Here is a 55,751-nt window from a genome sequence, read left to right on the forward strand (position 1 = left end):
GAGGCGATGACGGCCTCGCCGTCGTGCAGGGCGACGGTGACTGCGGGGGTGGCGGTATCCAGAGCGAGCAAGAGCACGCAAACAGCCTACGGCTCCGGCGCCCCGGGCACGGCCGCCCCGGTCGGCCCGGCCCGACTGCTACCGTCACCTACAGTCACCACACTTACTGGACATACAAGACACGGAGGTGGGCGCCGATGGCCGGCAGCAGCTCGGGAATCGTGGCCGGGCTCACTGTGGCGGCCGTCGCCACGGTCGGTTTCCTCACCTATCAGGCGTCGGCGAGCGTCCCGGCCGGGCTGGGCAGTACGGCCCGTGCGAGCGCCCCGCCGGCGGTGGCCACCTCGAAGGCGCCCCGCGACCGGAAGAACCCCGCCGCGCTGCCCGCGGGCTCCGGCAAGGGCGAGCGGGTCGTGTACTCGCTGGACGACGACCGGGTATGGCTGGTCGCCGAGAACAACAAGGTCAACCGGACGTTCAAGGTCACCCCCGGGACGGTGGATCCGACCCTGGGCTCCTACTGGGTCACGTCCCGCTCGAAGGCGGTCACCGGCACCGACGGCACCCCCGTCCAGCACGTCGTCCGCTTCGCCGGCACGGGCGGGATCGCGATCGGCTTCAGCGCGGCGGTCAGCGGCGCGACCCAGGAACCCGACCCCACCGTGAAGTCCGGCGGCATCCGCGAGTCGGTCGAGGACGGCACGGCGATGTGGGAGTTCGCGACGATCGGGCAGTCGGTCGTGGTGATCCGCTAGACGTCTGTATCCGCTGGTTGGGGTCGCGCCCCCGCAGGGGCGCGGGGCTGTATCGATTTGCGGCTCCGCCGCGCGGGCGCGACCAGCCCCCACCGGCCCGCAGACGAAGGACTACGCGGCTTTGCGCTGCTCGGTCGTGGTCTCCACCGGCTCCGGGGCGCGCGGTGGGGTCGAGATCGCCTTCGCCGCCTCACCGGCCGCCAGCAGCTCGCGCATGGACACCCCGGCGAACGCGTACGGCTGCGGGCGGTCCTGGTTCTCTGAAGCCGACGAAGCCGACATGGACGCCTCCTGGGACCTGGGGGCAGACGTAGTTAGGTAGACCTAACTATGAACTGGATACCATGTGACCACGCGCGAGACCCCGAACGCAACATCTTGCCGACACCTTGTCGGAACCCACACGCCCCGCACCGCCCGTTCAGGCGCCGAGCACTCCCAGTTCGACCGCGGCCCAGCGCTCGCCGAGCCCGGTGACGGTGACGTGCCGTACCTCGTCCGTGGTGTCTCCGACCGCCCGGTGGATGACGACCGACAGCCGGTCGTCGGTCAGCTCCTCGACCTTGCCCTCGCCCCACTCCACGACGATCACCGATTCGGGCAGCGAGACGTCGAGGTCGAGGTCCTCCATGTCGTCGAGCCCGCCGCTCAGGCGATACGCGTCGACGTGGACCAGCGGCGGCCCGTCGCCGAGCGAGGGGTGCACGCGGGCGATGACGAACGTCGGCGAGGTGACCGCGCCGCGCACGCCGAGCCCCTCCCCCAGTCCCCGGGTCAGTGTCGTCTTGCCGGCGCCGAGCTCCCCGGTGAGCATCACGAGGTCGCCCGCGCGCAGCAGCTTGGCCAGGCGGCGTCCCAACTCCCGCATCTGCTCGGGGGAGTTGACGGTGATCGAGACGGACAGGGGCTCAGCCGCGTCGTGCGGTGCTGCTGGTGCTTCCATAGCCACTTACGGTAGCCCCTGCGGGCACGGCACCCGCGCGGGTGAGCAGGTCGGCGAGGCGGTCGGTGACCACTTCCGGGTGCTCCAGCATGACCAGGTGCCCGGCGTCCGGCACGAGCACCAGCTCGGCGTCCGGCAGCAGGTCGGCGATGGCCTCGCTGTGCTCACTGGGCGTGACGAGGTCGCCGATCCCGGCGAGCACGAGCACCGGCATGTCCTTGAAGTGGGTGAGGGCCGCGGTCTTGTCGTGGTCGGTGAAGGCCGGGTAGAACTCGGCGACGACGTCGATGGGCGTGCCCTCGATCATCCGCTCGGCGAACCGCGCGACCGCCGGATCGACGTCCCGCGAGGCGAACGAGTACCGCTTGATGATCCCGGCGAACAGATCGGCGGTGGCCCGCCGCCCCCGCTCCACCAGCGCGGCCTGCTGACCGAGCGCCTTCAGCACGCCGGGCAGCACTCGCCGTACCGCGTTGACGCCGGCGACGGGCAGGCCGAAGTTGACCTCGCCGAGCCGCCCGGAGGACGTACCGACGAAGGCGGTGGCGACGACCCGGTCGCGGATCAGCTCCGGGTACTGGTCGGCCAGTGCCATCATCGTCATGCCGCCCATGGAGTGCCCGACGAGCACGATCGACCCCTCGGGCACGGCCGCGTCGAGCACGGCCTTCAGGTCGCGGCCCAACTGGTCGATGGTGAGCGGCATGTCGTCTTCCAGCTGCGCGACCCCGCGCGCGGAACGGCCGTGGCTGCGCTGGTCCCAGTGCACCGTCCGCACGACCCCGCGCAGAGCCGCCCGCTGGAAGTGCCAGGAGTCCTGGTTGAGGCAGTAGCCGTGACTGAAGACGACGGTGACGGGAGCGGGTGCCTTGCGCCCGAAGAGCCGCCGCCGCTTGGGCGTGACGACGACGTCCGGCTCGATGTCGTCGACCTCGTAGTACAGCTCTGTGCCGTCGTCGGCCTGGACCGTGCCGGGGGTGCCGCGCAGCGAGCCGTACGGCCCGGTGGAGTCGAGCGCCAGCCGGGCCCGCTCGCGCATCCCACGCCCGACGGTCATCCGCTCTATGGCGACACCGGCCGCGGCACCGGCGGCGATCACACCTATCGCGGCGCCCGCGATGCCGGTCACCTTGCGCCAGTTGCCGGCCGCCCCCGTGGCGGCGGAGGCGACCGCGGCGACCGCCTCCGCACTGCTCTCGCTCACGTCCCGCTCCTCTTCCCGTCCCGGACCTGCGCTGCGTCGTCTGCCTCATACCCGGGGACGACCCCATCGACGAGGGCGACCTCGTCCTCCACGGGGACATCCTCATTGACGTAGACGCGGGGAACGCGCGATCCGATGCGGGTGACGATCTCGTAGGCGATGGTGCCGGCTGCCTGTGCCCAGTCCTCGGCGGTGGGCTCGCCGCGGTCGCCGGGGCCGAAGAGGACCGCCTCCGCCCCGGGCTCCGGCTCGTCCCCTCCAAGGTCCACGACGAACTGGTCCATGGCGACCCGGCCCGCGACCGTGCGCCATTTGCCGCCGACCAGCACCGGGCCGGTGCCGGAGGCGTGCCGGGGGATGCCGTCCGCGTAGCCGACGGGGATGAGGCCGAGGGTCGTCGTGCCCGGAGTGACGTAGTGATGGCCATAGCTGACGCCGTGCCCGCCCGGTACCTGCTTCACCAGGGCGACCGACGCCTTCAGGGTCATCACCGGCCGCAGCCCGAAGTCGGCCGAGGAGCCCTGCTCGGGGATGGGCGAGACGCCGTAGACGGCGATGCCGGTGCGGACGAGGTCGAAGTGGGAGTCGGGGCGGGTGAGGGTGGCGGGCGAGTTGGCGATATGGCGGACCTCGGGCCGTACGCCCTGGCCCTCCGCGTACGCAACCATGACGCGGAAGAGGGCGAGTTGGGCGTCGACGGAGGGGTGCCCGGGTTCGTCGGCGCAGGCGAAGTGCGACCAGAGGCCGGTGACGCGGAGCAGCCCCTCGGCCTCCGCGCGCAGGGCCTCGCCGACGAGCTCGGCCCAGTCGTCGCCGGGCTGGCAGCCGTTGCGCCCGAGTCCGGTGTCGGCCTTGAGCTGCACGCGCGCGGGGAGACCGGCTTCGCGGGCGGCCGCCACGACCTCCCGCAGCGCCCACATGTCGCTGAGCGACATGTCGAGGTCGGCCTCGATGGCGTCGCGCCACGGCCCGCCGGGCGTCCACAGCCAGCACATGATCCGCACTCCGTCCGGCAGCCCGGCGCGGGCCCGCAGGTCGAGGGCCTCCTCGGGGGTGGCCGTACCGAGCCAGGTCGCCCCCGCCTCGACGGCCGCGCGGGCGCAGGGCACGGCGCCGTGGCCGTACGCGTCGGACTTCACGACGGCCATGAGGGCGGCGCCCGGCGCGAGGGCGCGCAGGGTCCGCACATTGGCCCGCAGGGCGCCCAGGTCGATCTCGGCGCGGGCACGCAGGGGCGCGGTCGGCGCAGGTGCTGTCTCGTTCATGACGCCCCCAGTCTCTCAGAGGCGACTGACAAGCCCGCAGGCCCGCCTAGTTTCCGGGCCGGTGGCCCCACACATACACGCGGTCGCCCTTCTTGAGGACGTTCCACAGTTTGCGGGCGTCGGACAGCCGGAGGTTGACACAGCCCCAGGAGCCGGTGGTGGTGTAGATGCTGCCGTAGACGGCGTGGAAGGCGATGCCGCCGTCGAAGAACTGGGCATACGGCATCGGGCTGTTGTAGAGCGTCGACCAGTGGTTCTTGTGCTTCCAGTAGATCTTGTGCCAGCCGCCCCGGGTGACGTTCCCGGTGCGTCCGCTGCGCATCGGCACCGGTCCGAAGACGACCTTCTTGCCCTTCTGCACCCAGGTGAGCTGCCGGTCGAGATCGACACAGGCGACGCGGTACGAGCGGACGGGGCACTTCCGGGCCGCGTTCGGGTTCTTCTTCGCGGCGAGGAGTTGCATGCGCGCCCAGGTCACGGGTCCGGCGAAGCCGATCGCGGGCTTGATGCCCTGCTTCTTCTGGAAGGTCTTGATGGCCTTGCAGTCGGCGGCCGACTGCCGACCGTCCACCTTCAGTCTCAACCACCGCTCCACGCCCCGCTGGTAGGGCCCGGTCTGCTTGCTGCAGGAGACCTTCGCCACGGCGTCCCCGATCGGCACGTACTCGACGAGCGCGTACGTCCCCGCCGCCGGGTCCCTCGGCTCGACCCGGTCCTCCTCTGCGGTCGGCGGGTACACCTTCGGTACGAGGGCCTGGTCGGGCGTGTCGATCTGCCAGGGCTGATACGGCCCCGGGGGCACGCCCGGCACGAGCTCGGTCTCGCCGGGCCCGGGCGCAGGCACCGGCCCGTCGGCCCAGGCGGTACCGGTCCCTACGGGGAGGGCGATCACCGCGGTGAGCAGCACCGCGATGCTTCTGTGCGCGATTCGTGTACTGATCATGCGATCAGAGAAACGCGGCACTCCGGCGGGGAGCGGGTGCCGCGCGGAGGGGTCACCCTTATTGACGAGCGGGGCGCCGCAGGTGCGGGAACGTGTCAGTCCTGTACGTCCCGCCACGCAGTCCGGACCGCCTCCGCCACGTCGTGCGCCCCCACCGGCGCCCCGTCCGCCGCCAGCCGCCCCGCAAGACCGTGCAGATACGCCCCCACGCTGCCCGCGTCGAACGCCGGCAGCCCCGCCGCCAGCAACGAGCCCGCGAGCCCCGACAGCACGTCCCCGCTGCCCGCCGTGGCCAGCCAGCCCGTGCCCGTCGGATTGACCCGCACCGCACCGCCCCCGGAGTCGGCGACCAACGTCGTCGAGCCCTTGAGCAGCACGGTCGCCCCGTACCGCCGCGCCAACTCCCGCACCGACGTGAGCCGGGCCGCCTCGACCTCCGCGCGCGGTACCCCGAGCAGCGCGGCGGCCTCCCCCGCGTGGGGGGTCATCAGCGTCGGCGCCATACGCGCCCGTACGGCGTCCGGATCCGCCAGCCGCAGCCCGTCCGCGTCGATGAGCACCGGCACGTCGGACGTCACCACCTCCGCCACGGTCGCCGCGTCGTCGCCCGCCCCCGGCCCGACGACCCACGCCTGCACCCGCCCCGCCTTGTACGGCCCCCGGTCCGACACCAGGACCTCCGGGAACCGCGCGATCACCGCGTCCGCGGCCGGACCGACGTACCGTACGGCCCCCGCGCCGCCCCGCAGCGCCCCGGCGACGGCGAGCACGGCCGCGCCCGGGTAGCGCCCGGACCCGGCGGCGATGCCCACCACCCCACGCCGGTACTTGTCGCTCTCGGCGTCCGGCACGGGCAGCAGCGCCGCCACGTCCGCGTGCTGCAGGGCCTCCAGCTCGGGTTCGGCGGGCAGTTCGGCGCCGAGTCCGATGTCGACGAGCCGTACGGAACCGGCGTACTCGCGCGCGGGGTCGATCAGCAGCCCCGGCTTGTGCGTGCCGAAGGTGACGGTGAGGTCGGCCCGGACCGCGGCGCCCCGCACCTCGCCCGTGTCCGCCTCGACACCGCTCGGGAGATCTACGGCGACGACGACACCCCGGGAGTCCCCGGCGAGGGTCGCGAGCCGCGCGGCGTCCGGCCGCAGGCCGCCACGGCCGCCGATCCCGACGATCCCGTCGAGGACGAGATCGGCGCGCAGGACCGGCTCCTCGGCGGCGTCCGGCGACACGGTACGACCGCCCGCGCGGAGCAGCGCCGCGAGCCCGCGCGCGTGGGTGCGGTCGGGCGCGAGCAGCACCGCCGTGACGGCCGCCCCGCGCCGGGCCAGCCGTGCCCCGGCGTAGAGCGCGTCACCGCCGTTGTCCCCGCTGCCGACCAGCAGCGCGACCCGGCTGCCGTAGACCCGGCCCGTCAACTGGGCGCAGGCGACGGCCAGTCCGGCCGCGGCGCGCTGCATCAGCGCGCCCTCGGGAAGTCTTGCCATCAGCCGCCGTTCGGCCGCCCTTACCGTCTCCACGCTGTACGCAGTACGCATGCGGTCGAGTCTGCCCCGGGAGGGGCACGGAACGCACCCGGGCGGACCGGGCTCCCCGTCACCCCTCCGCGATCACCACCGCCGAAGCCACCCCCGCGTCATGGCTCAACGACACGTGCCAGGAGCGGACGCCCAGTTCGGCCGCCCGCGCGGCGACCGTGCCCGTCACCCGGAGCCGAGGCTGCCCGCTGTCCTCGACGTAGACCTCGGCATCCGTCCAGTGCAGCCCGGCCGGTGCGCCCAGCGCCTTCGCCAGGGCCTCCTTCGCGGCGAAGCGGGCGGCGAGGGAGGCGGTCCCCCGGCGCTCACCGCTCGGCAGCAGCAACTCGCTGTCCAGGAAGAGGCGTCGGGCCATCCCGGGCGTACGCGCCAGCGACACCGCGAACCGGTCGATCTCGGCCACGTCGATACCAACCCCGATGATGCTCATGCCGAGCACCCTACGGCCGCCTCCGCACGGACCACGGTCGCCGCCCGTCGGCACCCGTCCTGCCCCTGTGGGCAGGTGGAGCGGTTTCCCGGCGCGGATCCGCTGCCCCCGAGGACCTCGCGGGGGCGTCCGGTCAGCCTGTAGACGACGAAGATCGCGACTCCAGGCCAGAGGTGAGGCCGACGCGACGGAGCGGTGAGTCCCGCCGTCGTCAGACGACCCGCGTTCCCCGCCGCCACACCCCGCTGACCAGCGGCACGCCCGGCCGGTAGGCCAAATGCACATGGCTGGGCGCGTCCAGCAGGATCAGGTCGGCGCGGGCGCCCGGTGCGATCCGCCCCACGTCGTCCCGGCGCAACGCCGCCGCTCCGCCCGCCGTGGCCGACCACACCGCCTCGTCCGGGGTCATCCCCATGTCCCGCACCGCCACCGCGACGCAGAACGGCACGGAGGACGTGAAGGACGAGCCGGGGTTGCAGTCCGTGGACAGCGCGACGGTGACCCCGGCGTCCAGCAGACGGCGCGCGTCCGGCCACTGGGCCCGCGTCGAGAACTCGGCACCGGGCAGCAGGGTCGCGACGGTACGGCCGCTCGCCAGCGCGTCCACGTCCGCGTCGGTCAGATGCGTGCAGTGGTCCACGCTCGCCGCGTCCAGTTCGACGGCGAGCTGGACGCCGGGGCCGTAGGAGAGCTGGTTGGCGTGGATGCGCGGGTGCAGGCCCTTCGCCTTGCCGGCGCTCAGGATCGTGCGCGCCTGGTCGCCGTCGAAGGCGCCCTTCTCGCAGAAGACGTCGATCCAACGGGCGTACGGGGCACAGGCGTCGAGCATCTCGCCGGTCACCAGTGCCACGTACGCGGCGGGGTCGCCTGCGTAGTCGGGCGAGACGATGTGCGCGCCGAGATACGTCACCTCGTCGGTGTGCGCGGCGGCGATCCGCAGGGCGCGGGACTCGTCGGCGACCGTCAGGCCGTAGCCGGACTTCGTCTCGAAGGTGGTCGTGCCCTGGCGAAGCGCCTCGTCGAGGTAATGGGTGAGGTTCGCCTCCAGTTCCGCGTCGCTCGCCGCACGCGTCGCCGCGACCGTCGTACGGATGCCGCCCGCGCTGTACGCCCGCCCGGACATCCGGGCGTTGAACTCCTGCGTGCGGTCGCCGGCGAAGACGAGGTGCGAGTGGGAGTCCACGAAGCCGGGCAGGACCGCCCTCCCACCGGCGTCGACCCGATTGTCAGTGGCGGGTGCTTTGCTTGATTCACCGGTCCACGCGACGCGGTCGCCGTCGATGACCACGGCCGCGTCCTGGATCAGACCGAGAGGGGAACTGTCAGCGAGGGAGGGGTCGTTGGTGACCAGCGTGGCGATGTTGGTGATGACAGTGCTGCTGCTCATCGTGTCCTCGTGGGTGGTTGTCAGGCGCGCAGGGCTTCGACGGCCTGCGCGAGCGCTTGCGGCACGTCCGGTACGAAAGCGTGCGCTCCGTCGCGTACGACGTGCCGGCCGCCCACGACGGTGTGCCGTACGTCCGCTGCCGTCGCCGCGAATACGGCCGTCTCGGCGCCGAGCCTGGGCACCGGCCCCGCTGTCCTGACCGAGTCGAGCGCGATCGTCGTGAAGTCGGCGAGGGCGCCTGCCGTGAGGCTGCCCGCCTCGTCCCAGCCGAGGGCCGCGTGGCCGTCGGCGGAGGCCGCGCGGAGCAGGGCCGCGGCCGTCCAGTGACCCCGGGTGCGGGTGCGCAGGCGCTCGTTCAGCTCCATCGCGCGGGCTTCTTCGAGCAGGTCGATGACGGCGTGGCTGTCGGAGCCGAGGGAGAGCGGTGAGCCGGCTCGCTGGAGGGCCACGGCGGGGCCGATGCCGTCGGCGAGGTCGCGTTCAGTCGTCGGGCACATGCAGGTGCCCGTGCCGGTCGAGCCGAGCAGCGCGATGTCCTCGTCCGTGAGGTGCGTGTTGTGGACGCCCGTGGTGCGGGGGCCCAACACGCCGTGATCGGCGAGGAGTCGGGTCGGCGTGCAGTCGTGGGCGGTGCGGCAGGCGTCGTTCTCAGCGGTCTGCTCGGAGAGATGCACATGGAGCGGCGCCCGCCGCTCCTCGGCCCAGCGGGCCACGGTCGCCAACTCCCGTGCGGGCACGGCCCGTACGGAGTGGATGGCGGCACCGATCCGCGCGTGATCCCGTTCCTTGAGAAGTGAACAGCGTTCCGCCCAGGCGTCCGCGCTTCCGTCCGAGAAGCGGAGCTGGTGGTGGTTGGGGGGCTGCCCGAAGCCGGAGGAGAGGTAGGCGGTGTCGAGGAGGGTGATGCGGATGCCGGCTTCGGAGGCGGCGGCGACGAGGGCCTCGCCCATGGCGTTGGGGTCGGCGTACGGGGTGCCGCCGTGGGCGTGGTGCACGTAGTGGAACTCGCCGACCGCCGTGATCCCGGCCAGCGCCATCTCGGCGTACACCGCGCGGGCCAGTGCGTGGTAGGTGTCCGGGGTCAGCTGGTCGGCGAAGGAGTACATGAACTCCCGCCAGGTCCAGAAGGTGCCGGAGCCGACCTGGACGGTGCCGCGCAGGGCGCGGTGGAAGGCGTGGCTGTGGGCGTTGGCGAGCCCGGGGAGGGTGAGTCCGCGCAGGATCTCGGCGCCGGGAGGCGGGGGGTCGACGTCGGTGCGGACGGCCGCGATCCGTCCGTCGCTCACCTCCAGGGCGACGCCCGGCTCGACGTTGGTGTCGAGCCAGGCGTGTTCCAGCCAGTACGTCCGCGTGGTGGGGTGCGTCACCTGCAGGCCAGCCCTTCCAGTACGTCGGCGAGTGCGGTCACCCCGGCCACGCAGTCGTCCTCGGCCGCGAACTCGGCCGGGGAGTGCGAGACGCCCGTGGGGTTGCGCACGAACAGCATGGCGGTCGGGATGCTCCCGGAGAGGATTCCGGCGTCGTGTCCGGCACCGGTGCCCAGGACGGGGACCTTGAGGCCGGTGTCCTTGCCCAGGACGCGGGCGAGTTCGTCGCGCAGGGCATGGTCGAACTCGACGACGGGGGTGAAGGACTCCCGGACGACGTCGAGGTCGACGCCGTGCGCCTCCGCGTACTCACGGGCCGCCTTCTCGACGCCGGTGACCACGGTGTCCAGGGTGTCCTGGTCGGCGGCGCGGGAGTCGAGCCAGCCGCGCACCAGGGAGGGGATGGCGTTGACGCCGTTCGGCTCGACCGCGATCTTCCCGAACGTGGCGACGGCACCGGCGAGTTGGGCCTCGCGGCGGGCGGCGAGCACGGTCTCGGCGTACGACAGCATGGGGTCCCGCCGGTCCACCAGCCTCGTCGTACCGGCATGGTTGGCCTCACCCCGGAAGTCGAACCGCCACCGCCCGTGCGGCCAGATGGCGCTGGCGATGCCGACCCGGTCGCCGGACAGGTCCAGCGCGCGACCCTGTTCGACGTGGAGTTCGACGAACGCGCCGATACGGGCGAGCCGTTCGGGGTCGGGGCCGATGGCGTCGGCGTCGTAGCCCGCCGCCACCATGGCCTGCGGCAGCGTGACCCCGTCCCCGTCGGTCAGCCGGTGCGCCTGCTCGACGGTCAGCTGCCCGGCGGCGAGCCGCGACCCGACACAGGCGAGCCCGAAGCGGGCGCCTTCCTCGTCCCCGAAGTTGACGATGGCAAGCGGCTTCGTGAACTCCGCGCCCCTGCCCCGCAGTTCATCGAGCGCGGCGAAGGACGAGACGACGCCGAGGGGCCCGTCGAAGGCTCCGCCGTCGGGTACCGAGTCGAGGTGCGACCCGGTGACCACGGCATCCCCGGCGGTGGGGTCGCCGAGCCAGGCCCACTGGTTGCCGTTGCGGTCGAGTTCGTAGGTCAGGCCGCGCGCTTTGGCCTGCTCCTCGAACCAGGCCCGGCATTCGGCGTCGGCGCCGGTCCAGGCGAAACGGCGATAGCCGCCTGAGTCAGGGTGCCGGCCGATGGGGAGCAACTCGCTCCACATCGAGTGGAAGGAGTCACCGCCGACCGCCACCACCGCACCGGCGCGAGCACCGATGCCGGCGCTCGCACCCGCCTCCGCGCTCGCGCCCGGCGATGGGAGACCCGCCCCCGTCGAGGAGTTGCCGCCCCGCTGCTCTCCCGGAAGGATCACGCGTCGTCACCCTCGCGCATCGGCACCCGCACACCCCGCTCGTCGGCGACCCGCTCCGCGATGTCGTACCCGGCGTCGACGTGCCGGATGACGCCCATGCCGGGGTCGTTCGTCAGCACGCGGCGGATCTTCTCGCCGGCAAGCTTCGTGCCATCGGCCACCGAGACCTGGCCCGCGTGGATGGAACGGCCCATGCCGACACCGCCCCCGTGGTGGATGGAGACCCAGGACGCGCCGGAGGCGACGTTGACCATCGCGTTCAGCAGCGGCCAGTCGGCGATCGCGTCGGAGCCGTCGAGCATGGCCTCGGTCTCGCGGTACGGGGAGGCGACGGAGCCGCAGTCGAGGTGGTCGCGGCCGATGGCCAGGGGCGCTGCCAACTCGCCGCTCGCGACCATGTCGTTGAAGCGCTCACCGGCCTTGTCGCGCTCGCCGTAGCCGAGCCAGCAGATGCGGGCCGGCAGGCCCTGGAAGTGGACGCGTTCGCCGGCCAGCTTGATCCAGCGGTGCAGGGACTCGTTCTCCGGGAAGAGGTCGAGGATCGCCTTGTCCGTCTTGTGGATGTCGGAGGCCTCGCCGGACAGGGCGGCCCAGCGGAAGGGGCCCTTGCCCTCGGAGAACAGGGGGCGGATGTAGGCGGGGACGAAGCCGGGGAAGGCGAACGCCCGCTCGTACCCGGCGAGCTGGGCCTCGCCGCGGATCGAGTTGCCGTAGTCGAAGACCTCGGCGCCTGCGTCCATGAAGCCGACCATCGCCTCGACGTGCTTGGCCATGGACTCACGGGCGCGGACGGTGAAGCCCGCCGGGTCCTTGGCGGCGGCGTCGGCCATGTCCTCGAAGGCGATGCCGATCGGCAGGTAGGCGAGGGGGTCGTGGGCCGAGGTCTGGTCGGTCACGATGTCGATGGGGGCGCCCTCGGCGAGCATCTGCGGGAGCAGTTCGGCCGCGTTGCCGAGGAGGCCGATGGAGAGCGGGCGGCGGGCGTCGCGGGCCTCGACGGCGAGCTGGAGGGCGTGCGCGAGCGAGTCCGCGCGGACGTCGAGGTAGCGGTGTTCGATGCGGCGCTCGATGGCGCGCGGGTCGACGTCGATACAGATCGCGACGCCGTCGTTCATGGTCACGGCGAGCGGCTGGGCGCCGCCCATGCCGCCGAGTCCGGCGGTGAGGGTGATGGTCCCGGCGAGGGTGCCGTTGAACTTCTTCGCGGCGACGGCGGCGAAGGTCTCGTAGGTGCCCTGGAGGATGCCCTGGGTGCCGATGTAGATCCAGGAACCGGCGGTCATCTGCCCGTACATGGTGAGGCCGAGGGCCTCAAGGCGCCGGAACTCCTCCCAGTTGGCCCAGTCGCCGACGAGGTTGGAGTTGGCGATGAGGACGCGCGGCGCCCACTCGTGGGTCTGCATCACGCCGACCGGGCGGCCGGACTGGACGAGCATCGTCTCGTCCTGCTTGAGGGTGCGCAGGGTGCGGACCATGGCGTCGAAGGAGCGCCAGTCGCGGGCGGCCTTGCCGGTGCCGCCGTAGACGACGAGCTTGTCGGGGTGTTCGGCGACCTCGGGGTCCAGGTTGTTCTGCAGCATCCGCAGGGCGGCTTCCTGCTGCCATCCCAGGGCGCTCAGTTCCGTACCGCGCGGTGCTCGTACGGGGCGGGGTCCTGACATGGTCTGCCTCCTAGCGGACTGCTCTCAGCGGATCTGCGTACGCATCTTTACTGCGGTTATTCACATCCTGGCGTTCTGAATAGAACTAGTCAATACATGGCGGCGCCGATGTGGGCAGGCTCTGGATGTTTGGCTGGATGTAACGACCACGGGCAACGACACGACGGGGGACGCAGTGAACGACGTACACCAGGGTCACACGGACGGCGCCGAGCGGACCGCGCGCCGGGACCAGGCGGTGCGGGCCGCCGTCGAACAGGGGCTGCTGGGGCCGGACTCCCCCATCGTCGCGCTGCTGGACGTCACCGGGATCCGGGAGTCTGCGGCGGCGCTGCGGGCGGCGTTCGACGAGGTGACGGCGCCCGGGACACCGGTGCTGCACGCGTTCGCCGTCAAAGCGAGCCCCCTCGTGCCGGTGCTGCGGCTGCTGCGCGAGGAGGGCATCGGCGCGGAAGTGGCGAGCCCCGGTGAGCTGGCCCTCGCACGGGCGGCCGGTGTCCGGCCGGAGCGGACCGTGCTCGACGCGCCCGCGAAGACGCCGGCCGAGCTGCGGGAGGCGCTGGCACTGGGGATCGCCGTGAACGTCGACAACCCGCAGGAGCTGGCGCGGATCGACGGGCTGATGAGGTCGGCGAGCAGTCGTTCGCCGCTCGGGATCCGGGTCAATCCGCAGATCGGCGCGGGTTCCATCGCGGCGCTCTCCACCGCGACGGCGACCTCGAAGTTCGGGGTGGCGCTGCGGGACGAGGGGGCGCGCGAGTGGGTGGTGCGGGCGTTCGCCGAGCGGCCGTGGCTGACCCGGCTGCACGCGCACACCGGGTCGCAGGGCATCCCGCTGGAACTGCTGGCGCGGGGCGTCGCGGAGACGTACGAGCTGGCGGAGGAGATCAACGCGCGGCTCGGGCGGCCGCAGATCGACACGCTCGACATCGGCGGCGGGCTGGGGGTCAACTTCGGCTCGGACGCGACGAGTCCGACGTACGCGGAGTACGCGCGGCTGCTGAGGGAGACGGTGCCGGGGCTGTTCGACGGGCGGTACGGGCTGGTGACCGAGTTCGGGCGGTCGATGCTGGCCAAGCAGGGGACGGTGGTGGCCCGGGTCGAGTACGCGAAGACCGCCGGCGGGCGGCCGATCGCGGTCACGCACGCGGGGGTGCAGGTGGCGACGCGGACGGTGTACGCGCCGCAGTCGTGGCCGCTGCGGATCGCCGCCTACGACGGGAAGGGGCGGCCCAAGTCGGGCCCCGCGGTGGTGCAGGACGTCGCCGGTCCGGCCTGCTTCGCGGGTGATCTGCTGGCCGAGGGGCAGGCACTGCCGCTGCTTGAGCAGGGTGACCACGCGGCGGCGCTGGACACCGGGGCGTACTACTTCGCGGCCCACTACGCCTACAACTCCCTTGCCCGGCCCGGCATTTACGGCTTCGTCCCGGACGGTTCCGGCGGTGTGGCGTTCGCGACCGTGCGGAGGCCCCAGACGATGGCGGAGATCGTGGCCGAATCCGGAGGGGCGCACGCCACCGCGCTCACCACCTTGCGCGAACCCGGGCGCCGTTGACGCACGCCGGTGGGCGCACGGTTCAACTGGCTCACGCAACTGGTGCGAAAACAGGGTCAGTTGACCCACCTTAGTCACTCCGGGCATGTCCCACTGGAAAATGCCAGATCCCTCACCCCTCGGCCACACGGTGCGTAGCTTCGTCGTCACTCAGCCGAACCGCAGGCGGGAGGGGAGCCACGGTGCCCGGAATCGACGAGTGCTTACTGGAGGCCATGCGACTGCCCGGTGCCCGGGGCGCCGCGCTGGTCGACTGGACCAGCGGGCTGGCCCTGGGCGTCGTAGGAGAGTCGCCCGGGGGTGACCAGGAGGCCAGTGCGGCCGAGGCCGCGGAGCTGGCGCGGCTGGCGGCCGAGCACCGGGCGTTCGCGTCCGACGCGGAGGACGGAAAGGAGGCCGACGATCCTCCGCTGGAGGATCTGATCGTCAGCAACCGGGACAGCTATCACGTGCTGCGGTTCGTGCGGACGTCGTTCGACAGCAGTGTGTTCCTGCATCTGTGGCTGGCCCGCGCGGAGGGCAATCTCGCGCTGGCCCGGATCCGGCTCGGCGAGATGGCGGGTCGGCTGGTGCTGGGATGACCGCTCTCAGGACCACGCCGACCACCCCGCCGCCCCGGCTGCCGGTGCGGGACAAGGCCGCCGCCGTCGACCGGGCCTGGGGCGGGGTGTCGCCGATGCTGACCAGGCTCGCGGCGGAGAAGGCCACCGGTGTTCTCGTCCGCGAGCGCGGCAGTCTTCATCTCGTCGCGGGCCATGTGGTGCACGCCGAGAGCCCGTCCGCCCCCGGTCTCGACCTGCTCCTCACCGCGCACGGCACCCTGCGCGCCGAGGCCTGGGAGGCGGCCGCCAACGCGACGGACGACCGGCACGCCACCACCCGGCTACTGCTGGACGGCGGCCTGCTCAGCCCGGGCGCGCTGGAACTGTGCCAGCTCGGGGCGCTGTACGACGCGGCGTACTTCGTGCTCGCGCCGAGCAGCACCCCGGGGCGTTTCCGGTACGGGGTCACGCATCCACTGGGCTCCGTGCGGCCGGTTCCGGTGGCCGCCCTGGAGCGCGAGACGCTGCGCCGCCGCGAACTGCTGCACCGCGTCTGGCCGGACGCGGCGACGGACGGCGCGCCGCTGGTGCGGGCCGAACCCGTCGCGCCCCCGCCGATCACACCCCGGCAGGCCGCCGTACTGGCGCGGGTGGACGGGGTGCGGACGGCGCCGGAGATCGCGCGGCTGCTGGGCCGGCGGGCGTACCCCACGCTGCTGGACGTCCGGCGGCTGGTGTCGGCGGGGCTCGTCTCGCCCCGGCCGCCCGCACCGCCCGCCGTCCTGCCCCCGCCCGACGTCACCGACCCCGACATCACATTGCTGAAGAGGCTCAGGGATGCGCTGGAGGCCCTTTGAGTGGCAGCGAGCACGCGCCGAGAGGAGAGAGCCGATGGCCTCCGAGGCCGAAATCCTGGACGAGCTGCGCCGGTTGAGAGCCCGGGTGCCGCAGCTGACGGGGGCGCTGACGGCGGGTGTCGACGGTCTCGTGCTGGCGCAGGACACCCCGGGCATCGAACCGGAGCGGGTCGCGGCGCTCACCGTGACGGCGCTGGGCGTGGCCGTACGGATGGCGGACGCGACCGGGCAGGGCGACTTCCGCGAGCTGCTGGTGCGCGGGGTCTACGGCTATGTCGCGACCTACGCGGCGGGCCGGGGCGCAGTGCTGACCGTGCTCGCCCAGGACCGCGTCAACGTCGGCCGGCTGCTGCTGGAGGGCCGCCGCACGGGGGCCCGGATCGGGGAACTGGTCGACGCCGAGGCGGCGGCGCCGGCCGAGGCCGCCGAGCGGGCCGACGCGGCGCCCGTCAAGGCGCCCGCAAAAGCCACCACCGCACGAACGAGAACGGCGCGCGCACCACGCACCACCGCAACGACCAACGCGCGCACCACCACGGAAAGTTGAACGGACCCAAGGGAGCACTGTCATGGCCAACACCGAAACCTCGCTCAAAGAGGCGCTGACCTCCATCGAGGGCGCGACCGGAGTCGCGCTCGTCGACTACACCAGCGGTATGGCGCTCGGCACGATGGGCGGCAGCAAGACCTTCGACCTCGGCGTCGCCGCGGCCGGCAACACCGACGTGGTGCGCGCCAAGATGCGCACCATGGAGCACCTCGGCCTGAAGGGCGACATCGAGGACATCCTGATCACCCTGTCGAGCCAGTACCACCTGATCCGGCTGATCAAGGGCCGCGGCGGCAACGGTCTGTTCCTCTACCTGGTGCTGGACGCCAGCCGCAGCAACCTGGCGATGGCCCGCCACCAGCTGAAGAAGATCGAGGCGGACCTGGAGGTCTGAAAACCGGGTCCGGAGCCCGGCTACGCGTACACGTCGCCGCGGCGGCGCGCCCCGCCCGGGGTGGCGTCGCCCGCGGCGATGCCGGTGGAGCGGTAGCCCTTGACGGATTTCCCGGCGGGGGCGCCGCCCCGCTTGTCCAGCCAGTCCACGCGGATCCACAGCAGTACGTCGTCGGCCCGTTCCCGGCGCCCCAGCCAGGCGGCCTTCAGCCGCAGGCCCGTGCCGGCCCCGGCGAGCAGCATGCCGCCCGCCGCCGGCACGGCGAACCCGCTGCCCAGCGCGAGCGCGAAGGCGAGCACGATCCACCAGCGGTGGGCGCGGCGCCAGTTCCGTACGGACACCGCGCGGTCCTGGAGCACATCGTGCTTGCCGGCCCGGGCGGCGCCACGGGCGAGGGCGGTGTAGCGCCTGCGGCGCGCGTACGTCACGACGGCCGCCGTGACGATGAACAGGGCCGCCCCTGCCATCACCCCGATCCGGCGCCCGGTGATGCCGGGCAGCAGCACTCCGACACCCGCCGCCAGCACCCCGCACCACCACAGCGGGGCGGCTCCGGCCCGTACGACGACGGCCACTCGGGCCAGCCCCTGGACTCTGCGATCTCCGCGTGCCACGTCCTGCCTCCTGGTCGTCCCGGCACAGTTCCGTCGGGCCGCGAGACTAGTGAGCGAACGTGAGACGAGTCTGAGAACGGGCTTGTTCGCCCTTTCCCCGAGTCAGGGGCCCTTGCCCAGGGTCAGGAGGGCGTGTCCAGGCGCTCGGTGAGCTCCCCCGCGGCCCAGCGGGCCCACTGCTCGGCGGTCTCGGAACCCCGCAGGCCGTATTCGAGCATGAGCCAGCCGCAGACCTGGACGGGGTCGCCCACCCACTTCGCGTTGTCGTGGATGGCCTGCAGCGCCGTGAGCCGCGCGTGGTTGTGGTCGGCGAACTTCTCCAGATACGCGGCGCCTTCGCCGCTGTTGAGGGTCCACAGGAAGAAGACGCGGAGGAGTGCGGCGCTGCGGAAGGCGAGGTCGAGGTCGGGTTCGGTGAGCCAGCGGCGCAGTTCGGCGCGGCCCGCGTCGGTGATGCCGTACTCGCGGCGCTGGCGGGCGCCCGTGCCGGTGATCTCGATCAGACCGTTCTCGTCGAGCTTGGCCAGTTCGCTGTAGACCTGGCTCTTCTGGGCGGGCCACACGGCCGACAGCCCCTCGTCGAACCGCTTGAGCAAGTCGTAGCCGCTGGCGGGCTGTTCGGAGAGGAGCCCGAGGAGGGCGTGGGGCAGGCTCATGAACTCACCCTACCTTTCCGGTATTTCATTAATCCTGACTGGACGGTCGAGAGTTGGACGGTCATAATCTTACCGTCCAACATTGGACTCCCCGGTTTGGCTCTTGGACTCGTGGAGGAAGACACCGGTGAACTATGTCCGCGGTTTCGCACCCTGGCTGTGTTACGCGGCCCTGAGCCCGGTCGACTGGCGACTGGGCACGGGCGCCGCCGCACTGGCCGCGCTCTGGTTACTCGCCGGGCAGCTCCGCGCCCGCGGTGTCGACCTGCTGGGCGCCGCCACCTGCGCCTTCTTCGTGGTCATGGCCGTCGTCGCGCTGGCGGACCCGTCGTCGGGGCTGCGGAACTGGATCTGCGCGCTGGCGAACGCCACCCTGGCGGCCACGGCCCTGGCCTCCCTCGCCGTGCGCCGCCCCTTCACCCTGACCTTCGCCCGGGCCGAGGTGCCGCAGGAGTTCTGGCACGCGCCCCGGTTCATCCGGGTCAACATGGTCCTGACGTCGATATGGGCAGCCGCGTTCACCCTCGGCGCGCTCGCCTGCGCCTTGGTGGTCGGCTACGACCACTCCGCGACCGCGCCGCTGGTCACCGTCCAAGTCCTGGCGTTCGTCGTCCCGTTCGTCCTCTCCGGCCGTTACGCCGCCCGAGCCAAGGCCGCGGCCGGACAGGCGATCGCATGAGCACGCACGACGGAACGACCGGGCCCGCCGAGCGGATCGCACCGGCGAGTCCGGAGCGGCTGATCTACTTCTCGGACGCGGTGGTGGCCATCGCCATCACCCTGCTGGCCCTCGAACTGCCGGTCCCCGGCGCGGATGCGCACGGCGACGCGGGCGTGCAGCACTTCCTGCGCGAACACCTGACGGAGTACTTCGCGTTCCTCGTCAGCTTCGCGGCCATCGCCATGCAGTGGATGCTCCACCAGCGCCTCTTCCGGTACGTGACCGGTCTCTCCGGCGGGGCCATCCGCTGGAACCTGCTGTGGCTGCTGCTGATCGTCGTCACGCCGTTCACGACGAAACTGCTGACCAGCGAGGCGGACGCGTTCCGGATCCAGTTCATCGTGTACGCGGCCGGCCAGGCCCTGACCAGCCTGTCCTTCAGACTGGCCGTCGCGGATCTGCGCAGGTCCGGGCTGCTGCGCCCGGACGCCCCGCGCGCGGTGATCGCGGAGACCCTGGCATGGGTGGACGCGACGATCGTGACCTTCGCCGTCTCGATCCCCGTCGCCCTGGTCACACACTGGGCGTCCCTGTGCTGGGCACTGCTGCCGGTGACACAGAAGATCCTGCGCCGCGTCACCTGACGGGAAGGGGCCGCCCGGCAACCACAACCCGGACGGCCCCGACGCAGAACCACACACGCACACACGGCACTTGACGCCCAATCACTCCACGAACAGCCCCCGCGCCGCCGCCCGCGCGTCGAACTCCTCCAGCCGGGCCTGCGCGTCCGGCAGGTCGTCGCACATCGCCTCCAGCAGCACCCGGCCCAGCAGCATCGGCGCGCACGCCGTGTCGAAGGCGAGCCCGGTGCCGACGGCGGCCGGGATCAGCAGGTCGGACACCTTGGCGACCGGCGCGAACGCCGAGTCCGCGACGGTGACGACGGTCAGGCCCGCCTCCCGCGCGTAGGCCAGCGTGTCCACGACCTCGCGCGGATGCCGGGGCAGCGCGAAGCACAGCAGGGCGGTGGCCCCGGCCCGGACGGCCGCGTCGATCCGGTCGTGGATCATCGTGCCGCCCTCGTTGAGCAGCCGTACGTCCGGATGGACCTTGGCGGCGAAGTACGCGAAGCCGTACGCCTGGGAGGCAGCCGCGCGCAGCCCGAGCACCGGCAGCGGGCGGGAGGCGGCGAGGAGACGGCCGGCCTTGGCGACCGGGCGGGGGTCGGCCAGTATCTCGGCGAGGTGCTTGAGGTTCTCGATCTCGGCCTCTACGGCCTGCTGGTACTCGTTGTACGACGCCGTGTCGGTGACGGACTCGGCGGGCGCGACCTCGCGGAGGTGTTTGCGCAGCGCCGGGTAGCCGTCGAAGCCGAGGGCGACCGCGAAGCGGGTCACGGAGGGCTGGCTGACCCCGGCGAGTTCGGCGAGTTCCACGCTGGACAGGAACGGCACCTCGGCGGCGCGGCGCACCATGCTGTGCGCGATGCGCCGCTGGGTCGGCGTGAGCCGGTGCCCCTCGAAGAGCGTCTGCAGCCGTGCGGCCGGGCTGTCGGTCACACCCGTACTCCTGTCCAAGGTTCCCTCCAGGCTCCCGTCCACCGTCTCGTCCAGGCTCCCATCCACGGTCATGACGTGTTCCCCCTCCAGATCTCGGTGAACCGGTCCAGCAGTCCGGCCGCCGCCGTCACATCGTCCGTGAGCGGCCGGTCCGCCGGGTCGTCGGCGAGCACCGCCTCGGCGAGCTCCAGCGCGCGGCCGACCGGCAGTTCCGGGTCGGGCCGCAGGTCGCGCTGGCGCAACGCCCGTACGGCGGCGACGAGTTCGCAGCCCACGACGAGACGGTACGCGCGGCAGGCGCGCAGTGTCTGACGGGCGGCGAGCGAGGCGAAGCTGGCCTGTTCCTCGACGCCCCGGGAGAGTACAGCGTGCCCGAGCGAGGCGGGAGCCGAGAACGCGCGCAGATCGCCGAGGGCGGCAGCGGCGGCGTACTCCAGGATCATCACGCCGGAGGAGGCGGGTTCGTTGTCGGCGAGGAAGGGCTTGAGGCGGGTGAACGCGGGCTCGTTGAGGGAGGAGAGCCGGGACGTCGACAGCCGGGCCACCTGGGTGAGCGCGAGCCTGAAGTGGTCCAGGGCGAGGGCGAGTTGGGCCTGGTAGAAGCCGCCGTGGTGGTAGGCGGTCATGTCCTCGGCGGAGATGAAGGGGTTCTCGGCGGCCGCGTTGATCTCGATCGCGAGGACCTCCTCCAGCGCGTCCGCCGCATCGTGCGCGGGCCCGTGGATCTGCGGCAGACACCGGAAGCCGTACGGGTCCTGGATCCGCCCGAGGGGAGGGGTGGGCCGGTCGGCGGCACCGATCAACTCCCGCATCCGGCGGGCGACTTCGGTCGATCCCCGGTGCGGACGGGCCGCGTGCACGGGCGCGGCGAACGGCTCGTGCGACCCGTCGACGGCGAGCAGTGAGAGCGCCCCGACGACCTGGGTGGCACCGATGAGCCCGCGCAACTCGTACAGCGCGAGGGCGGACTGCCCGAGGGTGAGGGCGTTGCTGCTGATGAGGGCCAACGCGTCGTTGTTGTCGAGGGGTTGGGGCTCGGGGACGCCGGATAGACCGTTTTCGGCACCTCGCCAGGGCCGCTCCCCCACCAACGCCAGCCCCACCTGGGCCAGCGCGGCGATGTCCCCGGTCCCCACCGAGCCGAACTCGTTGACGACCGGATGCACCCCGCTCTCCAGCGCCTCGCACAGCGCGGTGACGACCGTCGGCCGCAGTCCCGCGCCGCCCGCGAGCAGCTGGTTGGCACGGACGGCGAGCATGGCCCGCACCTCCCGGGCCGGGAGTTCGTCGCCGATCGCGCCGGCGTGGCTGCGCAGGAGCCGCAGGCCGTGTTCGGCGGCGGCCTCGGTGGGCACGTCCTCGTTCCGGTTGGCGCCGACGCCGGTCGAGCGGCCGTAGACGCGGCCGGTCGCGGCGATCTGGCGGGCCGCGTCCCAGGACTCGGTCGCGCGCTTCATCGCGTCGGTACCGGGGACCGGCCGGGCGTCCCCGTCGGCGAGCCGGACGACATCGGCGACCCCGAAGCCGACCCCGTCGAGGACGACGAGGTCGGAGCTCCCGGACACCATCGCATCGGCGGCGTCCACGATACGAGACGGCATAAGGCCCCAAACTCCCCTCAATCAGGACACTCGATCTTGCCAGCCGGGCATCCGTTACCTCGGATTAACGCGGAGACATTGACAAACTATTCAGACACCGAGAACTCTGCATGACGTTATACAGCCGGGCAAGGGACAACTCATGATCCAGTTCGACGCGGTCCACAAGCGCTTCCCCAACGGCACGACAGCAGTTCACGATCTCTCCCTGGAGATGCCGGAAGGCGGGGTCACCGTACTGGTCGGATCCTCCGGTTGCGGCAAGACGACCACCCTTCGGATGATCAACCGGATGATCGACCCGACCTCGGGCGTCATCAAGGTCGGCGGCAAGGACGTCACCCAGCAGGACGCCGCCGAGCTGCGCCGCTCCATCGGGTACGTCATCCAGCAGTCGGGGCTCTTCCCGCACCGCACGGTCCTCGACAACATCGCCACCGTGCCGCTCCTGCTGGGCCACGGCCGGAAGAAGGCACGCGCCCGTGCCGCCGAACTCCTTGAGACGGTCGGTCTCGCCGCCGACGCCGGCAAGCGGTACCCGCACCAGCTCTCCGGCGGCCAGCAGCAGCGCGTCGGCGTGGCCCGCGCGCTCGCCGCCGACCCGCCGGTGCTGCTGATGGACGAGCCCTTCGGCGCCGTCGACCCAGTGGTCCGCACCCAGCTCCAGGACGAACTGCTGCGCCTGCAGAAGGAGTTGAACAAGACCATCGTCTTCGTCACGCACGACATCGACGAGGCCGTACGACTCGGCGACCGCATCGCGATCTTCCGCACCGGCGGCCACCTCGTCCAGTGCGCGGCCCCCGCCGAACTCCTCGCCCGCCCGGCCGACGACTTCGTGGCCGACTTCCTCGGCGCCGAGCGCGGCCTCAAGCTGCTCTCGCTGAAGACCCTCGCCGACGTCCCGCAGGGCCCGGCTCCCGAGGGCGGCACCTGGACCCTCGTCCTCGACGAGGCCCGCAAGCCCCTCCACTGGGCCGCCAAGGACGCCGAGATCCCCGTACGACCGCTCCGCGACGGCGACTCGCTGCTGGCCGCGCTCGACGAGTCCGTGGCCTCGCCCACCGGCCTGATCGCCCGCGTCGACGCCGACGGCGTCCTCACCGGCGTCTCGTCCCGCGACGACATCCACACCTACGCGGGCCAGGCGCACGCCGAAGCGCGGGTAGCGGCGTGAGCGTCGACTGGTCGTGGATAGGCGACCACACCGACGACCTGACCAGCCTCACGTTCTCGCACCTCCAGGCCGCGATGACCGCCGTCTTCTTCGGCCTGCTGATCTCGCTCCCGCTGGCCGTGGTCGCCCACCGGGTCCGCCCGCTCCGGGGCTTCCTGCTCGGCCTGTCGAACGTGCTCTTCACGATCCCGTCGATCGCGATCTTCGTACTCCTGCTCCCGATCAGCGGCCTGACCCGCACCACCACGGTCATCGGCCTGACGGTCTACACGCTGGTCGTGCTGCTGCGGAACACGGTCGAGGGTCTGGACTCCGTCCCCGCGAAGACGAAGGAAGCCGCGAAGGCGATGGGCACGCGCCCCCTGCGCACGCTCCTCACCGTCGAACTCCCCCTCGCGCTCCCGGTCATCATGGCGGGCGTCCGCATCGCCACGGTCATGTCGATCTCGCTCGTCTCGGTCGCGACCTACATCGGTGACGGCGGCCTCGGCCAGCTCTTCACCGACGGTTTCCAGCGCGACTTCCCGACGCCCGTGATCGTGGGCGTGGTCCTCACCCTGCTGCTCGCGGTGGTCGCGGACGCGGCCCTGGTCGGCCTCCAGTACGTACTCACCCCGTGGAAGAGGCGGCGAGCCTGATGTACGAACTCTTCAAGAACCTCGCCAAGTGGCTGACCAGCGGCTCCCAGTGGGCCGGTACGGACGGCATCGCGCACCGCCTCGCCGAGCACCTCCAGTACTCGCTGCTGGCAACCCTCATCGCGGCCGCGATCGGCCTCCCGCTCGGCCTGCTGATCGGCCACACCGGCAAGGGCGCGTTCCTCGCGATCAACCTCGCCTCCTTCGGCCGCGCCCTGCCGACCGTGGGCCTGGTCGTCCTGGTCTTCCTGGCCAGCGGCCTGTCGATGTGGCCGGTGTACATCGCGCTGGTCGCCCTCGCGGTCCCGTCGATCGTGACGAACACCTACGCCGGCATGACGGCCGTCGACCCGGACGTGAAGGACGCGGCACGCGGGCAAGGCATGCGCGGCCACCAAGTCCTCTTCCAGGTCGAGTTGCCCCTCGCGCTCCCCCTGATCATGACCGGCCTGCGGCTCGCCCTCATCCAGGTGGTCTCCACGGCAACCGTCGCCGCGTACGTCTCCTTCGGCGGCCTGGGCCGCTTCGTCTTCGACGGACTCGCCCAGCGCGACCTCGTGCAGGTGCTCGGCGGGGCGGTGCTCGTCGCCGTCGTCGCCATCGTCCTCGACCTCGGGCTCTCCGCCCTCCAGCGCTTCCTCTTCCGCCACCGCACGGCGGCGCTTCGCTGACTGTGCCGTCTATCGTCTGCGGCTTCGTCGTGGCTGGTCGCGCCCACCCGGCGGTAGCCGGACATCGGCACGGCCCCGCGCCCCTTTGGGGCGCGCCGAACCTGAAGGAACCTGAAATGAACCGTCGTACCCTCCTCGGCGCCCTCGCCGGAACGGCCGTCGCCGTCCCCGTCCTGTCCTCCTGCGCGAGCGGCGTCACCTCCCTCGACGGCGGGGGCTCCGCCGGCGGTGGCAGCGCCTCCAGCAAGAACGGCGTCACCATCGGCACCGCCAACTTCACCGAGAACCAGGTCCTCGGCTACCTCTACGCCGCCGCCCTCGAAGCGGCCGGAGTGAAGGTCAAGGTCCGCCCCAACCTCGGCACCCGCGAGATCGTCTTCCCCGCCCTCAAGAGCGGCGACATCGACCTCCTCCCCGAGTACCAGGGCTCTTTGCTCACCTACCTCCAGCCCAAGTCCAAGGTCGCGGAGGCGGGCGAGATGCAGAACGCCCTCACCCTCGCCCTCCCCTCCGGCCTCCAGGTCCTGGCCTACGGCATCGCCGAGGACGCGGACTGCTTCGTCGTCACCCGCGAGACCGCCAGGAAGTACGGCCTCGCCACGCTGGCCGACCTCGCGAAGCACAACGGCAAGCTCGTCATCGGCGCCTCCGCCGAGGTGAAGACCCGTCAGGTGGGCGTCGTAGGGCTGAAGGACGTCTACGGCATCGAGTTCAAGGAGTTCAAGTCCCTTGATTCCGACGGACCGTTGGTGAAGGGCGCGCTGAAGAAGGGCGATGTGGACGTGGCGAACCTGTTCACCACCGACACCGACATCAAGGCCAACGACTGGGTCGTCCTGACCGACCCCAAGACCCTGATCCCCAGTCAGCACATCGTCCCGCTCATCGCCGACCGGGTGGCCGACCCCACGGTCCGCAAGGCCCTGGCGAGCCTCGGCAATCTGCTCACCACGGCCCAACTCACCGAGCTGAACCGCCAGGTGGACAAGGACAAGAAGGACCCGGAGGACGTGGCGAACGCGTACGCGAAGCAGCACGGCATCACGAAGCAATGACGTGTCGATGATCTGACGAGGAATCAGCCAAGTGTCGTTAAACGCACACTTAGGGTGACTGATCGCATGCGTAGGGTGGTTGAGCGCTACAGCACAACGTGCTGAACAAGCACACCACCTGAGGAAACGCATGGCCTCGAACCGCAGGGCCTTTCTGACGGCCACCGCCGTCGGCGCGCTGGCCACCGCCCCCACGACCGCCACCGCCGCCGTCGGCACCCGGCTCCACCCGACCACCGCCCCCGCAGCCCTCGCCGAACTCCTCGACGGCAACCGCCGTTACGCCGGCGGCCACTCCCGCCACCCCGACGAGAGCCGCCCGCTGCGCCACCAACTGGCCACCGCACAGCACCCGTTCGCGGTGATCGTCGGCTGTATCGACTCCCGGGTGCCGCCCGAGCTGGTCTTCGACCAGGGCCTCGGCGACCTGCTGTGCATAAGGACAGCGGGCGAGGTCCTGGACGAGGCGGTGCTCGCGTCCATCCAGTACGGCGTCGAGGAACTGCGCATCCCCCTGGTGCTGGTGCTCGGCCACGAGCGCTGCGGGGCGGTGGCGGCGACGCTCGCGCACCTGGAGAGCGGCGCCCCCGTTCCCGGCCATCTCGCGCTCCTCGTGGACGAGATCGCCCCGGCCGCGCGCCGCACCCGGGCACTGCCCGGCGACTGGGCCGAGCACACGATGACCGCCCACACGGCCTGGGTCAGGGACGCGATCCGCGCCGACCCCGCCTTCGCTCCGGCGCACGTCGTGGCGGGGCGCTTCGACCTCGACACGGGCGCCGTGTCCCTGCTGCCGTAACCCTCCCTTCCCCCCACGCAACTCACGCGAAGAAGCCCATGACCATGAACGGCGTGCTCTCCGTCCTGCCCTCCCCCGCCGACTTCCGCACGATGACCCGCGCCCCGCGCCGCGACCTGCTGTGCGGCCTCACGGTCGCCGTCGTGGCGCTCCCGCTCGCCCTCGGTTTCGGGGTGACGTCCGGTCTCGGCGCGGCCTCCGGCCTGATCACCGCGATCGTGGCGGGCTCGCTCGCCGCGCTGTTCGGTGGCTCCGCGCGCCAGGTCAGCGGCCCGACCGGCGCGATGACGGTCGTCCTCGTCCCGATCGTCCACGAGTACGGCGCGAACGGCGTCCTCACGGTCGGGCTGATCTCCGGCTTCATGCTCCTCGTGCTCGCCTTCGCCCGCGCGGGAACGGCGATGGCGTACGTCCCCGCGCCGGTGATCGCCGGCTTCACCATCGGCATCGCGTGTGTCATCGGACTCCAGCAGGTGCCGTCGGCGCTGGGTGTGCCCACTCCGGCCGGCAACCAGGTGGCGGTGGTGGCGGCGCGCGCGGCCGAGGAGTTCGCCGCGACCCCGCACTGGGCTGCCCTCCTCCTCGCCCTGGGCTCGGCCGCGCTGATGCCGGCCGGGGCGCGCTGGAAACCGACGGTTCCCTTCTCCCTGGCGGCAGTTGGCGTGGCGACGGTCGTGGCCGAGGCCCTGCACCTGCACGTGACCCGCCTGGGCAGCCTCCCGTCCTCACTCCCCGCGCCTTCCCTCGCCTTCCTGGACGTGTCCCGAGTCCCGACGCTGCTCCTCCCGGCCGCAGCGGTGGCGGCACTGGCCGCCCTGGAATCCCTCCTCTCCGCCTCGGTCGCGGACGCGATGCGCCCGGGCGAGCGCCACGACCCCGGCAAGGAACTCTTCGGCCAGGGCATCGCCAACCTCGCGGCCCCGCTCTTCGGCGGTGTCCCGGCAACGGGCGCGATCGCGCGTACGGCGGTCAACGTCCGCACCGGCGCCACCTCCCGTCTGGCCGCGCTCGCGCACGCCGTGATCCTCGCCGGGATCGTCGCGGTCGCGGCCCCGCTGGTGGGCCGTATCCCTCTTTCCGCACTGGCCGGAGTGCTGCTGGCGACGGCGGTCCGCATGGTGGAGACGGACGCGGTCCGCGCGATGGCCCGCTCGACGCACGGGGACGCCCTGGTCCTGGTTCTCACCGCGGCCGGCACCCTCGCCCTCGACCTGGTGCGCGCGGTCCTGATCGGCCTGGGCGTCTCGGTCCTGCTGGCCCTGCGCGCGGCGATGCGAGGCACCCGCCTCACCCCCGCCACGACCGACGAACTCCCCGACACCTCCGGCACGGTGACCTACCGCTTCGACGGCCCCCTCCTCTTCGCCGCCGCCCACCGCTTCCGCCGCAGCCTGGCCGGCGTGCACGATGTGACGGCCGTGGATCTACGGCTCTCCGGCCTCACAGCGGTGGACGCGACGGGCGCGCTGGCGCTGAAGGAGGCGGTGGGCGAGCTGCGCGACCGGGGTATCGAGGTCCGGATCACGGGTGTGGAGCACGGTCACCGCAAGGTGCTGGAGTCGCTCGGAGTACTCCCGGTGAACCCGAATTCCAACAGGGGGGCTATCCCCAGTGCAGCGGGCGCGACCGCTCCCTAATCTGAGTCGCATGACGGGAATGGACTCGCACGACGCCGAACTCAAGAAGGAACTCAACGCCACCCTGCAGGCGCGCAGGGAGCTGGGTGACGAGTACGAGTCGGCGCTGGTCGACTCGTTCCTGGAGAAGGTCGACCAGCGCATCGACGGCGCGGTGGAGCGCCGGGTGCGCCGGCAGCTGGCCGAGCAGCAGATGGTGGTCGCCCGCGGCTCGCGCGGCGGGCCGAAGCCGACCGACTCCTGGGGCGAGCGCTTCGGCTTCGGCATCGTCTCGATGGTCCTGGCGATCCCGCTCTCCGCGATCGGCGGCGGCATCGCCCACCTCCCCGGCCTCCTGGTGGCCTGGGCCGGCATCGTCGGCGTCAACGCCGTCCAGGCCGCCCGCACCAACCCGGGGTTGTTCGGCGGCCGGCGCCGCAAGTCCTCCCAGGACAGCGAGTGGGAGGACTGACCACCCCGGTCACGCCTGGCGGGTCGGCAGCACCATGATCTGCCGCAGGTCGACGTGCCGGGCCCGGCTCGCCGCGTAGGCCACGACATCGGCGACCTCCTCGGCGGACAGTCCGCCCAGCGCCCCGAACATCTCGTCCAGCTGGCGGGTCGTTTCCTCGCTGCCGAGATGTGTCCCCAACTCGGTGTCGGTCAGGCCCGGTTCGATGTTGGTGACCCGTAGGTCGCGGTGCCCGAGCTCGGTGCGCAGCGACTGGGAGAGATAGGTGTCGAGCATCCGCCGCCACTCGTCGAACCGCCCGTCGTCGACGGCGTGCGGCAGCATGAGCCGGCGGCGTTGACGACGAGGTCGACGGGCCCGTACGTGTCGTGGACGCGCTGGGCGGCGGCCTCCACGGACGCGTCGTCGGTGACATCGGCGACGACCGCGAGGGCCTGTCCCCCCTCGGCCCGGATCTTCCCGGCGAGCGCGTCCAGCCGCTCCCGCGCCGGGCCAGCAGTGCCACCCGCGCCCCGTTCGCGGCCAGTTGAACGGCGATCGCCTGACCGATCCCGCGAAGAGCTCCGCAGGCCAACGGAGGCTTCGTGGTACCGGTGAGGGTAACTTCAGCCGGTCCGGCGTCTGAGGACGAGGCCGTTCAGGCCGATGTGGGGGTTTGGGGGCGCAGCCCCCAAGGCGGCGACACCAGTGCCGGGTGCGCTGCAGGGGCGCGGCACGAGCGTCTCGGACGCGGTGCTCGACGCGGTCGCCCGCGTGCTGCGCCTGGACGAGACGGAGCACGCCTATCTGCGTACGGTGGCCCGGCCCCACCGCGCGAAGAAGGACCGGACGCCAACTCCCCGCATCCGCCCCGGTGTTCAGGTACTGCTCGACGGCATGGACCGCATGCCCGCCGCCGTCCGCAACATCCCGCGCCATGTCTTCCTCGACCCGGCCTCGCGCGACCTCTGCCCCGACGGAGTGCGCCTACGGTGTGAAGCGCGTGCGGCACAGACGGCGGAGAGGCTTGCGCTGCTGGGGAGTTGGGCAACGACAGCGTCGTAGACGATGTGCCCGCGGAAAAAAGCTATGCGCGGGGACCGCCGCACCCCCCGTTGCCGGGAGGGCGGGACGACGGCGGTCCCCGCGAGGGACGCGTGCCGGGTCAGGGCCGGGCGTGCGCGTCCTAGGCGTCGGTGGAGGTCCGGGAGCCGCTCCGGAGGTCCGTGACGCCGTTTTTGTGTCGGCGAGGCGGGGAGCCGCTCCCGCCCTGCCGACATCCACTAATCTGCCGTACCCGTGTTAAGCGGGTGCTGCGTGGACGTGACGCGCTCGTACCACTTCAACGAAGTCCACCGTTTGGGTAGGCAACCGCAAAGTCGCCGCCGTCACGGCCCGTTCACCGGACGTTTCCTACTGCTTCCCGCCCTTGGCGAGGAAGGACAGCAGGTCCTGCCGGCTGATGACACCGGTCGGTTTGCCCTCGACCAGGACGATCGCCGCGTCGGCCGCGCCCAGCACGGTCATCAGGTCGCCCACCGGCTCACCGGAACCGACCTGCGGCAGCGGCGCCGACATGTGCTTCTCCAGCGGGTCGGAGAGGGAGGCGCGCTGGGTGAACAGGGCGTCCAACAGCTCGCGTTCGACGACCGAACCGACGACCTCGGCCGCCATGACGTCCGGGTGGCCGGCGCCCGGCTTCACGATCGGCATCTGCGAGACGCCGTACTCCCGCAGCACCTCGATGGCCTCGCCGACCGTCTCGTCCGGGTGCATGTGCACGAGGGACGGGATGGCGCCGTGCACCTTGTCGTTCAGGACGTCGGCGACGCGGGCGCTGGGGCCCTCGTCCTCCAGGAAGCCGTAGTCGGCCATCCATTCGTCGTTGAAGATCTTGGAGAGGTAGCCACGACCACTGTCGGGGAGCAGGACCACGACCACGTCGTCCGGGCCGAGCCGCTCCGCGACCCGCAGCGCGGCCACGACCGCCATCCCGCAGGAGCCGCCGACGAGCAGCCCCTCCTCCTTCGCGAGCCGGCGGGTCATCTGGAAGGAGTCCTTGTCGGACACGGCGACGATCTCGTCCGCGACGGTCCGGTCATAGGCGGTCGGCCAGAAGTCCTCACCGACGCCCTCGACGAGATACGGCCGTCCGGAGCCGCCGGAGTAGACGGACCCCTCGGGGTCGGCACCGACGACCTGGACCTTCCCGTCGCTGGCGTCCTTGAGGTAGCGCCCGGTGCCGGAGATGGTGCCGCCGGTCCCCACGCCCGCCACGAAGTGGGTGATCCTCCCCTCGGTCTGCTCCCAGAGCTCGGGGCCGGTCGAGTGGTAGTGGGAGAGCGGGTTGTTGGGGTTGGAGTACTGGTCGGGCTTCCAGGCGCCCGGCGTCTCGCGGACCAGGCGGTCGGAGACGTTGTAGTACGAGTCCGGGTGCTCGGGGTCCACGGCGGTCGGGCACACGACCACTTCGGCGCCGTACGCGCGCAGCACGTTGATCTTGTCGGTGGACACCTTGTCGGGGCACACGAAGATGCAGTGGTACCCCTTCTGCTGGGCCACGATGGCCAGGCCGACACCGGTGTTGCCGCTGGTCGGCTCGACGATGGTGCCGCCGGGCTTGAGCGCGCCGCTCTGCTCCGCCGCCTCGATCATGCGCAGGGCGATGCGGTCCTTCACACTCCCGCCGGGGTTGAAGTACTCCACCTTGGCCAGAACGGTCGCCTGGATGCCCGCGGTCACGCTGTTGAGCCTCACCAGCGGGGTGTTGCCGACGAGGCTGATCATCGAGTCGTGGAATTGCACCGTTGTCTCCGGTTGCTGCAAAAGAAGTGGTCGTGATTGGTCCCGCCAGCCTAAGGCCCATAAATGGCGTTCACCGCCTCTTGAGATTGGGCCACGTGCTGTTCGGGGCAAGGAGTGGATGACGGCTACGAGGAGGTGGCGGCGGCGTATGACGAAGATGTCGAGGGCGCGGGTGGCCCGGCGGATCGCGGCCGGTGCGGCGTACGGCGGCGGCGGGGCCGGACTGGTGGGCGCGGCGGCCATCGGCCTGGTGCTGGCCGAGGTGCGCTTCGTGAAACGGCATGTGGGCAACGGCCATGCGCCGGGCAGCAACCATGTGCCCAGCGCCGACGGCCGCTACGGCCATGTCTACGACACCCCGGGTGAACCGCCGCTGCGGCTGACCATGCTCGGCGACTCCACGGCAGCCGGGCAGGGCGTCCACCGGGCGGCCCAGACCCCGGGCGCGCTGCTGGCCTCGGGCCTGGCCGCGGTCGCGGAACGCCCGGTCGAGCTGCGCAACGTGGCCCTCCCGGGCGCCCAGTCCGACGACCTGGACCGCCAGGTCGCCCTCGCCCTCGCGGACACCTCCCGTGTGCCCGACGTCTGCGTGATCATGATCGGCGCGAACGACGTCACCCACCGCATGCACCCGACCACATCGGTCCGGCACCTCTCGGCGACGGTACGGCGGCTGCGCACGGCCGGTGCCGAGGTGGTCGTCGGCACCTGTCCCGACCTGGGGACGGTGGAGCAGGTCCAGCAGCCGTTGCGCTGGCTGGCCCGCCGGGCCTCCCGGCAACTGGCGGCGGCCCAGACGATCGGCACGGTCGAACAGGGCGGGCGCACGGTGTCGCTGGGCGACCTGCTGGGCCCCGAGTTCGCGGCGAACCCGCGCGAGCTGTTCGGCCCGGACAACTTCCACCCCTCCACGGAGGGCTACGCGACGGCGGCGATGGCGGTCCTGCCGACCGTCTGCGCGGCCCTGGGCCTCTGGCCGGCGGAAGAGGACCGCCCGGACGTGTCCCGCCGCGAGGGCTTCCTGCCGGTGGCACGAGCGGCGGCGGAGGCGGCCTCGGAGCCGGGCACGGAGGTCACCGCGGCGATGCCGACCGGGCCTCGGGGGCCGTGGGCGTTGCTGAAACGGCGGAAGAGGAGGCGGGTACCCGAGCCTGAGGTCACTCCGGTACGGACCACCCACCCCTGACCTGAGGAAAGCAAGCGCTTAGAAAACTGCGGTCAGGGTCACACAGCAATCCCCGTGACCTGTGCCATACGTGCGGGTAACTTCCCAAGAAAGCCGTGCCAGTTCCCCGCACATACGCCAATGGAGCCGTGATGCCCGAAGCCGTCATCGTCTCGACCGCCCGCTCCCCCATCGGCCGCGCCGTCAAGGGCTCCCTCAAGGACCTGCGCCCCGACGACCTCACCGCCACGATCATCCAGGCCGCCCTGGCGAAGATCCCCGAACTGGACCCCGCGCTCATCGAGGACCTGATGCTCGGCTGCGGCCTCCCCGGCGGCGAGCAGGGTTACAACCTCGGCCGGATCGTCGCCGTACAGATGGGCATGGACCACCTGCCGGGCTGCACGATCACCCGTTACTGTTCCTCGTCGCTGCAGACCAGCCGTATGGCCCTGCACGCCATCAAGGCCGGCGAGGGCGACGTCTTCATCTCGGCCGGTGTCGAGATGGTCTCCCGCTACGCCAAGGGCAGCTCGGACGGCCTCCCGGACACCACCAACCCGATCTTCGCCGAGGCGCAGGCCCGCACCGCCGCCACCGCCGCGTCCGAGGGTTCCACCTGGCACGACCCGCGTCAGGACGGCCTGCTCCCCGACCCGTACATCGCGATGGGGCAGACCGCCGAGAACCTGGCCCGGATCAAGGGCGTCACCCGCCAGGACATGGACGAGTTCGGTGTCCGCTCGCAGAACCTCGCCGAGGAAGCCATCAAGAACGGCTTCTGGGAGCGGGAGATCACCCCGGTGACGCTGCCGGACGGCACGGTCGTCAGCAAGGACGACGGCCCGCGTGCCGGCGTCACCCTGGAGGGCGTCTCCGGTCTCAAGCCGGTGTTCCGCCCCGACGGCCTGGTCACGGCCGGCAACTGCTGCCCGCTGAACGACGGCGCCGCCGCGGTCGTCATCATGAGCGACACCAAGGCCCGCGAGCTGGGCCTGACCCCGCTGGCGCGAATCGTGTCGACCGGCGTCTCCGGCCTCTCCCCCGAGATCATGGGCCTCGGCCCGGTCGAGGCGTCCAGGCAGGCGCTGGGCCGTGCCGGTCTCACCGTCGACGACATCGACCTGTTCGAGATCAACGAGGCGTTCGCCGCCCAGGTGATCCCGTCCTACCGCGACCTGAACATCCCGCTGGAGAAGCTGAACGTGAACGGCGGCGCGATCGCCGTGGGCCACCCCTTCGGCATGACCGGCGCCCGCATCACCGGCACACTGATCAACTCCCTCCAGTTCCACGACAAGCAGTTCGGTCTGGAGACGATGTGCGTCGGCGGCGGCCAGGGTATGGCGATGGTCATCGAGCGCCTCAGCTGACCAACTCCCCGTAGCCGTACGGGAACTTTGTGTCACCATCAGACCCGGAACCCAGTAACCACCTGGGTTCCGGGCCGATTTGTGATCCAATCTCCCCCAGGATGTGACCTATCTCCCATCGAAGAGGGATTTCCCCAGGTCAGAACCGTTTCACCACCAAACATCGGGCCCAAAGTCCTGCCCGATTCGTGACGTTACGCACTGACAGTTGGTTAGTCCGCCCTTCAAGCTGATGTAGGAAGTCGGGGGTCGACTTTGAACCGGGAGTACGTCAGTGAGCGCCATGCCGATCGCTTTGCTGCTCACCACGGCCGCCACAGGCGCCGTGGGCGTCGCCGTCCTGCGCACCCTCTTGGTGCTCCGTCGACAGGTGGCGGACCTGCACACCGAACTGGCCGAGGGCCGGGCCGCCGCCGTACGGGCGCTCGTGCCCGCCGCCCGCAACCCTGCCGACGCGGACGAGATACGCGCCGCCGTGGCCGAGGCACTGGCCGAGGAGCGGGAGCGGGAACTGGCCGAGGCGCGCGCCTTCTGGGCCGCCCAGGAAGCCCGCGACACCGAGGTGCCGACCCTGCTGGGTCTGCCCGACAGCGAGCTGTTCATGCCCCGCCAGAGCGACTTCGTGGGCCTCGAACCGCTGGAGCCGGTGACCGAGCCGTTCACCGAACCCGACGAGTTCGCTGGGGGCACCCCCTCTGGGGGAGACTCCCCCGAACTGGCCGCCGCCCGCCGCCGCCACCCGTCCCACCCGGACTTCGTACCGGCCCAGTCACCCGTCGCGAACGACCACGAACGCACGGTCGCGACGCTGGAGGAACTGGCCGAGTCCGCCGTAGAACTGGCCGACGTCCGCCCCGGCCCGCTCGGCACGCTCGACGTCTACGTCTTCGTCGACGGCACCACCCTCTGCATGACCCCCGGCCACCGCGAAACCGCCGAACGCCTCGCCGCAGCTCTCCGCGCCGGCGAAACCCCGTTCCTCCTGGGCGGCTCGGGTGTCTCCGGCGCCTACACGCTGACGTTCGCGTGCGGCGAGGAGAACGTGTACATCCTGGCGGACAGGGTCATAGCGTCGCTTTGATTTCGAGTGCGGGCCGGTGGGGGCTGGTCGCGCAGTTCCCCGCGCCCCTAAAAACCGTACGCTCGCCGTGTCTTTCAGGGGCCCAGGGAGTTGCGCGCCTAAAACGCGGGCCCGCCGTGTTCTTTTAGGGGCGCGGGGAACTGCGCGACCAGCCACGACGGAGCCGCACCCGCCAACGCACCTCAGACACCCGCCCTCTTCTGCGCCTCCGCAACCAACCCGAGCGCCTCATCAACCTCGGCGTCATTCACCAGCACAACCGCCAAGTCATGCACAGCAACGGTGATTTGATCCGCCGCAGCGAACATCCCCGCATCCGGCATCTCCCGAGCATCAACGCCCGGCTCCTCGACGGCCTGCGCCCACCGAGCCATTTGCCTGGCCAGCGCCAGCGCCTCCGCCGCAGCGCCCCGCTGCAAACGGCTCTGCGGCGCAGCCCTGAGCCGGTCCGCGAAGTGATCCACCGCTTGAGTCAACCGCGTCGTATCCACCACGCCGCGAGACTACGCGTCGCACCGGGACTGTTGCCAACGGGCGAACGCTCAGGCACGGTGACTTGAAGGACCGGCTTACACCCCATGCGTCCGGAGGCGCCGATGTCCCAAGTGTTCTCCCAGGAGACCCATCGCAACCTGCTCGCCCGCATCCCCCACTGCACCGGTCGTGAAGTGTCCGACTGGCTGCGCACCGTCGACGAAGGCCCCGCCCTCTTCCGTTTCGAGGAGAAGGTCAGCTGGCTCCGCGCCGAGCACGACCTCGCGTACGGCCACGCCAAGGCGATCATTCACGAGTACGACCTGAGGAGGGCCGCGCGCAAACTGCTCTAGGCGCGCACCACAGACCGATCCACCACGGACATGACGAAGGGCCCCGGGAACGAACCCGGGGCCCTTTCGCGCGGTCAGCCTGCCGTCGGCTAGTCGTTGCTGTTGAGGATCGCGATGATCCGCAGGAACTCCATGTAGATCCACACCAGCGTCAGCGTGAGCCCGAAGGCCGCGAGCCACGCCTCTTCCTTCGGGGCGCCGTACGCGATGCCGTCCTCGACCTGCTTGAAGTCCAGGGCGAGGAAGCAGGCACCGAGGATGATGCCGACGATTCCGAAGAAGATGCCGAGCGGGCCGCTGCGGAAGCCGAGGCCGTCACCGCCGCCGAACACCGCGAACAGCAGGTTCACGGCCATCAGCAGGATGAAGCCGAGCGCGGCGGCCATCACGAAGCCGTAGAAGCGGCGGTTGACGCGGATCCAGCCCGCGCGGTACGCGATGAGCACACCGGCGAAGACCGCCATCGTGCCGATCACGGCCTGCATGGCCGCGCCGCTCGCGATGCGGTTGTCGACGACGCTGGAGACGACGCCGAGGAAGACGCCTTCCAGGGCGGCGTACGACAGGATCAGCGCGGGGGCGGGCTTGCGCTTGAAGGACTGGATGAACGCCAGCACCATCGCGACCAGCGCGGCGCCGATCCCGATGCCGTAGGAACGGCCGATGTGGGCGTCGTCGACCGGGAGCAGTACCCAGGCGAGCGCGGCCGTGACGATCAGCGTGCCGAGGGTGGTGCCGGTGCGCTGGACGACGTCGTCCATGGTCATCCGGCCGGTGGTGGCCGGGGCCTGGGGCGGTGCGCCCTGCTGCAGGTCCTGCTGGGCGTAGGGGTTCTGCGCGTACGGGTTGCCCTGGGCGTACGGGTTGCCCTGCGTGCCCACGGCGGGGCCCCCGGCCTGCGGCGCGGTGTTGAAGCCCGCGTAGCCGTTGTCGCGGCTGAACCCCCGTCGCGAGAAGACCGGGTTTCTGCTCCTCATTTCACTCCTCCATGGCCGCCTCGCGCGGCCTTGGCCTCAAGAGTAATAGGTAGGCAAAAGTTTGACCCTACCTCTTGGGGAGGATCTTCCCCTCGTCCTGACAAGGTACGCGGTGGACCGCATCCCCCGTGAACACTGGTACCAACCCGTGACGCCCGCCTTGGAAGGCCCTTATCCCTGTTCATCCGGTTCATCCAGGGGGAACCCGGTGTACGCCTCCGCGAGATCCGTCTCGGCCGCCCGCGAGGACGCGATCCGCTCCAGACGGGCCAGCTGGAGCCGCCCCTCGAAGGGCGTCGCGTCGGGCGCGCGGTGCAGGAGGCTCGTCATGTCGTAGGAGAACCGTTCGGCCTGCCACACCCGCCGCAGGCAGGTCGCGGAGTACGCGTCGAGCCGCTCCTCGCTCCCCGTCTTCTTCTTGTACGTCAGTGCCCGCGCGAAGGTGACGACGTCGCCGACGGCGAGGTTGAGGCCCTTGGCTCCGGTGGGCGGCACGATGTGTGCGGCGTCGCCTGCGAGGAAGAGCCGGCCGTGCCGCATCGGTTCGTGGACGTAGGAGCGCATGGGGGTGACCGACTTCTGGGTGATGGGCCCGCGGTCGAGTGTCCAGCCATCCTCCGTCTCGAACCGGCGCTCCAGTTCGTCCCAGATCGCGTCGTCGCTCCAGCTCTCGGCCTCCGCGTTCTCCTCCACCTGGAGGTAGAGACGGGAGACGGAGGGGGATCGCATGGAGAGGAGGGCGAAGCCGCGGTCGTGGCGGGCGTAGACGAGTTCGTCGTGCGAGGGCGCGACATCGGCGAGGATGCCGAGCCAGGCGTAGGGGTACGACCGTTCGAAGACGCGGGTCAGCTCGGCGGGGATCGCGTTGCGGGCGATGCCCCAGAAGCCGTCGCAGCCGACGACGTAGTCGCAGTCGAGGACGTCCTCGCGGCCGTGCTGCCGGAAGCGGACGCGCGGGCTGTCGGTCTCCGCGCCCTCCACCGCGAGCGCCTCCGCTTCGAACAACAGCGGTCCGCCGTCCGCGAGTTGAAGGGCGATCAGGTCCTTGCACACCTCGGTCTGCGCGTAGACGGTCACGCTACGGCCGCCGGTGAGGGCCGGGAAGTCCACTCGGTGCCGCTTCCGGTCGAACCGCAGCTCGATCCCGTCGTGCCGCAGCCCCTCCCGGTCCATCCGCTCCCCGGCCCCGGCCGCGCGCAGCACGTCGACGGTCCCCTGTTCCAGGATCCCGGCCCGCTGCCGGTGCTCGACGTACTCCCGGTCCCGGCTCTCCAGGACGACCGAGTCGATACCGGCGTTGTGCAGCAGCCGGGCGAGGAGAAGTCCGGCGGGGCCGGCTCCGATGATGCCGACGGTGGTACGCATCGGGGGTCCCTTCGAGTGCGGGTCGTTCACTGACGTGTGTTCACATAGTGGCGTGTTCGCATAGTGAAATTTACTTCACCTATCTGGCCGCCTCAGTCTCCGACCGGCCAGGCCGGACTGTCAACGGTTCGCGGGGGAGCCCTTTCGGGTGGTGTCGAGCTGGAAGTGCCAGACGACGGCGAGCGGGGAATCATCGAGGGCCGCGGCCGACGCCTCCGGGCACCAGTGGTGCAGGTCCCAGGACGGGTGGGTCGGGAGCGGGTCCGGGGCGGTGCCGGGGGTGAGGGAGCCGAGAGGGCGGCGGGGTTCCTCGCAGTGCCGGACCTGGAAGCCCAGCGGGAGGGCCGCGGTGAGGTAGGCGCTGAGCGGGCGGTGGTACTCGTCGAGGAGGGACGGGCGGCCGTCCGGGCCGGGGCGACGGGGCAGGGTCGGCCGGAGGTAGGACGCCAGGAGGTGGGCGTCCGAGATGACGAGGTGTCCGCCGGGACGCAGGACGCGCGCGAACTCCCGTAATACCGGGGCAAGTTCGGGTACGTGAGTCAGGGCGAGCGCGCACACGACGGTGTCGACCGCGCCGTCCGGAAGCGGGAGCCGGTGCAGGTCGGCCTCGCGGAAGTCGACGTCCGGCAGGCGCTCGCGGGCCCGGGCGAGCATGTCCGGCGAGGCGTCGACGCCGATGACCTGGTGGCCGAGTTCGTGCAGGTAGGCGGTGTGGCGGCCGGTGCCGCAGGCCGCGTCCAACGCCGTGCCGACGGGCAGGCCGTCCAGGACGCGCCGGACAACGGGCTGCTCGACGTCGATCATCTGGTTGCCGGGGGCGTCGTAGTGCGGTGCCCAGTCCTGGTAGACCTCGGCCGTGCCGACCGTGCCCGGTTCCGCCGTGACCCCCTCGGCGTGCGCAAGGGCGGGTGTGTCCAACAGGGTGCGGATCTCGGCGATCCGCGCCTCGACGAACGCCCGGTCGGCGCCGCCCTCGCGGAAACCGCGGAGCAGGGCGGCACCCTCGACGCCCAGCAGGTATCCCAGGGGGCTCAGATACGTCACGGCAACACACCGTTCCCGCAGGTCACAGTCAGTGACCACGATAGTGCCCGGAGCCGGACTTGAACCGGCACGCCCGCGAAGGGGCAGCGAGGTTTAAGCTCGCCGTGTCTGCATTCCACCATCCGGGCAGGCCGTGGGCTCCGCATCGAGGTTCCGAGCCTATCGGGGCGCGTCTCCCCAACAGCGGGCGGGCGTACCGATGTTGTCTTATTTTATTGATGTCTGAGGGTTCATCAGACCGTGGAAAGAGCCATCAGCACTTGCCAATAGCCTTGCGTGCGGTGTGGGGGCGTGTATGCGGAATGACGGAATTTCACCGCCCGAACGAGGGTGCTCCACCGGTTCTTGACCTGGGCCTGACTCAGGGGTCGTAGCGGTGCTGTCCTCGGGGCTCGCCTCGGGGGCGGTCCTCATCCCCAGGTATGACAGCGCCGCGTGCTGTCCGACTGAAGGCTGCCCCCGGAACCGGAACAGCGGGTGACTACACGGCGGGATACGGCCGGAAGGATGGGACGCGTCCCCAGCAACACCGTCGTCCCGACAGGAGTGCCTTCCGTGACCACCACCCCCATCGCCGACCGGACCACCTCAGTGGCCGCGCGCGCCACGGATCTTTCCAAGATCTACGGACAGGGCGAGACCCAGGTGGTCGCCCTCGACCAGGTCTCGATCTCCTTCCGGCAGGCCGAGTTCACAGCGATCATGGGCCCCTCGGGGTCCGGCAAGTCCACCCTCATGCACTGCGTGGCCGGCCTGGACACGTTCTCGTCCGGCTCCGTCCGCATCGGTGACACGGAGCTGGGCTCCCTGAAGGACAAGCAGCTCACGAAGTTGCGCCGGGACAAGATCGGTTTCATCTTCCAGGCGTTCAACCTGCTGCCGACGCTGACGGCCCTGGAGAACATCACGCTCCCCATGGACATCGCGGGCCGCAAGCCCGACAAGGAGTGGCTGGACTCGGTGATCCGGATGATCGGTCTCTCCGACCGGCTCAAGCACCGGCCCTCCCAGCTCTCCGGCGGCCAGCAGCAACGCGTCGCCGTGGCAAGGGCGTTGGCCTCCCGCCCCGACATCATCTTCGGCGACGAGCCGACCGGAAACCTCGACTCCCGCTCCGGCGCCGAGGTGCTGGGCTTCCTGCGCAACTCCGTACGGGAGCTGGGGCAGACGGTCGTCATGGTCACCCACGACCCGGTGGCCGCGGCCTACGCCGACCGGGTGGTCTTCCTCGCGGACGGGCGCATCGTCGACGAGGTCTTCGAGCCCACGGCGGACTCGGTGCTCGACCGAATGAAGCGTTTCGACGCCAAGGGCCGTACCAGCTGAGCCCGAGCCCGAGTCTCCTGACGCTCCCTCACCTCTCGTACACCTGGACTGAGTAGACCCATGTTCCGAACCGCCTTGCGCAACGTACTCGCGCACAAGGCCCGGCTCCTCATGACCGTGCTCGCCGTGATGCTCGGCGTCGCGTTCGTGTCGGGGACCCTGGTCTTCACCAACACCATCTCGAACGCCTTCCAGAACAGCTCGGCCAAGGGCTTCGACCAGGTCGACGTCGCCGTCCAGGCCAAGCACCAGGACAGCGAGGGCGACGCGGTCGGCAAGACGCCCGAGCTGACCCAGGCCATGCTCGACACCAGCGCGAAGGTGCCGGGCGCCGCGTCCGCGACCGGTGTCGTCAACGGCTTCACCGCCATCGCCGACAAGAAGGGCAAGCTCATCGGCGGCGGCTTCCAGTCCGAGGGCGGCAACTACTGGGGGGACAAGGACGCCCGCTATCCCCTCAAGTCCGGTGCCGCGCCCCATGGTTCGGGTGAAGTCGCCATCGACTCCGAGACCGCGAAGCGCGCCGGATACAAGGTCGGCGACACCGTCCGCATCTCGGTCGACGGCCCGGTGCTGACGCCCAGGATCACCGGCATCTTCACCACCGACGACGGCAATGTCGCCGCCGGCGGCAGCCTCGCCCTCTTCGACACGGCCACCGCGCAGAAGCTGTTCGGCAAGGCGGGGACGTACGACGAGATCGATGTGAAGGCCGCGGCCGGGACGAGCCAGGCGGCGCTGAAGTCCGCGCTGGACCAGGCCCTCCCCAAGGGGCAGACGGAGACCACCACCGCCCAGAAGCTCGCCGACGACCAGGCCAAGACGATCGCCTCCTCGATGAGCGGCCTGAAGTCGGGGCTGCTGGTCTTCGCGGGCATCGCGCTCTTCGTCGGCACGTTCATCATCGCCAACACCTTCACCATGCTGGTCGCCCAGCGCACCAAGGAACTGGCCCTGCTGCGCGCGGTCGGCGCCTCCCGCCGGCAGGTCACGCGGTCGGTGCTGCTGGAGGCGTTCGTGGTCGGCGCGGTCGCCGCCGTGGCCGGTCTGGTGGCCGGTATCGGCATCGGCGCCGGGCTGCGCGCGCTGATGGGCACGATCGGCGCGACCGTCCCGGACGGCCCGCTGATCATCACCTCGGGCACGGTGCTGAGCGCCCTCGCGGTCGGCATCCTCATCACCATGCTCGCCGCCTGGCTGCCAGGGCGCCGGGCCGCGAAGATCCCGCCGGTAGCCGCGATGAGCAGCGTGCACGCGACGGCCACCACCAAGTCCCTGGTGCTGCGCAACACGCTCGGCGCGCTGTTCTCCGGCGCGGGCATCGCGGTCGTCATCGCCGCCACGTCGATGAACGGCTCGGACGGCCAGGCACCCATGGGGATCGGCGCCGTCCTGCTGATCATCGGGGTGTTCATCCTGACCCCGCTGCTGTCCCGCCCGCTGATCGCGGCGGCGGCCCCGGTCCTGCGGATCTTCGGGATCTCTGGCAAGCTGGCCCGCCAGAACTCGGTGCGCAACCCGCGCCGCACGGCCGCCACCGCCTCCGCGCTGATGATCGGCCTCACCCTCATCACCGGTATGACCGTGATGGCGGGCAGCCTCCAGCAGGCGATCGACAAGATGGCCTCGTCCGCGATCAGCGCCGACTACATCGTCTCGATGGCGAACGGCAACGAACTCTCCGCCGACGTGGACAAGACCCTCACCACCACCTCCGGCGTCACCGCCACCAGCCCGCTGCGCAACTCCCCCTCGCGCATCGACGGCGAGACCGAGTTCCTCACCGGGGTCAACGGCTCGGCGATCGGCAGGCTCACCGACCTCAAGGTCGACAGCGGCACCTTCAAGGTCGCCGGCACTCAGGTGGTCGTGGACGACGACACGGCCAAGTCCCATGGCTGGAAGGCGGGTTCGACCTTCACCACGCACTACGAGGACGGCAAGGCACAGCAGCTGACCGTCTCCGCGGTCTATGAGGGCAACGCGCTGATCCGCGGCATCATGCTCGACAACGCAATGCTCTCCCCGCACCAGACCGACCCGGCCGACATGCAGATCCTCGTCAAGACCGCGGACGGCGCGTCGAGTTCGACGAAGGACAGGCTGGAGAAGGCCCTCGGCTCCAACCCGGCCGTCAAGGTCGAGGACAAGAAGGACCTCTCGAACAGCATCGCGCAGGTCTTCACCCTGATCCTCAACATGGTCTACGGCCTGCTCGCCATGGCGGTGATCGTCGCGGTCCTCGGGGTCATCAACACCCTTGCCATGTCGGTCTTCGAGCGCTCGCAGGAGATCGGGATGCTGCGCGCGATCGGCCTGGACCGCAAGGGCATCAAGCGGATGGTCCGCCTGGAGTCCCTGGTCATCTCGCTCTTCGGCGGGGTGCTCGGCCTCGGCCTGGGCGTCTTCTTCGGCTGGGCGGCCGGTGAGTTGATCGGCGCGAAGATGTCGACGTACGAACTGGTCGTCCCCTGGGCCCGGATGGCGCTCTTCCTGCTCCTGGCGGGCACGGTAGGCGTCCTGGCGGCGCTGTGGCCGGCCCGGCGGGCGGCGAAGCTGAACATGCTGTCGGCCATCAAGTCCGAGTAGCCGCACATGAGTTGGGGCCCCGTTCCGATGCGGAACGGGGCCCCTTGCCGTTGGCTCAGTTCCAGGTGCGGGCGCGCAACGGCATTCCGGAGCCGCCCGGTTCGGGGGTCCGGACGGCCAACACCTGGTTGACTCCTATGCGGTTGCGCTCGAAGCCGAGCGCGGAGGCCGCCATGTAGAGGCGCCACACCCGGGCCCGCCCGGCGCCGACGAGCCCGACCGCGCGCCGCCACTCGGCCTCCAGGTTGGCGACCCAGCGGCGCAGGGTGAGCGCGTAGTGCTCGCGGATCGCCTCGACGTCCCGCACCTCGAACCCGGCGCTCTCCAGCTGGGTCACGGTGGTGCCGATCGGGGCGAGTTCGCCGTCGGGGAAGACGTACGCGTCGATGAACTCGTCGATGTCATATGCCGATTCGTCCTGCCACGGGCGGCGGGCGATCTGGTGGTTGAGCAGCCGCCCGCCCGGTCTGAGCAGTGCGAAGAGGACCCTCGCGTACTCCAGGTACCGTGCGGAGCCCACGTGTTCGGCCATGCCGACGGAGGAGACGGCGTCGTAGGGCCCGTCGGCGACGTCGCGGTAGTCCTGGACGCGGATCTCGACCTTGTCGGTGAGCCCCTCCTCGGCGACGCGCTTACGGGCGTAGGCCGCCTGTTCCTGCGAGAGGGTCACGCCGACCACGCTCACGCCGTACTCGCGGGCCGCGTGGATCGCCATCGAACCCCAGCCGCAGCCGACGTCCAGCAGTCGCTGACCGGGCGTCAACTCCAGCTTGCGGCAGATGAGTTCGAGCTTGTCGCGCTGTGCGTCCTCCAACGTGCCGTCCGGGGACTCCCAGTAGGCACACGAGTAGACCATGGACGGCCCGAGGACGATCTCGTAGAAGTCGTTGCCGACGTCGTAGTGGTGGCTGATGGCGCGTTTGTCGGTGCGCTTGGTGTGGAGGTGGGCGCGGCTGCGGCGGACCTCCTCCGGGGGCGGGGCGGGCGGCAGCGGGAGTCCGGCGAGCTTCACCAGTCCGCGGGCGGCGGACCGGACCTCGGGGTCGCGCAGGGCCTGGGCGAGGCCGCGGGCGTCGGCACCGCGCTCCCACACCAGCGAGGACATCACGTCCAGGGCCGCGTACAGGTCGCCCTCGATGTCCAGGTCCCCGGCGACCCAGGCACGCGCCATGCCCAGTTCGCCGGGCTTCCACAGGAGTCGGCGCAGGGCGCGGCGATTGCGTACGACCAGGGCCGGCGCATCGGGCGGCCCGGCCTCGGAACCGTCCCAGGCGCGGATGCGCACCGGGATGGGGGTTCCCAGTAGCTGTTCGAAGAGGGATTTGAGCCGCAGCGCGGCATCAGCCATGGCGCACACCTCCGTGACGCGGATCCCGGAATTGTCCATCACTACGTAAACACCGACCAGGCCCGATCGCAGTCCGGCTTGAGCATTACGAGTAGGCAAAACAGATGTAGAGGACATGTAGACGCGGGGCGCCGGGAACGCCGAAGGGGCCGCCCGCACCACGGATGGCGGACGGCCCCTTCGGGCGTGCTTCAGGGGTGACCGGAGGGGGTCAGGAGGCCTTGGCCTTCTCCTCGGTCTTCGCGGCGGCGGCCGGGGCCGGCGCCGGCTTGGCGGCCTCGTAGAACTCCTCGCGGGGGTTCTCCATGGCGCCGAGGGACACGACCTCGCGCTTGAGGAACATCGCGAGCGTCCAGTCGGCGAAGACGCGGATCTTGCGGTTCCAGGTCGGCATCGCCAGACCGTGGTAGCCACGGTGCATGTACCAGGCGAGGCGGCCCTTGACCTTGATCTTCACCTTGCCCATGACGATCATCGCGACGCCCTTGTGGAGGCCGAGGCCGGCCACGGCGCCCTTGTTGGCGTGCGAGTACTCCTTCTGCGGGAAGCCCCGCATACCGGAGATCACGTTGTCGCCGAGGACCTTCGCCTGGCGCAGCGCGTGCTGGGCGTTCGGCGGGCACCAGGCGTTCTCGACACCGGCCTTGCGGGCGGCGATGTCGGGCACCTGGGCGTTGTCGCCGGCGGCCCAGATGTAGTCGGTGCCGGTGACCTGGAGGGTCGGCTGCGCGTCGACGTGACCGCGCGGGCCGAGCGGGAGGCCGAAGCGGGAGAGCACGGGGTTCGGCTTGACGCCGGCCGTCCAGACGATCGTGTTGGAGTCGACCTCAAGGCCGTTCTTGAGAACGACGTGACCGTCCACGCACGAATCCATGGAGGTCGAGAGGTAGATCTCGATCCCGCGGCTCTCCAGGTGCTCCTTGCCGTAGAGGCCGAGCTTGGGGCCGACCTCCGGGAGGATCTTGTCGGCGGCGTCGACGAGGACGAAGCGCATGTCCTCGCGGGAGACGTTGGTGTAGTACTTGGCCGCGTCCCGGGCCATGTCCTCGACCTCACCGATGGTCTCCGCACCGGCGAAACCGCCGCCGATGAAGACGAAGGTGAGCGCCTTGCGGCGGATCTCCTCGTCGGTGGTGGAGTCGGCCTTGTCGAGCTGCTCAAGAACGTGGTTGCGCAGGCCGATGGACTCCTCGATGCCCTTCATGCCGATGCCCTGTTCGGCGAGGCCGGGGATCGGGAAGGTGCGGGAGACCGCGCCCATCGCGATGACCAGGTAGTCGAAAGGCAGCTCGTACGCCTCGCCCACGAGGGGGGCGATCGTGGCGACCTTGCGGTCCTGGTCGATGGTGGTGACCCGGCCGGTGAGGACCTCCGCCTTCGGCAGCACGCGTCGCAGCGGGACGACGACGTGCCGAGGGGAGATGCTGCCGGCGGCGGCTTCGGGGAGGAAGGGCTGGTAGGTCATGTACGACCGGGGGTCGACGACCGTGACGGTCGCCTCGCCGTAGCGCATCTTCTTGAGAATGCGCCGAGCTGCGTACAGGCCTACGTACCCACCGCCTACTACGAGGATCCTGGGACGCTCCGTGGTGCTCATGCCATCGAGTATCCACCTGCCCCTGGGGGGTCGCTCGTGCGCCCCTTCACAAGCTTCCACAGGGGCTGTGTTATCCTCCGCGACTCGCATGATCCAGGTCACCTCGCGCGAGGGGAACCACGGTGCGGTTCGCCCCGTTGTCAAGGCCGCGTGAGCTGCTCCTCTGTCCCACCGAACCCCCTGGACCACACCTCCGCGACACCCTCCCGAAACTCCCCCGAATCACTCCCGTACCGGCCCACTGAACACGCTCCCGAGCCCGCCGGGGCCCCGGACGGGCCAACCGGGGCCCTTTCCTCGTCCAACAGGGCCGAATTCCTTGTGAAGAACTTCACGAACTTTTCCGCGGGCGTGTCATCGAGGGGCTCACGAGGCCCCCTCGGACCCGCTCATACGTTGTCCGACCTGCTCAGCCGTAGCCTACTGGACAGTAACATGTGGCGGTCGGACGAGACCGCTCACACCAGGGGCCACAGCTGCGTCCTCCGCCGACCGCCCGGCCATACGCCCAAGGCGACGCCGTCGAGGACCGCCGCCTATCGCGACTCGGCCGCCGTAGAGAAAGCGATCCCGTCAAGAATGTCGTGCTCGCTCACCACGACCTCCGTCGCGCCCGTTCGCTCCATGATCGAGAGGAGTACGAGGGCGCCCGCGCCGATGACGTCGACACGGCCCGGGTGCATGGAGGGGATCGCGGCGCGTTCGGCGTGGGTGGAGTGGAGGAGGGAGTCCGTGATCTCTCGGACTCGGTCGTAGGAGACGCGGGAGTGGTGGATGGCCTCCGTGTCGTACTCGGGGAGGTTCTGGGCGATTGCCGAGACCGTGGTGACCGAGCCGGCCAGGCCGACCAGGGTGCGGGCCTCGCGCAGCGGGACGGTCTTCCCGGCGAGGTCGAGGGCCTCCTCGATGTCCGCGCGCATCGCCGCCACCTGCTCCGGGGTCGGCGGGTCCGTGACCTTGCCGTCGCGGACGAGGTGGCGCTCGGTCATGCGGACGCAGCCGATGTCCACGGAGCGGGCCGCGCGGACCTGGTCGTCGCCGACCACGAACTCCGTGGAGCCGCCGCCGATGTCCACGACGAGGTAGGGCTTGGCCAGGTCGTCGCGGCCCCTCAGTTCCTTGGTCGCGCCGGTGAAGGAGAGTTCCGCCTCCTCGTCGCCGGTGATCACTTCCGGTTCGACGCCCAGGATGTCCAGGACGCCCCGGACGAAGTCCTCGCGGTTCGAGGCGTCCCGGGAGGCCGACGTGGCCACGAAGCGGACCTTGTCGGCGCCCTTCTCCCGGATCACCTCCGCGTACTCACGGCAGGCCGCGAACGTCCGCTCCAGCGCCTCCGGGGCCAGCCGGCCGGTCTTGTCGACGCCCTGGCCGAGCCGCACGATCGTCATCCGGCGGTCCAGCTCCCGCAGTTCACCCGTGGCCGGGTTCACGTCCGCGACGAGCAGCCGGATGGAGTTCGTACCGCAGTCGACCGCCGCGACACGGCTGAAACCCTCGGCGAGCAGCGGGACGTAGGAGTGGAAGGTGCTGCGGATCGCGGTGGGGTCGGCGGCCTCGGCGGGCAGTTCGTCGGCGGGGTCGGGGGCCGCCAGCGGCTGTACGCACGGGCCCTTCGCCCACCACTCCGGCAGCATCGCGAGCGCCTCGTCGCCGAGCGGGTTGACTCCCGGGCCCGCGGCCAGGGAGTGGCCCACGAGGACGTGCAGGCACTTCACGCGGTCCGGCATGCCGCCCGCGCTCGGGAAGCCCTCCAGGACCTCGATGGCGTCGCGGCGCGCGATGTAGTCCTCGTGCGCGGCACGGTACGCGGCGGCCAGTTCGGGGTCCGTCTGCAGCCGGGCCGTCATCTCCTTCATGACGCCGTTCGCCTCAAGCGTGCCGATCGCCGAGGCGGCCTTCGGGCACGTCAGGTAGTACGTCGTCGGGAAGGGCGTGCCGTCGGGGAGGCGGGGGGCCGTCTCCACCACGTCGGGCTGTCCGCACGGGCAGCGGTGCGCGATCGCGCGCAGGCCGCGCGGCGGGCGCCCGAGCTGCTGCTTGAAGGCCTCGACATCCGCGTCGGTGGGCTCGGTGCGCGGAGTGGACGGCGGGGGCGTTTCCATGACTGTCTTCAGGACGTCTTTCTATGGGTCAGTTCTCACTGGTGGTTCTCAACCGGTGGTTCTCACTGGTCGGAGGCGTCGGACTTGTCGACGCCGTCCCAGACGTTCGAGTACCAGGGACGGTCGGCCGCCCCCAGCTCGGCGCGCGACTGCTTGGCCGCGTCCGGGTCGATCACGATGTAGCCCGTCTCCCCGGGCATCACATAGTGCAGCCGCTGCCGGATCTGCTGTTCCGCGTACGAGTCGTCCTGCCAGCGTGCCTTGAGGTCGCGGAGCTGCTCGACGCGCTGCCGGGCCTGCTCCTGCTGCCGCTGGAGGTTGGAGATCTCGGCGCGCTGGGAGACGTACTGCCTTATCGGGTACGCCAGCGCCACGATCAGCGAGCACAGCACCAGGGCGAGGAGGGCCGCCCGGCCGGTGAGCCGGGAGCGGCGGGCCTGCCGTTTGGTCTGGGAGCGGTAGACACGGGCCGCCGTCTGCTCGCCGAGCAGCTTGAGCCTGGTCGTGGTGGAGAACCGGTCCCGGTCCTTCACGGCCATGTCCCGCCTCCCCTTCACACGTGCGTACGTCCCCGCACACGGTACGGGACCGGGTGCGGGGACGTACGTACGACTGGCTAAGGATTGACCCGGTGGGCTCCTGGCGTGGTCAGCCCGTTACCGGTCTCAGCCCTTGAAGCGCGGGAAGGCGCTGCGGCCCGCGTACTCCGCCGCGTCGTCGAGGATCTCCTCGATGCGGAGCAGCTGGTTGTACTTGGCGACGCGGTCCGAGCGGGCCGGGGCGCCGGTCTTGATCTGGCCGCAGTTCACCGCGACGGCGAGGTCGGCGATGGTGGTGTCCTCGGTCTCGCCGGAGCGGTGGGACATCATGCACTTGAAGCCGTTGCGCTGGGCCATCTCGACGGCGTCCAGGGTCTCGGTCAGCGAGCCGATCTGGTTCACCTTGACGAGCAGGGCGTTGGCGGTGCCCTCCTCGATGCCGCGGGCGAGACGCTCGGGGTTGGTGACGAAGAGGTCGTCGCCGACGATCTGGACCTTGTCGCCGATGCGGTCGGTGATGACCTTCCAGCCGGCCCAGTCGTCCTCGTACAGCGGGTCCTCGATGGAGACGAGCGGGTACGCGGAGACGAGCTCCTCGTAGTACTCGGTCATCTCGGCGGCCGAGCGGGACTTGCCCTCGAACTCGTACTTGCCGTCCTTGTAGAACTCGGACGCGGCGACGTCGAGCGCCAGCCCGATCTGCTCGCCGGGGATGTAACCGGCCTGCTTGATGGCCTCGATGATGAGGTCGAGGGCGGCGCGGTTGGACTCCAGGTTCGGGGCAAAGCCGCCCTCGTCGCCGAGGCCGGTGGACAGGCCCTTGGTCTTCAGCACCTTCTTGAGGGTGTGGTAGACCTCGGCGCCCCAGCGCAGCGCCTCGGAGAAGGACTCCGCGCCGATCGGGGCGATCATGAACTCCTGGATGTCCACGTTCGAGTCGGCGTGCGAGCCGCCGTTGAGGATGTTCATCATCGGAACGGGCAGCAGGTGCGCGTTCGGGCCGCCCAGGTAGCGGAAGAGGGGCAGGTCGCTGGCCTCGGACGCGGCGTGCGCCACGGCGAGGGAGACGCCGAGGATGGCGTTGGCGCCGAGCGAGCCCTTGTTGTCGGTGGCGTCCAGGTCGAACATCGCCTGGTCGATCAGGCGCTGCTCGGTGGCGTCGTAGCCGACGAGCTCCGGGCCGATCTGCTCGATGACGGCGAGAACGGCCTTCTCGACACCCTTGCCGCCGTAGCGGTTGGGGTCACCGTCACGCAGCTCGATGGCCTCGAAGGCACCCGTGGAGGCGCCGGACGGAACGGCGGCACGACCCGTGCTGCCGTCGTCGAGGCCGACCTCGACCTCGACCGTGGGGTTGCCTCGGGAGTCCAGGATTTCCCGGGCTACGACGACGTCGATGGACGGCACGAGCATCTCCTTCTTGGGGTCTGACGCGGCTACGGCAACACCGCAGCGGCTCTGCGAGACGAGCCTAACCGGCTCGGGGCGATTGGCCATCCGGTCGGCCGCCTGATGGACAGAACCGAGAGTAAATTGTTTCCGAACGGAACAAAAAGGTTCCCTGAAGCGGAAACAAAAAAGCCCCGCCCCGGTGCGTACGGGGGAACACGCACCGGAGCGGGGAGCCCGTGGGGGACGGGGGTGACCCTCACGAGGTCTCCATGATGGAGTCCACGGTTGTGAGGGCGCTGTGGTTCAGCTGAGAGGCCTGTATGTCACTTCAGGTGAAGCTGCTGGCCCGGGTAGATGAAGTCGGCGTCGTCGATGATGCTCTTGTTCAGCTTGAACAGCTGCTGCCAGCCGCCCTTGACCTTGTGCTTCTCGGCGATGGAGCTGAGGGTGTCGCCCTTGACGACCTTGTACTCGCCGTCACCCTTCTTGACCTTCTTGCCGGTCGGGGTGGAGACGGTCTTCTTGGCGGCCGGGCGCTCGGCGGAGCGGGAGGCGGTCGTGCTGGACGTGGAGCGCTCGGTGGTGCTCTTGGAGGAGCTGTTCGAGCTGCTCGACGAGCTGGAGCTGCCGCCGGAGTAGGTGGCGCTCGACAGGCCGGTGCCGCAGACGGGCCAGGCGCCCTTGCCCTGGGAGGCGAGAACCTTCTCCGCCACGGCTATCTGCTGGGACTTGGAGGCCTGGTTCGCGGTGGAGGCGTAGGCGGTGCCGCCGTACGCGGCCCACGTCGAGGCGGAGAACTGCAGGCCGCCGTAGTAGCCGTTGCCGGTGTTGATGGACCAGTTGCCGCCGGACTCGCACTGGGCGACGGTGTCCCACTCCGAGGCGGTGGCGGCGGAGGCGTTGCCGGCCGCCATGAGCGGGGCGGCGATGGCGACGCCGGTCACGCCGGCGAGCGTGGCGACGCGGGTGGCCTTGGACGGACGGCGGTGCTTGCCCTTGCTGGAAAACAGCATGGAAAATCCCAATCCCCTCACCGACGCCTGCGAGGTGAGCTGTCGGGTTCGGGCCGTGTGAGTTGCCCGGCCGCGCACCTCACGGTGCGCGACTTAACCCCAAGCCGGTTCCGGTCGTCTCTCAACTCCCGGGCCCGGCACTTACCTTGGGTCCCCCGCTCCTGCCTACGGCGCTTGACGCGACGAATGTTCCCGGAGGCCGCTGGCAGGACTCGGCGTGTGCGGCAGCCGGGGCTCGTGGTGACGAGCGGCCTTGACCGTAGACAGGGAAACCACGGAATTTCAAAGACGATCAGGGCTTCTGAGACTCATCCCACACTTTCACCAAAGCGGACATTCGGCGCGAAGTATGACGTGAACTCCCGCTGTTTTGCTGCTACTTTCCGCCCGTTTCAGCACTGACGTCCAAGGTCTGACCGGCGACAATCGCGGTCGGATCGGCGCCTATCACCTTTTTGTTCTCGGCATAGAGCGCGCGCCATCCGCCGCCGAAGTCAAGGGAGTCGGCGATCGACGCGAGGGAGTCGCCGGCGCGGACGGTGTAGGTCTGCGGCACCGCACCCTCCTCGGCACTCGCTCCGCGGTGCTTGCCGGTGGTCTGCTGCTCGACCCCTTGGTCGGCGGCGCCGTCGAGCGCGCCGGTGTCGACGAGGCTCCACTTACCCACCGCCTGCTCCGAATTGTCCGATTCATCGAGTTTCGGAGATGCGGTGGTCGAGCTGTCGTCCGCCGAAGGGGTGGTGGACTTGTCGGACTTAGTGGGATTGTCCGTTGCGGAGGGAGTGGGGCTCTGCGAGTCGCTGCCGGACGAGTCGGAGGGAGTCGGTTCCGTGTTGCCGGAGTCGGACAGCCCGAACGATCCGGAGGCACCGGAAGAGTCGGAGGAGTCCGAAGAACCCGAGGAGCCTGACGAGCTGGTCGACGGCGAGTCGCTCGCGACGCCGGTGTCGACGTTCGCCGAGCCCGAGGTCGCGGTGAGGCCGGAGAGCAGCGCGCAGGTGATCCACGCGGAGGTGCCCTTGGCGTCGAGGATCTTCTCGGCGACGGCTATCTGCTGGGAACGGCTGGCGAGGTCGGCGGTCGGGGCGTAGTCCTCGCCGCCGTACTTGTTCCAGTCGTCCTGGGTTATCTGGAGCCCGCCGTAGTGGCCGTTGCCGCTGTTCTCGCTCCAGGAGCCGCCGGTCTCGCATTCGGCCACCTTGTCCCAGGTGGTGCCGTCGGCGGCGTTCGCGGCGGCGGCGCCGAGGAGGGGGATGGCGATGGCGGAGCCGGTCACGCCGGCCGCGACGAGGATTGCCGGAGCCTGACGGGGGCGACGGTGACGACCGTTCCCGGAGAGCATGCGGAGGCCTTTCGCGTGACGACTGGGAGAGCACGCGGCGGGTGCTGCGGGGCGCCGCGCTGGTACGTGAACGTAGCCGCAGTCGATCACTTGTCACAAGTTAATGCCACGTAGATCACGTGAAGATCACAGAGTTGAGGAACTGTCATCTTCGGGTTTACAGGGCGAGATGGCCTGTTCGGTCGGGTTCGGTCCGGGATTACGGGGTTGGTGTGCCCTCCCGTGGGGTGAACTCCACAGGCAGGGTGCGCAGTCCGCGCATGATGAGGCCACCGCGCCAGCGCAAGTCGGCCGGATCCGCCGCGAGTTGGAGGTCGGGCAGGCGGGTGAGGAGGGTGGCGAGCGCGGTCTGCCCCTCCAGGCGGGCGAGCGGGGCGCCGAGGCAGTAGTGGATGCCGTGGCCGTAACCGAGGTGTTGATTGTCACGCCGTCCGAGATCGAGGACATCGGGATCGGCGAACCGTTCCGGATCGCGGTCCGCGGCGGCCAGTACGACGAGTACGGGGTCGCCGGCCGCGATGTCCTGCCCGCCGAGGGTGAGGGGGCGGGTGGCGAAGCGCCAGGTCGCCAGCTCCACCGGGCCGTCGTAGCGCAGGAGTTCCTCGACGCCGGTTTCGAGGAGGTCGTGTTCACCGGCGGCCAGGGACTTCTCCAGGCGGACGCGCTGCTCGGGGTGGGTGAGGAGGGCGTACGTACCGTTGCCGATGAGGTTGACGGTCGTCTCGAAGCCGGCGAAGAGCAGGATGAAGGCCATCGCCGCGGCTTCGTTCTCGGTGAGGTGCTCGCCTTGGTCGGAGGCGCGGATGAGGGCGGAGATGAGGTCTTCGCCGGGGAGTGGATCCGGGCTGTCGGAAAGGGCCGCGCGCTTGCGGTGGATGAGGTCGGCGAGATAGCCGCGCATCTTCTTCACGGACCGCGCGACGCCACCCCTCGGTCCGCCCCCGTGCCGGATCATCATGCCCGCCCAGTCCCGGAAGTCGTCCTGGTCCTCGCGGGGGACGCCGAGCAGGTCGCAGATGGCGTAGATGGGGAGCGGGAAGGCGAAGTCGTGGATGAGGTCGGCGGAGCCGCTCCCCGCGAACTGGTCGATGAGATGGTCCGTCAACTCCTGCACCCGGGGTGCGAATTCGGCCACCCGGCGGGGTGTGAACGCCTTGCTGACCAACCGTCGGAGCCGGGTGTGGTCCGGCGGGTCGATGTTGAGGAGATGCGTCATCAACTCGGCCTTGCGCTCGCCCGGGATACCGGTCTTGCCCTTGGCGTGGGCCGGTTCGTCGTGATGCGCGGGGTTCTTGGACAGCCGCGGGTCGGCGAGCGCCTGCTTGGCATCGACGTACCGGGTGACCAGCCAGGCCTCCACACCGCTGGGGAGCCGTGTCTTGTGCACGGGGGCGTGCTCACGGAGCCAGGCGTAGGCGGGGTAGGGGTTGGTGGCGAACTCCCAGGTGAAGAGTTCGGGGGCGGGGGCGGAGGGGTGGGGGTGCGGCTGGGCTGGCTGGTCTGTCACTCCTTGACGGTATCTGGGGTGGGGGCGCGCTCCGCGAGAGCCTTCAGGGCGGCGGGGTGTCCCATGTCGGCGGCTTTGCGGTACCAGGTTGCGGCTTCGTCGGGCTTGTCCTGCTTCTCGAGAAGGGTGGCGAGAAGGTAGGCGCCGTAGGAGTCGCCGGACTCGAAGGCCTTCTCGTATTGGGCGCGGGCTTTGTCGGGGTGGCCCTGTTTTTCCAGTACGACGCCGTGGTGGGCGATGTCTAGGGGCCAGCCGTCGGTGTCCGCGAAAAACTCCACGGCGTCCGCCAAGGACTCCGGCTCACACTTCAGCAGCCACTGCAGGTGTCCTGCCCGCTCATTGCCGTCGCTCGCCGCGCGCGCCAGCCATACCTCGGCTTTCTCGGGGTCGTTGCACAGGAGATACCTCAAGCCCGCACTCAGGGCGACCCCGGTGTATGCCGTGCTCGCCAAGTCGGCATAGTTGGCGCCCGCGGCTTCGACGTCCCCCTTCCCGAGCAGCACATCGCCCAACCGCTGCGCCGCCTCCGGGTTCCCCTGCTCAGCCCCGGCCCTCAGCCATCCTTCCGCCCGCTCCAACAAGAGTTTGGCAAGCAGCGTCGCCGCGTCACCGTCCCCGGCTTCGGCGGCCGACTCCAGGAAGGGTTCCGCCGCCCTGTGCTCACCGCGCTCCGCAAGCAGCCGCCCAAGGTGCCCGGCAGCCCCGGCCCGCCCCGCTTCCGCGGCCCGCCGGAGCCAGGACTCTGCCTTCTCTCCCTCCCCGAGGCTCTCTTCGAGCAAGCCGAGGGCGTGCATGGCCGGCGCGTCCCCCGCCTCGGCCGCGCGCAGATACGCCGTCCGCGCCCCGGCGGCAACGCTCTCGACGTCGTACGCCGCCGAGTTCGCCCGCGCCTCCTCCAACGCATGGCCCCACACCCAACCGGTGACGGGCGGGAACATCTCGTCCTGTTCCGCCGTGTGCACGAAATACGGCAACACGTCCGCGAACGGCCTGTTCTCCCGTTCGCTGCATCTCAGCGTGCTCAGCACCCCGTACCGCCTCTGCCCGGCCCACTCCCAGGCGTCGCCCAGGGACTCCCGCTCCAGCCCCTCGATGCCGTACTCCTCGTGCACCGTCACCAACAGGTCCTGCGGCAAAGGCCCCTTCAGTCCGCACCGGGCCAGATCAATCGCCGCTCGCACCAGCGCGTACGCGCGGGGGTGCCGTTCGCGGTTCGGGGCGAGCTGCCAGTCGTTCCAAAGGCGGGGGCCGATGGCCAGATAGGTAGCGACGCCCACCGCGCCGCACTCGCGGGCCGCCTCAGCAAGCCGGGGATCCTCCGTCTCCCCCGCCCGCTTCAGTTCAGCGGGCCCCCAGCCGCGAGGAAGTTCAACAAGTTGCGCCTGGCTCAGCAGCCGGCCCTTCGCGGACGTCCCGACATACTTCTCGTACGCCTCCTCCCGCATCGTCGCCAGTACGACCGCCTCCAGGCCGGTCAGTTGGGACAGCAACCGCGGCTCCAGGCCACCGGTCCCCAGATGGTCGTCGAGGTCGTCCAGCCAGACGACACACCGTTCCGTCCGGCCCCGCAGCAGCGCGGGCAGCTTCCGCAGTTCCTCGTGCTGGGCGGGCGCGAACACCCTGTGGTCGGGGAGCACTTGAGCCATGGCAGCCAGCGCGGTACGCGACTTGCCCGCGTACGCCGGCCCGAGGACGACCACCAACCCGCCTTCCGAACCCGCCTGCTCCAACGCCGAGTTGACCGTCCCGTCCTGGTCCCTGGGCACATACGGCGGCAGCGCGGGCAGCCCCTTCACTCTCCGGGTCGGCCGGACCCCGTGCGTCCGCGGCTCGATGTCCTTCGCCAATGGCCAGTCCAGCGGGCCTGGTTGGGCATCCCCCGGGGGCGGGGCCCCGTACGTGTTGCTCACGTGCTGGACGCCGACGAACTGTCCGTTGAAGGTACCGCTGCGGAAATCGAGGAGGTCTCCGCCGGTGGGCTCGGGCAACGGGGGCAGGCTCGTCGATTGGCCGGTGTCGAGAAGGGTGCCGTCTTTGGGCACGAGGAGCGCGTTCGGGCCGAACCGATCGATGAGGGCGCGGAGTTCGTCGGTCGCCATGGGGTTGGACGACCGCCGGATTCCC

51 protein-coding genes, 1 tRNA gene, 3 pseudogenes and 1 riboswitch (2 of these 56 only partly in view) are annotated in these 55,751 nt (G+C 70.7%); of the genes and pseudogenes, 22 read left to right on the forward strand and 33 right to left on the reverse strand.

Features of this window, described 5'->3' with window-relative positions; all coding sequences use genetic code 11:
- A protein-coding gene (gene tsaB / locus OH768_RS20800) for a tRNA (adenosine(37)-N6)-threonylcarbamoyltransferase complex dimerization subunit type 1 TsaB (RefSeq protein ID WP_406455725.1) crosses the window boundary here: on the reverse strand, positions 1 to 77 show its beginning. 577 nt of this gene lie to the left of the window's left edge; 77 of the gene's 654 nt are visible here — the first part of the coding sequence; it begins with the start codon at positions 75 to 77; the stop codon falls past the left edge of the window.
- Positions 78 to 197: 120 nt separating this feature from the next.
- Between tsaB and OH768_RS20805 the strand changes: the two genes are divergently transcribed.
- On the forward strand, positions 198 to 755 hold the full coding sequence (locus tag OH768_RS20805; protein WP_406455727.1) for a hypothetical protein: 558 nt from the start codon (positions 198 to 200) through the stop codon (positions 753 to 755).
- A 111-nt stretch (positions 756 to 866) separates the two neighbouring features.
- Here the strand turns inward: OH768_RS20805 and OH768_RS20810 are convergent, their stop codons facing one another.
- From OH768_RS20810 to hutU, 11 genes are all read right to left on the reverse strand, one after another.
- Entirely contained in the window at positions 867 to 1,037 is a 171-nt protein-coding gene (locus OH768_RS20810) for a hypothetical protein (RefSeq protein ID WP_406455729.1), read from the reverse strand.
- A 139-nt stretch (positions 1,038 to 1,176) separates the two neighbouring features.
- Complete coding sequence (gene tsaE / locus OH768_RS20815) at positions 1,177 to 1,698, reverse strand: tRNA (adenosine(37)-N6)-threonylcarbamoyltransferase complex ATPase subunit type 1 TsaE (RefSeq protein ID WP_406455731.1); 522 nt, start codon at positions 1,696 to 1,698, stop codon at positions 1,177 to 1,179.
- On the reverse strand, positions 1,664 to 2,902 hold the full coding sequence (locus tag OH768_RS20820; protein WP_406455733.1) for an alpha/beta fold hydrolase: 1,239 nt from the start codon (positions 2,900 to 2,902) through the stop codon (positions 1,664 to 1,666). Before OH768_RS20820 ends, tsaE begins: the two co-directional genes overlap by 35 nt.
- Complete coding sequence (alr, locus tag OH768_RS20825) at positions 2,899 to 4,167, reverse strand: alanine racemase (protein WP_406455735.1); 1,269 nt, start codon at positions 4,165 to 4,167, stop codon at positions 2,899 to 2,901. The genes OH768_RS20820 and alr overlap by 4 nt, the downstream gene beginning before the upstream one ends.
- 46 nt (positions 4,168 to 4,213) lie before the next feature.
- Complete coding sequence (locus tag OH768_RS20830) at positions 4,214 to 5,110, reverse strand: L,D-transpeptidase family protein (protein WP_406455737.1); 897 nt, start codon at positions 5,108 to 5,110, stop codon at positions 4,214 to 4,216.
- Positions 5,111 to 5,205: 95 nt separating this feature from the next.
- Positions 5,206 to 6,642: an NAD(P)H-hydrate dehydratase gene (locus OH768_RS20835; RefSeq protein WP_406455739.1), complete on the reverse strand. Its 1,437-nt coding sequence runs from the start codon at positions 6,640 to 6,642 to the stop codon at positions 5,206 to 5,208.
- Between the two features lie 58 nt (positions 6,643 to 6,700).
- Positions 6,701 to 7,072 carry a holo-ACP synthase gene (locus OH768_RS20840; RefSeq protein ID WP_406455741.1) on the reverse strand — a complete coding sequence of 124 codons (372 nt, stop codon included), beginning with the start codon at positions 7,070 to 7,072 and terminating at the stop codon, positions 6,701 to 6,703.
- A gap of 211 nt (positions 7,073 to 7,283) precedes the next feature.
- Entirely contained in the window at positions 7,284 to 8,459 is a 1,176-nt protein-coding gene (gene hutI, locus OH768_RS20845) for an imidazolonepropionase (RefSeq protein ID WP_406455743.1), read from the reverse strand.
- Positions 8,460 to 8,479: 20 nt separating this feature from the next.
- Complete coding sequence (locus tag OH768_RS20850) at positions 8,480 to 9,826, reverse strand: formimidoylglutamate deiminase (protein WP_406455745.1); 1,347 nt, start codon at positions 9,824 to 9,826, stop codon at positions 8,480 to 8,482.
- A complete protein-coding gene (locus OH768_RS20855) occupies positions 9,823 to 11,025 on the reverse strand; it encodes an allantoate amidohydrolase (protein WP_406465374.1) in 1,203 nt (400 codons plus the stop codon). Before OH768_RS20855 ends, OH768_RS20850 begins: the two co-directional genes overlap by 4 nt.
- Before the next feature lie 146 nt (positions 11,026 to 11,171).
- On the reverse strand, positions 11,172 to 12,836 hold the full coding sequence (gene hutU, locus OH768_RS20860; RefSeq protein WP_406455747.1) for a urocanate hydratase: 1,665 nt from the start codon (positions 12,834 to 12,836) through the stop codon (positions 11,172 to 11,174).
- Positions 12,837 to 13,011: 175 nt separating this feature from the next.
- On the opposite strand from hutU, the gene OH768_RS20865 reads away from it, so the two are divergent.
- From OH768_RS20865 to OH768_RS20885, 5 genes are all read left to right on the forward strand, one after another.
- Positions 13,012 to 14,391, forward strand: coding sequence for a diaminopimelate decarboxylase (locus OH768_RS20865; protein WP_406455749.1), 1,380 nt, complete (start codon positions 13,012 to 13,014; stop codon positions 14,389 to 14,391).
- 182 nt (positions 14,392 to 14,573) lie between these two features.
- Positions 14,574 to 14,972: a hypothetical protein gene (locus OH768_RS20870; protein ID WP_359603397.1), complete on the forward strand. Its 399-nt coding sequence runs from the start codon at positions 14,574 to 14,576 to the stop codon at positions 14,970 to 14,972.
- Entirely contained in the window at positions 14,969 to 15,790 is an 822-nt protein-coding gene (locus OH768_RS20875) for a transcriptional regulator (RefSeq protein ID WP_406455751.1), read from the forward strand. Before OH768_RS20870 ends, OH768_RS20875 begins: the two co-directional genes overlap by 4 nt.
- A gap of 34 nt (positions 15,791 to 15,824) precedes the next feature.
- Positions 15,825 to 16,337, forward strand: a complete 513-nt coding sequence (locus tag OH768_RS20880; RefSeq protein WP_406455753.1) for a roadblock/LC7 domain-containing protein — start codon at positions 15,825 to 15,827, stop codon at positions 16,335 to 16,337.
- A gap of 22 nt (positions 16,338 to 16,359) precedes the next feature.
- Positions 16,360 to 16,734 (forward strand): hypothetical protein, encoded by a 375-nt coding sequence (locus OH768_RS20885; RefSeq protein ID WP_406455755.1) that lies wholly within the window; start codon positions 16,360 to 16,362, stop codon positions 16,732 to 16,734.
- A gap of 20 nt (positions 16,735 to 16,754) precedes the next feature.
- On the opposite strand, the gene OH768_RS20890 is transcribed toward OH768_RS20885, so the two are convergent.
- Both OH768_RS20890 and OH768_RS20895 read right to left on the reverse strand, forming a co-directional pair.
- The gene (locus tag OH768_RS20890) at positions 16,755 to 17,348 is read right to left on the reverse strand and encodes a hypothetical protein (RefSeq protein WP_406455757.1); all 594 of its coding nucleotides are present in this window, start codon (positions 17,346 to 17,348) and stop codon (positions 16,755 to 16,757) included.
- 122 nt (positions 17,349 to 17,470) lie between these two features.
- On the reverse strand, positions 17,471 to 18,004 hold the full coding sequence (locus OH768_RS20895) for a PadR family transcriptional regulator (protein ID WP_359603406.1): 534 nt from the start codon (positions 18,002 to 18,004) through the stop codon (positions 17,471 to 17,473).
- Between the two features lie 127 nt (positions 18,005 to 18,131).
- Between OH768_RS20895 and OH768_RS20900 the strand changes: the two genes are divergently transcribed.
- Positions 18,132 to 18,683 (forward strand): hypothetical protein, encoded by a 552-nt coding sequence (locus OH768_RS20900; protein ID WP_406455759.1) that lies wholly within the window; start codon positions 18,132 to 18,134, stop codon positions 18,681 to 18,683.
- Entirely contained in the window at positions 18,680 to 19,309 is a 630-nt protein-coding gene (locus tag OH768_RS20905; protein ID WP_359603410.1) for a TMEM175 family protein, read from the forward strand. Before OH768_RS20900 ends, OH768_RS20905 begins: the two co-directional genes overlap by 4 nt.
- 81 nt (positions 19,310 to 19,390) lie before the next feature.
- Here the strand turns inward: OH768_RS20905 and OH768_RS20910 are convergent, their stop codons facing one another.
- Both OH768_RS20910 and OH768_RS20915 read right to left on the reverse strand, forming a co-directional pair.
- The gene (locus tag OH768_RS20910; RefSeq protein ID WP_359603412.1) at positions 19,391 to 20,299 is read right to left on the reverse strand and encodes a MurR/RpiR family transcriptional regulator; all 909 of its coding nucleotides are present in this window, start codon (positions 20,297 to 20,299) and stop codon (positions 19,391 to 19,393) included.
- Positions 20,296 to 21,828, reverse strand: coding sequence for an aromatic amino acid ammonia-lyase (locus OH768_RS20915; protein ID WP_406455762.1), 1,533 nt, complete (start codon positions 21,826 to 21,828; stop codon positions 20,296 to 20,298). Before OH768_RS20915 ends, OH768_RS20910 begins: the two co-directional genes overlap by 4 nt.
- A gap of 142 nt (positions 21,829 to 21,970) precedes the next feature.
- Between OH768_RS20915 and OH768_RS20920 the strand changes: the two genes are divergently transcribed.
- The 7 genes from OH768_RS20920 to OH768_RS20950 all read left to right on the forward strand — a co-directional run bounded on the left by OH768_RS20920 (position 21,971) and on the right by OH768_RS20950 (position 28,256).
- Positions 21,971 to 23,005, forward strand: a complete 1,035-nt coding sequence (locus tag OH768_RS20920) for an ABC transporter ATP-binding protein (RefSeq protein ID WP_406455764.1) — start codon at positions 21,971 to 21,973, stop codon at positions 23,003 to 23,005.
- Positions 23,002 to 23,643 carry an ABC transporter permease gene (locus tag OH768_RS20925; protein ID WP_019066704.1) on the forward strand — a complete coding sequence of 214 codons (642 nt, stop codon included), beginning with the start codon at positions 23,002 to 23,004 and terminating at the stop codon, positions 23,641 to 23,643. Before OH768_RS20920 ends, OH768_RS20925 begins: the two co-directional genes overlap by 4 nt.
- Entirely contained in the window at positions 23,643 to 24,314 is a 672-nt protein-coding gene (locus OH768_RS20930; protein ID WP_406465376.1) for an ABC transporter permease, read from the forward strand. Before OH768_RS20925 ends, OH768_RS20930 begins: the two co-directional genes overlap by 1 nt.
- A 116-nt stretch (positions 24,315 to 24,430) precedes the next feature.
- On the forward strand, positions 24,431 to 25,369 hold the full coding sequence (locus OH768_RS20935) for an ABC transporter substrate-binding protein (RefSeq protein ID WP_406455767.1): 939 nt from the start codon (positions 24,431 to 24,433) through the stop codon (positions 25,367 to 25,369).
- A gap of 130 nt (positions 25,370 to 25,499) precedes the next feature.
- Positions 25,500 to 26,168, forward strand: a complete 669-nt coding sequence (locus tag OH768_RS20940; RefSeq protein ID WP_406455769.1) for a carbonic anhydrase — start codon at positions 25,500 to 25,502, stop codon at positions 26,166 to 26,168.
- 38 nt (positions 26,169 to 26,206) lie between these two features.
- Positions 26,207 to 27,805 (forward strand): SulP family inorganic anion transporter, encoded by a 1,599-nt coding sequence (locus OH768_RS20945; RefSeq protein WP_406455771.1) that lies wholly within the window; start codon positions 26,207 to 26,209, stop codon positions 27,803 to 27,805.
- 19 nt (positions 27,806 to 27,824) lie between these two features.
- Positions 27,825 to 28,256: a hypothetical protein gene (locus OH768_RS20950; protein WP_406465377.1), complete on the forward strand. Its 432-nt coding sequence runs from the start codon at positions 27,825 to 27,827 to the stop codon at positions 28,254 to 28,256.
- Positions 28,257 to 28,265: 9 nt separating this feature from the next.
- On the opposite strand, the pseudogene OH768_RS20955 reads toward OH768_RS20950, so the two are convergent.
- Positions 28,266 to 28,830 (reverse strand): annotated as a pseudogene (locus OH768_RS20955) (SDR family oxidoreductase).
- Between the two features lie 128 nt (positions 28,831 to 28,958).
- Between OH768_RS20955 and OH768_RS20960 the strand changes: the two are divergent.
- Positions 28,959 to 29,270, forward strand: a pseudogene (locus OH768_RS20960) (transcriptional regulator); the annotation flags it as partial.
- 378 nt (positions 29,271 to 29,648) lie between these two features.
- Here OH768_RS20960 and OH768_RS20965 read toward each other — a convergent pair.
- Complete coding sequence (locus OH768_RS20965) at positions 29,649 to 31,040, reverse strand: cystathionine beta-synthase (protein ID WP_359603433.1); 1,392 nt, start codon at positions 31,038 to 31,040, stop codon at positions 29,649 to 29,651.
- Positions 31,041 to 31,188: 148 nt separating this feature from the next.
- On the opposite strand from OH768_RS20965, the gene OH768_RS20970 reads away from it, so the two are divergent.
- From OH768_RS20970 to OH768_RS20980, 3 genes are all read left to right on the forward strand, one after another.
- The gene (locus OH768_RS20970) at positions 31,189 to 32,226 is read left to right on the forward strand and encodes an SGNH/GDSL hydrolase family protein (protein ID WP_406455773.1); all 1,038 of its coding nucleotides are present in this window, start codon (positions 31,189 to 31,191) and stop codon (positions 32,224 to 32,226) included.
- A gap of 131 nt (positions 32,227 to 32,357) precedes the next feature.
- Positions 32,358 to 33,578: an acetyl-CoA C-acetyltransferase gene (locus OH768_RS20975; RefSeq protein WP_406455775.1), complete on the forward strand. Its 1,221-nt coding sequence runs from the start codon at positions 32,358 to 32,360 to the stop codon at positions 33,576 to 33,578.
- Between the two features lie 283 nt (positions 33,579 to 33,861).
- Complete coding sequence (locus OH768_RS20980) at positions 33,862 to 34,659, forward strand: hypothetical protein (protein ID WP_406455777.1); 798 nt, start codon at positions 33,862 to 33,864, stop codon at positions 34,657 to 34,659.
- A gap of 182 nt (positions 34,660 to 34,841) precedes the next feature.
- Here the strand turns inward: OH768_RS20980 and OH768_RS20985 are convergent, their stop codons facing one another.
- Complete coding sequence (locus tag OH768_RS20985) at positions 34,842 to 35,153, reverse strand: hypothetical protein (RefSeq protein WP_406455779.1); 312 nt, start codon at positions 35,151 to 35,153, stop codon at positions 34,842 to 34,844.
- Positions 35,154 to 35,255: 102 nt separating this feature from the next.
- Between OH768_RS20985 and OH768_RS20990 the strand changes: the two genes are divergently transcribed.
- Entirely contained in the window at positions 35,256 to 35,486 is a 231-nt protein-coding gene (locus OH768_RS20990) for a DUF4287 domain-containing protein (RefSeq protein ID WP_026178224.1), read from the forward strand.
- A gap of 89 nt (positions 35,487 to 35,575) precedes the next feature.
- Here the strand turns inward: OH768_RS20990 and OH768_RS20995 are convergent, their stop codons facing one another.
- The 4 genes from OH768_RS20995 to OH768_RS21010 form a co-directional block, all read right to left on the reverse strand.
- Positions 35,576 to 36,463, reverse strand: coding sequence for a Bax inhibitor-1/YccA family protein (locus OH768_RS20995; RefSeq protein WP_406455781.1), 888 nt, complete (start codon positions 36,461 to 36,463; stop codon positions 35,576 to 35,578).
- Between the two features lie 171 nt (positions 36,464 to 36,634).
- The gene (locus OH768_RS21000; RefSeq protein WP_406455783.1) at positions 36,635 to 37,828 is read right to left on the reverse strand and encodes a 4-hydroxybenzoate 3-monooxygenase; all 1,194 of its coding nucleotides are present in this window, start codon (positions 37,826 to 37,828) and stop codon (positions 36,635 to 36,637) included.
- 120 nt (positions 37,829 to 37,948) lie between these two features.
- Entirely contained in the window at positions 37,949 to 38,872 is a 924-nt protein-coding gene (locus tag OH768_RS21005) for a class I SAM-dependent methyltransferase (RefSeq protein ID WP_406455785.1), read from the reverse strand.
- 44 nt (positions 38,873 to 38,916) lie between these two features.
- Positions 38,917 to 39,000, reverse strand: a tRNA-Leu gene (locus tag OH768_RS21010).
- A gap of 427 nt (positions 39,001 to 39,427) precedes the next feature.
- On the opposite strand from OH768_RS21010, the gene OH768_RS21015 reads away from it, so the two are divergent.
- Together OH768_RS21015 and OH768_RS21020 are read left to right on the forward strand one after the other, a co-directional pair.
- Complete coding sequence (locus OH768_RS21015; RefSeq protein ID WP_019066687.1) at positions 39,428 to 40,198, forward strand: ABC transporter ATP-binding protein; 771 nt, start codon at positions 39,428 to 39,430, stop codon at positions 40,196 to 40,198.
- A 60-nt stretch (positions 40,199 to 40,258) separates the two neighbouring features.
- The gene (locus OH768_RS21020) at positions 40,259 to 42,787 is read left to right on the forward strand and encodes an ABC transporter permease (RefSeq protein WP_406455788.1); all 2,529 of its coding nucleotides are present in this window, start codon (positions 40,259 to 40,261) and stop codon (positions 42,785 to 42,787) included.
- A 55-nt stretch (positions 42,788 to 42,842) separates the two neighbouring features.
- On the opposite strand, the gene OH768_RS21025 is transcribed toward OH768_RS21020, so the two are convergent.
- From OH768_RS21025 to OH768_RS21070, 10 genes and pseudogenes are all read right to left on the reverse strand, one after another.
- Positions 42,843 to 44,135 (reverse strand): class I SAM-dependent methyltransferase, encoded by a 1,293-nt coding sequence (locus OH768_RS21025; protein ID WP_406455790.1) that lies wholly within the window; start codon positions 44,133 to 44,135, stop codon positions 42,843 to 42,845.
- Positions 44,136 to 44,346: 211 nt separating this feature from the next.
- Complete coding sequence (locus OH768_RS21030; RefSeq protein WP_406455792.1) at positions 44,347 to 45,732, reverse strand: NAD(P)/FAD-dependent oxidoreductase; 1,386 nt, start codon at positions 45,730 to 45,732, stop codon at positions 44,347 to 44,349.
- 536 nt (positions 45,733 to 46,268) lie between these two features.
- A complete protein-coding gene (locus tag OH768_RS21035) occupies positions 46,269 to 47,237 on the reverse strand; it encodes an exopolyphosphatase (protein ID WP_406465378.1) in 969 nt (322 codons plus the stop codon).
- 192 nt (positions 47,238 to 47,429) lie between these two features.
- Positions 47,430 to 47,834, reverse strand: a pseudogene (locus OH768_RS21040) (DUF501 domain-containing protein); the annotation flags it as partial.
- A 62-nt stretch (positions 47,835 to 47,896) separates the two neighbouring features.
- Positions 47,897 to 48,373 (reverse strand): septum formation initiator family protein, encoded by a 477-nt coding sequence (locus tag OH768_RS21045; RefSeq protein ID WP_406455794.1) that lies wholly within the window; start codon positions 48,371 to 48,373, stop codon positions 47,897 to 47,899.
- 126 nt (positions 48,374 to 48,499) lie between these two features.
- Positions 48,500 to 49,786: a phosphopyruvate hydratase gene (eno, locus tag OH768_RS21050; RefSeq protein WP_033284339.1), complete on the reverse strand. Its 1,287-nt coding sequence runs from the start codon at positions 49,784 to 49,786 to the stop codon at positions 48,500 to 48,502.
- 302 nt (positions 49,787 to 50,088) lie between these two features.
- Positions 50,089 to 50,778, reverse strand: coding sequence for a transglycosylase family protein (locus tag OH768_RS21055; RefSeq protein ID WP_406455796.1), 690 nt, complete (start codon positions 50,776 to 50,778; stop codon positions 50,089 to 50,091).
- 9 nt (positions 50,779 to 50,787) lie between these two features.
- Positions 50,788 to 50,961: riboswitch (cyclic di-AMP (ydaO/yuaA leader) on the reverse strand.
- A gap of 193 nt (positions 50,962 to 51,154) precedes the next feature.
- A complete protein-coding gene (locus OH768_RS21060) occupies positions 51,155 to 52,120 on the reverse strand; it encodes a transglycosylase family protein (protein WP_406455798.1) in 966 nt (321 codons plus the stop codon).
- Positions 52,121 to 52,319: 199 nt separating this feature from the next.
- Complete coding sequence (locus OH768_RS21065) at positions 52,320 to 53,627, reverse strand: cytochrome P450 (protein ID WP_406455800.1); 1,308 nt, start codon at positions 53,625 to 53,627, stop codon at positions 52,320 to 52,322.
- Positions 53,624 to 55,751, reverse strand: the 3' portion of a protein-coding gene (locus tag OH768_RS21070) for a hypothetical protein (protein ID WP_406455802.1). It continues 242 nt past the right edge of the window; the window shows 2,128 of its 2,370 coding nt (coding positions 243-2,370); its start codon lies off the right edge, out of view — the gene reads right to left on this strand; it ends in the stop codon at positions 53,624 to 53,626. Before OH768_RS21070 ends, OH768_RS21065 begins: the two co-directional genes overlap by 4 nt.

It is taken from the genome of Streptomyces sp. NBC_01622, from assembly GCF_045209635.1.
Taxonomy (GTDB): Bacteria; Actinomycetota; Actinomycetes; order Streptomycetales; family Streptomycetaceae; genus Streptomyces.

What these genes read in the sequence shown, in the direction of transcription:
- OH768_RS20805 (WP_406455727.1), top strand. Translation starts at nt 198, where the DNA reads ATGGCCGGCAGCAGCTCGGGAATCGTGGCCGGGCTCACTGTGGCGGCC.
- OH768_RS20810 (WP_406455729.1), bottom strand. Translation starts at nt 1,037, where the DNA reads ATGTCGGCTTCGTCGGCTTCAGAGAACCAGGACCGCCCGCAGCCGTAC.
- tsaE (WP_406455731.1), bottom strand. Translation starts at nt 1,698, where the DNA reads ATGGAAGCACCAGCAGCACCGCACGACGCGGCTGAGCCCCTGTCCGTC.
- alr (WP_406455735.1), bottom strand. Translation starts at nt 4,167, where the DNA reads ATGAACGAGACAGCACCTGCGCCGACCGCGCCCCTGCGTGCCCGCGCC.
- OH768_RS20830 (WP_406455737.1), bottom strand. Translation starts at nt 5,110, where the DNA reads ATGATCAGTACACGAATCGCGCACAGAAGCATCGCGGTGCTGCTCACC.
- OH768_RS20835 (WP_406455739.1), bottom strand. Translation starts at nt 6,642, where the DNA reads ATGCGTACTGCGTACAGCGTGGAGACGGTAAGGGCGGCCGAACGGCGG.
- OH768_RS20840 (WP_406455741.1), bottom strand. Translation starts at nt 7,072, where the DNA reads ATGAGCATCATCGGGGTTGGTATCGACGTGGCCGAGATCGACCGGTTC.
- hutI (WP_406455743.1), bottom strand. Translation starts at nt 8,459, where the DNA reads ATGAGCAGCAGCACTGTCATCACCAACATCGCCACGCTGGTCACCAAC.
- OH768_RS20855 (WP_406465374.1), bottom strand. Translation starts at nt 11,025, where the DNA reads ATGTGGAGCGAGTTGCTCCCCATCGGCCGGCACCCTGACTCAGGCGGC.
- hutU (WP_406455747.1), bottom strand. Translation starts at nt 12,836, where the DNA reads ATGTCAGGACCCCGCCCCGTACGAGCACCGCGCGGTACGGAACTGAGC.
- OH768_RS20875 (WP_406455751.1), top strand. Translation starts at nt 14,969, where the DNA reads ATGACCGCTCTCAGGACCACGCCGACCACCCCGCCGCCCCGGCTGCCG.
- OH768_RS20880 (WP_406455753.1), top strand. Translation starts at nt 15,825, where the DNA reads ATGGCCTCCGAGGCCGAAATCCTGGACGAGCTGCGCCGGTTGAGAGCC.
- OH768_RS20885 (WP_406455755.1), top strand. Translation starts at nt 16,360, where the DNA reads ATGGCCAACACCGAAACCTCGCTCAAAGAGGCGCTGACCTCCATCGAG.
- OH768_RS20895 (WP_359603406.1), bottom strand. Translation starts at nt 18,004, where the DNA reads ATGAGCCTGCCCCACGCCCTCCTCGGGCTCCTCTCCGAACAGCCCGCC.
- OH768_RS20905 (WP_359603410.1), top strand. Translation starts at nt 18,680, where the DNA reads ATGAGCACGCACGACGGAACGACCGGGCCCGCCGAGCGGATCGCACCG.
- OH768_RS20910 (WP_359603412.1), bottom strand. Translation starts at nt 20,299, where the DNA reads ATGACCGTGGATGGGAGCCTGGACGAGACGGTGGACGGGAGCCTGGAG.
- OH768_RS20915 (WP_406455762.1), bottom strand. Translation starts at nt 21,828, where the DNA reads ATGCCGTCTCGTATCGTGGACGCCGCCGATGCGATGGTGTCCGGGAGC.
- OH768_RS20920 (WP_406455764.1), top strand. Translation starts at nt 21,971, where the DNA reads ATGATCCAGTTCGACGCGGTCCACAAGCGCTTCCCCAACGGCACGACA.
- OH768_RS20930 (WP_406465376.1), top strand. Translation starts at nt 23,643, where the DNA reads ATGTACGAACTCTTCAAGAACCTCGCCAAGTGGCTGACCAGCGGCTCC.
- OH768_RS20935 (WP_406455767.1), top strand. Translation starts at nt 24,431, where the DNA reads ATGAACCGTCGTACCCTCCTCGGCGCCCTCGCCGGAACGGCCGTCGCC.
- OH768_RS20940 (WP_406455769.1), top strand. Translation starts at nt 25,500, where the DNA reads ATGGCCTCGAACCGCAGGGCCTTTCTGACGGCCACCGCCGTCGGCGCG.
- OH768_RS20945 (WP_406455771.1), top strand. Translation starts at nt 26,207, where the DNA reads ATGACCATGAACGGCGTGCTCTCCGTCCTGCCCTCCCCCGCCGACTTC.
- OH768_RS20950 (WP_406465377.1), top strand. Translation starts at nt 27,825, where the DNA reads ATGGACTCGCACGACGCCGAACTCAAGAAGGAACTCAACGCCACCCTG.
- OH768_RS20970 (WP_406455773.1), top strand. Translation starts at nt 31,189, where the DNA reads ATGACGAAGATGTCGAGGGCGCGGGTGGCCCGGCGGATCGCGGCCGGT.
- OH768_RS20975 (WP_406455775.1), top strand. Translation starts at nt 32,358, where the DNA reads ATGCCCGAAGCCGTCATCGTCTCGACCGCCCGCTCCCCCATCGGCCGC.
- OH768_RS20980 (WP_406455777.1), top strand. Translation starts at nt 33,862, where the DNA reads ATGCCGATCGCTTTGCTGCTCACCACGGCCGCCACAGGCGCCGTGGGC.
- OH768_RS20990 (WP_026178224.1), top strand. Translation starts at nt 35,256, where the DNA reads ATGTCCCAAGTGTTCTCCCAGGAGACCCATCGCAACCTGCTCGCCCGC.
- OH768_RS20995 (WP_406455781.1), bottom strand. Translation starts at nt 36,463, where the DNA reads ATGAGGAGCAGAAACCCGGTCTTCTCGCGACGGGGGTTCAGCCGCGAC.
- OH768_RS21000 (WP_406455783.1), bottom strand. Translation starts at nt 37,828, where the DNA reads ATGCGTACCACCGTCGGCATCATCGGAGCCGGCCCCGCCGGACTTCTC.
- OH768_RS21020 (WP_406455788.1), top strand. Translation starts at nt 40,259, where the DNA reads ATGTTCCGAACCGCCTTGCGCAACGTACTCGCGCACAAGGCCCGGCTC.
- OH768_RS21025 (WP_406455790.1), bottom strand. Translation starts at nt 44,135, where the DNA reads ATGGCTGATGCCGCGCTGCGGCTCAAATCCCTCTTCGAACAGCTACTG.
- OH768_RS21030 (WP_406455792.1), bottom strand. Translation starts at nt 45,732, where the DNA reads ATGAGCACCACGGAGCGTCCCAGGATCCTCGTAGTAGGCGGTGGGTAC.
- OH768_RS21045 (WP_406455794.1), bottom strand. Translation starts at nt 48,373, where the DNA reads ATGGCCGTGAAGGACCGGGACCGGTTCTCCACCACGACCAGGCTCAAG.
- eno (WP_033284339.1), bottom strand. Translation starts at nt 49,786, where the DNA reads ATGCTCGTGCCGTCCATCGACGTCGTCGTAGCCCGGGAAATCCTGGAC.
- OH768_RS21055 (WP_406455796.1), bottom strand. Translation starts at nt 50,778, where the DNA reads ATGCTGTTTTCCAGCAAGGGCAAGCACCGCCGTCCGTCCAAGGCCACC.
- OH768_RS21060 (WP_406455798.1), bottom strand. Translation starts at nt 52,120, where the DNA reads ATGCTCTCCGGGAACGGTCGTCACCGTCGCCCCCGTCAGGCTCCGGCA.